General features: G+C 66.8%; 43 protein-coding genes and 1 pseudogene (2 of these 44 only partly in view). 18 read left to right on the top strand and 26 right to left on the bottom strand.

Annotated features, from left to right (window positions below):
- From ABIC66_RS13670 to ABIC66_RS13650, 5 genes are all read right to left on the bottom strand, one after another.
- Positions 1–789 carry the 5' portion of a Gfo/Idh/MocA family protein gene (locus tag ABIC66_RS13670; RefSeq protein ID WP_354070829.1) on the bottom strand. 207 nt of this gene lie to the left of the window's left edge, so 789 of the gene's 996 nt are visible here — the first part of the coding sequence; its start codon is at positions 787–789; its stop codon lies beyond the left edge, outside the window.
- Positions 786–1,832: a zinc-binding dehydrogenase gene (locus ABIC66_RS13665; RefSeq protein ID WP_354070828.1), complete on the bottom strand. Its 1,047-nt coding sequence runs from the start codon at positions 1,830–1,832 to the stop codon at positions 786–788. Before ABIC66_RS13665 ends, ABIC66_RS13670 begins: the two co-directional genes overlap by 4 nt.
- Positions 1,829–3,088 (bottom strand): MFS transporter, encoded by a 1,260-nt coding sequence (locus ABIC66_RS13660; protein WP_354070827.1) that lies wholly within the window; start codon positions 3,086–3,088, stop codon positions 1,829–1,831. Before ABIC66_RS13660 ends, ABIC66_RS13665 begins: the two co-directional genes overlap by 4 nt.
- Before the next feature lie 26 nt (positions 3,089–3,114).
- On the bottom strand, positions 3,115–4,440 hold the full coding sequence (locus ABIC66_RS13655; RefSeq protein WP_354070826.1) for a glycerate kinase type-2 family protein: 1,326 nt from the start codon (positions 4,438–4,440) through the stop codon (positions 3,115–3,117).
- 93 nt (positions 4,441–4,533) lie between these two features.
- Positions 4,534–5,439 carry a LysR family transcriptional regulator gene (locus ABIC66_RS13650; RefSeq protein ID WP_354070825.1) on the bottom strand — a complete coding sequence of 302 codons (906 nt, stop codon included), beginning with the start codon at positions 5,437–5,439 and terminating at the stop codon, positions 4,534–4,536.
- A 196-nt stretch (positions 5,440–5,635) separates the two neighbouring features.
- On the opposite strand from ABIC66_RS13650, the gene ABIC66_RS13645 reads away from it, so the two are divergent.
- Together ABIC66_RS13645 and ABIC66_RS13640 are read left to right on the top strand one after the other, a co-directional pair.
- Positions 5,636–8,095, top strand: coding sequence for a TonB-dependent receptor (locus ABIC66_RS13645; RefSeq protein WP_354070824.1), 2,460 nt, complete (start codon positions 5,636–5,638; stop codon positions 8,093–8,095).
- 79 nt (positions 8,096–8,174) lie between these two features.
- Positions 8,175–9,452: an MGH1-like glycoside hydrolase domain-containing protein gene (locus ABIC66_RS13640; RefSeq protein ID WP_354070823.1), complete on the top strand. Its 1,278-nt coding sequence runs from the start codon at positions 8,175–8,177 to the stop codon at positions 9,450–9,452.
- A gap of 290 nt (positions 9,453–9,742) precedes the next feature.
- Here the strand turns inward: ABIC66_RS13640 and ABIC66_RS13635 are convergent, their stop codons facing one another.
- A complete protein-coding gene (locus tag ABIC66_RS13635) occupies positions 9,743–10,504 on the bottom strand; it encodes a phytanoyl-CoA dioxygenase family protein (RefSeq protein WP_354070822.1) in 762 nt (253 codons plus the stop codon).
- 93 nt (positions 10,505–10,597) lie between these two features.
- On the opposite strand from ABIC66_RS13635, the gene ABIC66_RS13630 reads away from it, so the two are divergent.
- Positions 10,598–11,416 carry a helix-turn-helix transcriptional regulator gene (locus ABIC66_RS13630; protein WP_354070821.1) on the top strand — a complete coding sequence of 273 codons (819 nt, stop codon included), beginning with the start codon at positions 10,598–10,600 and terminating at the stop codon, positions 11,414–11,416.
- Here ABIC66_RS13630 and ABIC66_RS13625 read toward each other — a convergent pair.
- Positions 11,366–12,025, bottom strand: a complete 660-nt coding sequence (locus ABIC66_RS13625; RefSeq protein WP_354070820.1) for a helix-turn-helix domain-containing protein — start codon at positions 12,023–12,025, stop codon at positions 11,366–11,368. The genes ABIC66_RS13630 and ABIC66_RS13625 overlap by 51 nt on opposite strands.
- Before the next feature lie 207 nt (positions 12,026–12,232).
- Here ABIC66_RS13625 and ABIC66_RS13620 point away from each other — a divergent pair, with 207 nt between their 5' ends.
- The 3 genes from ABIC66_RS13620 (at position 12,233) to ABIC66_RS13610 (ending at position 14,560) form a co-directional block, all read left to right on the top strand.
- Complete coding sequence (locus ABIC66_RS13620; RefSeq protein WP_354070819.1) at positions 12,233–12,757, top strand: RNA polymerase sigma factor; 525 nt, start codon at positions 12,233–12,235, stop codon at positions 12,755–12,757.
- Complete coding sequence (locus tag ABIC66_RS13615) at positions 12,754–13,806, top strand: FecR family protein (protein WP_354070818.1); 1,053 nt, start codon at positions 12,754–12,756, stop codon at positions 13,804–13,806. The genes ABIC66_RS13620 and ABIC66_RS13615 overlap by 4 nt, the downstream gene beginning before the upstream one ends.
- A gap of 142 nt (positions 13,807–13,948) precedes the next feature.
- The gene (locus ABIC66_RS13610; RefSeq protein ID WP_354070817.1) at positions 13,949–14,560 is read left to right on the top strand and encodes a hydrolase; all 612 of its coding nucleotides are present in this window, start codon (positions 13,949–13,951) and stop codon (positions 14,558–14,560) included.
- A 77-nt stretch (positions 14,561–14,637) separates the two neighbouring features.
- Here ABIC66_RS13610 and ABIC66_RS13605 read toward each other — a convergent pair whose 3' ends face one another.
- The 4 genes from ABIC66_RS13605 to ABIC66_RS13590 all read right to left on the bottom strand — a co-directional run bounded on the left by ABIC66_RS13605 (position 14,638) and on the right by ABIC66_RS13590 (position 22,313).
- Complete coding sequence (locus tag ABIC66_RS13605; protein ID WP_354070816.1) at positions 14,638–15,120, bottom strand: cupin domain-containing protein; 483 nt, start codon at positions 15,118–15,120, stop codon at positions 14,638–14,640.
- Positions 15,117–16,037: an alpha/beta fold hydrolase gene (locus ABIC66_RS13600; RefSeq protein ID WP_354070815.1), complete on the bottom strand. Its 921-nt coding sequence runs from the start codon at positions 16,035–16,037 to the stop codon at positions 15,117–15,119. The genes ABIC66_RS13605 and ABIC66_RS13600 overlap by 4 nt, the downstream gene beginning before the upstream one ends.
- Positions 16,038–16,121: 84 nt before the next feature.
- Positions 16,122–19,127, bottom strand: coding sequence for a TonB-dependent receptor (locus tag ABIC66_RS13595; protein WP_354070814.1), 3,006 nt, complete (start codon positions 19,125–19,127; stop codon positions 16,122–16,124).
- 393 nt (positions 19,128–19,520) lie between these two features.
- Positions 19,521–22,313 (bottom strand): TonB-dependent receptor, encoded by a 2,793-nt coding sequence (locus ABIC66_RS13590; protein WP_354070813.1) that lies wholly within the window; start codon positions 22,311–22,313, stop codon positions 19,521–19,523.
- 372 nt (positions 22,314–22,685) lie between these two features.
- On the opposite strand from ABIC66_RS13590, the gene ABIC66_RS13585 reads away from it, so the two are divergent.
- Both ABIC66_RS13585 and ABIC66_RS13580 read left to right on the top strand, forming a co-directional pair.
- Positions 22,686–24,002: an MFS transporter gene (locus ABIC66_RS13585; protein ID WP_354070812.1), complete on the top strand. Its 1,317-nt coding sequence runs from the start codon at positions 22,686–22,688 to the stop codon at positions 24,000–24,002.
- Positions 24,003–24,004: 2 nt separating this feature from the next.
- Positions 24,005–25,849 carry a DUF8034 domain-containing protein gene (locus ABIC66_RS13580; RefSeq protein WP_354070811.1) on the top strand — a complete coding sequence of 615 codons (1,845 nt, stop codon included), beginning with the start codon at positions 24,005–24,007 and terminating at the stop codon, positions 25,847–25,849.
- 106 nt (positions 25,850–25,955) lie between these two features.
- Here the strand turns inward: ABIC66_RS13580 and ABIC66_RS13575 are convergent, their stop codons facing one another.
- The 3 genes from ABIC66_RS13575 to kdgD all read right to left on the bottom strand — a co-directional run bounded on the left by ABIC66_RS13575 (position 25,956) and on the right by kdgD (position 29,585).
- Positions 25,956–27,521 (bottom strand): carboxylesterase/lipase family protein, encoded by a 1,566-nt coding sequence (locus tag ABIC66_RS13575; protein ID WP_354070810.1) that lies wholly within the window; start codon positions 27,519–27,521, stop codon positions 25,956–25,958.
- Between the two features lie 60 nt (positions 27,522–27,581).
- Entirely contained in the window at positions 27,582–28,490 is a 909-nt protein-coding gene (locus ABIC66_RS13570) for a LysR substrate-binding domain-containing protein (RefSeq protein WP_354070809.1), read from the bottom strand.
- A gap of 150 nt (positions 28,491–28,640) precedes the next feature.
- The gene (gene kdgD, locus ABIC66_RS13565) at positions 28,641–29,585 is read right to left on the bottom strand and encodes a 5-dehydro-4-deoxyglucarate dehydratase (RefSeq protein ID WP_354070808.1); all 945 of its coding nucleotides are present in this window, start codon (positions 29,583–29,585) and stop codon (positions 28,641–28,643) included.
- A gap of 205 nt (positions 29,586–29,790) precedes the next feature.
- Here kdgD and ABIC66_RS13560 point away from each other — a divergent pair, with 205 nt between their 5' ends.
- The 3 genes from ABIC66_RS13560 to ABIC66_RS13550 all read left to right on the top strand — a co-directional run bounded on the left by ABIC66_RS13560 (position 29,791) and on the right by ABIC66_RS13550 (position 32,698).
- Positions 29,791–29,952 carry a hypothetical protein gene (locus ABIC66_RS13560; protein ID WP_354070807.1) on the top strand — a complete coding sequence of 54 codons (162 nt, stop codon included), beginning with the start codon at positions 29,791–29,793 and terminating at the stop codon, positions 29,950–29,952.
- Between the two features lie 215 nt (positions 29,953–30,167).
- On the top strand, positions 30,168–32,072 hold the full coding sequence (locus tag ABIC66_RS13555; protein WP_354070806.1) for an ulvan lysase-like protein: 1,905 nt from the start codon (positions 30,168–30,170) through the stop codon (positions 32,070–32,072).
- A gap of 104 nt (positions 32,073–32,176) precedes the next feature.
- Complete coding sequence (locus ABIC66_RS13550) at positions 32,177–32,698, top strand: MarR family winged helix-turn-helix transcriptional regulator (protein ID WP_354070805.1); 522 nt, start codon at positions 32,177–32,179, stop codon at positions 32,696–32,698.
- A gap of 9 nt (positions 32,699–32,707) precedes the next feature.
- Here the strand turns inward: ABIC66_RS13550 and ABIC66_RS24225 are convergent.
- The 5 genes and pseudogenes from ABIC66_RS24225 to ABIC66_RS13530 form a co-directional block, all read right to left on the bottom strand.
- Positions 32,708–32,905, bottom strand: a pseudogene (locus tag ABIC66_RS24225) (DUF6894 family protein); the annotation flags it as partial.
- A 149-nt stretch (positions 32,906–33,054) separates the two neighbouring features.
- Positions 33,055–35,280, bottom strand: coding sequence for a TonB-dependent receptor domain-containing protein (locus ABIC66_RS13545; protein ID WP_354070804.1), 2,226 nt, complete (start codon positions 35,278–35,280; stop codon positions 33,055–33,057).
- 91 nt (positions 35,281–35,371) lie between these two features.
- A complete protein-coding gene (locus tag ABIC66_RS13540; protein WP_354070803.1) occupies positions 35,372–35,914 on the bottom strand; it encodes a DUF6702 family protein in 543 nt (180 codons plus the stop codon).
- Complete coding sequence (locus ABIC66_RS13535; protein WP_354070849.1) at positions 35,911–38,355, bottom strand: M1 family metallopeptidase; 2,445 nt, start codon at positions 38,353–38,355, stop codon at positions 35,911–35,913. The genes ABIC66_RS13540 and ABIC66_RS13535 overlap by 4 nt, the downstream gene beginning before the upstream one ends.
- An 84-nt stretch (positions 38,356–38,439) precedes the next feature.
- Positions 38,440–40,437 (bottom strand): TonB-dependent receptor, encoded by a 1,998-nt coding sequence (locus tag ABIC66_RS13530; protein ID WP_354070802.1) that lies wholly within the window; start codon positions 40,435–40,437, stop codon positions 38,440–38,442.
- Positions 40,438–40,613: 176 nt separating this feature from the next.
- On the opposite strand from ABIC66_RS13530, the gene ABIC66_RS13525 reads away from it, so the two are divergent.
- The gene (locus ABIC66_RS13525; protein ID WP_354070801.1) at positions 40,614–41,684 is read left to right on the top strand and encodes a sterol desaturase family protein; all 1,071 of its coding nucleotides are present in this window, start codon (positions 40,614–40,616) and stop codon (positions 41,682–41,684) included.
- Here ABIC66_RS13525 and ABIC66_RS13520 read toward each other — a convergent pair.
- From ABIC66_RS13520 to ABIC66_RS13505, 4 genes are all read right to left on the bottom strand, one after another.
- Positions 41,681–42,628: a UDP-glucuronic acid decarboxylase family protein gene (locus ABIC66_RS13520; RefSeq protein WP_354070800.1), complete on the bottom strand. Its 948-nt coding sequence runs from the start codon at positions 42,626–42,628 to the stop codon at positions 41,681–41,683. The genes ABIC66_RS13525 and ABIC66_RS13520 overlap by 4 nt on opposite strands.
- Before the next feature lie 80 nt (positions 42,629–42,708).
- A complete protein-coding gene (locus tag ABIC66_RS13515; RefSeq protein WP_354070799.1) occupies positions 42,709–45,039 on the bottom strand; it encodes an acyl-CoA dehydrogenase in 2,331 nt (776 codons plus the stop codon).
- 71 nt (positions 45,040–45,110) lie between these two features.
- Positions 45,111–47,903, bottom strand: coding sequence for a PAS domain S-box protein (locus tag ABIC66_RS13510; RefSeq protein ID WP_354070798.1), 2,793 nt, complete (start codon positions 47,901–47,903; stop codon positions 45,111–45,113).
- A 114-nt stretch (positions 47,904–48,017) separates the two neighbouring features.
- On the bottom strand, positions 48,018–48,923 hold the full coding sequence (locus ABIC66_RS13505) for a LysR family transcriptional regulator (RefSeq protein WP_354070797.1): 906 nt from the start codon (positions 48,921–48,923) through the stop codon (positions 48,018–48,020).
- A gap of 103 nt (positions 48,924–49,026) precedes the next feature.
- On the opposite strand from ABIC66_RS13505, the gene ABIC66_RS13500 reads away from it, so the two are divergent.
- The 6 genes from ABIC66_RS13500 (at position 49,027) to ABIC66_RS13475 (ending at position 54,168) form a co-directional block, all read left to right on the top strand.
- Entirely contained in the window at positions 49,027–49,647 is a 621-nt protein-coding gene (locus ABIC66_RS13500; protein WP_354070796.1) for a glutathione S-transferase, read from the top strand.
- A 1-nt stretch (position 49,648) separates the two neighbouring features.
- The gene (locus ABIC66_RS13495; RefSeq protein ID WP_354070795.1) at positions 49,649–50,575 is read left to right on the top strand and encodes a pyridoxamine 5'-phosphate oxidase family protein; all 927 of its coding nucleotides are present in this window, start codon (positions 49,649–49,651) and stop codon (positions 50,573–50,575) included.
- A gap of 123 nt (positions 50,576–50,698) precedes the next feature.
- Positions 50,699–51,646 carry an ABC transporter ATP-binding protein gene (locus ABIC66_RS13490; RefSeq protein WP_354070794.1) on the top strand — a complete coding sequence of 316 codons (948 nt, stop codon included), beginning with the start codon at positions 50,699–50,701 and terminating at the stop codon, positions 51,644–51,646.
- 1 nt (position 51,647) lies between these two features.
- Positions 51,648–52,385 (top strand): ABC transporter permease, encoded by a 738-nt coding sequence (locus tag ABIC66_RS13485; RefSeq protein ID WP_354070793.1) that lies wholly within the window; start codon positions 51,648–51,650, stop codon positions 52,383–52,385.
- A 116-nt stretch (positions 52,386–52,501) separates the two neighbouring features.
- Entirely contained in the window at positions 52,502–53,566 is a 1,065-nt protein-coding gene (locus ABIC66_RS13480; RefSeq protein WP_354070792.1) for a sensor histidine kinase, read from the top strand.
- Entirely contained in the window at positions 53,563–54,168 is a 606-nt protein-coding gene (locus ABIC66_RS13475) for a response regulator transcription factor (protein WP_354070791.1), read from the top strand. Before ABIC66_RS13480 ends, ABIC66_RS13475 begins: the two co-directional genes overlap by 4 nt.
- Here the strand turns inward: ABIC66_RS13475 and ABIC66_RS13470 are convergent.
- The 3 genes from ABIC66_RS13470 to ABIC66_RS13460 all read right to left on the bottom strand — a co-directional run.
- Complete coding sequence (locus ABIC66_RS13470) at positions 54,165–55,754, bottom strand: MFS transporter (protein ID WP_354070790.1); 1,590 nt, start codon at positions 55,752–55,754, stop codon at positions 54,165–54,167. The genes ABIC66_RS13475 and ABIC66_RS13470 overlap by 4 nt on opposite strands.
- Positions 55,755–55,840: 86 nt before the next feature.
- Positions 55,841–56,950, bottom strand: a complete 1,110-nt coding sequence (bglB, locus tag ABIC66_RS13465) for a beta-galactosidase BglB (protein ID WP_354070789.1) — start codon at positions 56,948–56,950, stop codon at positions 55,841–55,843.
- A gap of 22 nt (positions 56,951–56,972) precedes the next feature.
- Positions 56,973–57,671: the 3' end of a beta-galactosidase gene (locus ABIC66_RS13460; RefSeq protein ID WP_354070788.1), read on the bottom strand. Its footprint extends 3,084 nt past the window's final position; only the last 699 of its 3,783 coding nucleotides appear in the window; its start codon lies off the right edge, out of view; its stop codon occupies positions 56,973–56,975.

The following is a 57,671-nucleotide window of genomic DNA, read 5'->3' as shown; positions in this document are numbered from 1 at the left end:
GATCGTGGCGGTGTTCCAGTCCTGGAAACGGCTGGTGGCGCGCTCGGCGACGATGCGCCATTCCTTCTGCCAGCGTCCCGGGACGGCGATATTGCTGGCATTGAGGCTGGCCACGCGGCCGTCGTCCCAACCGAACAGAAGCGCCGAGACGTCCTCGATGTCATAGCCGGGCGTGGCCTGGTGGAAGAGGTTGGCGGCGCGGGCGTAGACGGTGTCGGGCTCACCCATTGTATGGCGGACGAGATCGATCAGGTGGATCACCTGTTCCAGCATCTGGCCGCCGGAACTCGCCCGTTCGCGCCACCAGGGGGCGTGCAGCGCATTGCAGTGATAGCTGCCGGAAAACAGGCCCGGTGCGCCTATTCCCCCGGCCCGTTGCAAGGCCCCCCATCGCCGAACCGCGTCGCCGAAGCGGTACATGAAACCCACGGCGGCCACGACGCCGGCCCTCTCGACCGCGCGCGTCATCGCGGCCGCGATGTCGAGATCCAAAGCGATGGGCTTTTCCACGAGAAGATGGACGCCATGCGCGGCGGCGGCCTCGACCTCGCCGTCGCGGGCCGACGGGGGAGACGCGACGATCAGCAGATCCAACTGGGCCTGATGAAGCATCGCCTCGAACCGGGTGAACGCCTCGCCGCCATGGGTGGCGACGAACTGGCCGGTGCGTGTCAGGTCGCGCCCGCACGCGGCGACGAAGTCGAAACGATCGCCGGCGTTTTTCAGCGCCGCCACATGACGCGCGCCGATGCCGCCCGGGCCCAACAGCCCGACGCGCAAGCGCTTCATGCCTCGGCTCCGAAGGTCAGGACGGTCTGCAGCAGGCCGGGCTCGCCGGCGTCCAGGCGAGCGAAGAGGTCGATGGCGTCCTCGAACGGCGCGACGTGGGTGATGAGGTCGGTCAGGTTCAATCGACCCTCGTGCTGCAGCGTGATAGCCGTGCGCCACAGCCGGGGTTTGGACCACCGATAGCTCGCCTCCGGCGCGACGCCGGAGATCTGCGAGCAGATCAGCTGGATGCGGTTGTGGTGGAACTCCTCGCCCAAGCGCAGGCCCATGACCTCGCCCTGGAAGAAGCCCATGGCCACGACGCGCGCGCTGTAGGCGACCGCCCGGATCGCCTCGGCCAGGGCCGCGGGCGCGCCGGAAACCTCGATACAGGCGTCCGCGCCTCGTCCCGAGTTGGCCGCCTTGATCGTCTCGGCCGCGTTCTCGGGGGCGATCGCCTCGGCCGCGCCGTGGGCTAGCGCGATCGCGCGGCGGTGGGGATCGGGATCGACGGCGATCACCCGCGCGCCGGACCGATGGGCGGCCTGGACGACGATCTGGCCGGGCACGCCTAGGCCGAAGACCGCCACCGTGTCGCCGATGCGGATCTGGGCGTCGTGGACGCCGTTTAGCGCCACGGCGCCGATGTGGGAAAAGACGCCAATACGCGGATCGGCCCCTTCGGGCAGCAGACGCTCGCGGGCGTAGTCGGCGGTCGCGACGTGGTGCGTGCGATGGCCCCAGGCGCCGAAGAGCCGCTGACCGACCTTCAAATCGCCGACCTCGGCGCCGACCTCGATGATCTCGCCGACTTCCTCGTAGCCGAGGTTGCGCACCGGATAGGGCCAACTGGGCGCTTCCGCCGGCAGGAAGAGGCGCTGGGTCTCGTCGAACCGGCGATGCATGAATGGATTGACGCCGCGATATTGCGACAGCTCCGTCCCGGCGCTGACGCCTGAGAACAGCGTGCGGATCCGCACCTCGTCCGCGGCCAGGGGCGCAAGGTCGAGAGGTTCGAACGCCAGGGTCTTCGGCGCGTTGAGCAGCAGAGCCGAGGGACTCATGACACGGCTCCGACAGGGTCGTGGGGAAGGATCGCCTCGCGGGTCGTCTTGCTGGACACCAGGAGGATGGCGACAGCGACGAAATAGAGCGCGGCGAGGGAGGCGATGGCCATGGCCATGCCCAGGATCTCGCCAGCCTTGGCGACAAAAAGCGGTGCGAGGCCCGCGCCGATGAAGCCGGACATGGTCATGATCCCGACCGCGGTGGAACGCGCCCTGGCAGGCACCACGTCGTGCATGGCTGCGTAGATGCAGCCGTCGAACAGGCCCTTGCCGATGCTCGACGTCAGCAGCACCAGGCCCACGGTCCAGACGGAGTCGGCGAGCGCCAGCGGCGCCAGCAGGACGCCCGCGGCGGCGAGGCCGATCGTCAGAGCATGGAAGCGGCCGATGGTCGAACGCGCGGCCAGCCAGTCGGCGAGCAGACCGCCCAGCGGCACCGAAAGCATGCCGGCCAGGTTGATCGGTACGGCGCCGGTCAGGGCCGATCGGGTCAGGTCCGTCGCGAACTTGTCGTGGACGAAGGTCGGCGCCCAGATGGTCAAGCCGTTCGAGGCGGCGGTCGCCAGGAAGAACACGCCGCACAGCATCACGGCCGGCTTGATGCGCAGGACCATCCCCAGCGGTTCGTCGTGCTTTTCGGCGCGTTCGGCGTCCCGATGCGGTGCGTCGCGCAGGTACTTGAACAGCAGTAGCGAAAAGGCCACGCCAGCCACGCCGAAGATCAGGAAAGGCGCGCGCCAGCCCAGGTGATCGCCGATGAAGCCGGCGATCAACGACCCCACCAAGGCGCCGGCGAAGACGCCGGTCTGGTGCAGCGAAAGCGCTCGGCCCCGGGTCTTGTTGGGATGCCAATCGCTGATCAGGGCCGTGGCGCTGGGATAGTAGGTGGCCTCTCCGATGGCCACGAAGGCTCGAGCGCCGATCAGCATGGCGAAGCCGGTCGACAGCGACACGAAGCCGGTCGCCACGCTCCAGAAGATCAGCCCGGCGATGATGACCTGGCCACGCCGCATCTTGTCGCCGAAGCGGCTGGTGAGGAACACGGCCGCCGCATAGACCCAGAAGAAGATCGTCGTGGGCAGGGCCAGTTGGGTGTTGGTCAGGCCGAACTCGTCGCGGATCGCCGGCATGACGCCGACCAGCAGCGATCGATCCGAGGAGTTCAGAAAGGCGCAAATCCACAACAGGCCCACCAGGAGCCAGGGATAGGTGGAAAGCGCGCTCGCCCGAGGGGGCGCTGTGCTCGCGGTCATGGTTCCTCCCTTTCGCCCGGGCGTTCTTAGGCGACGCGCGTGGCCGGGCCGCCCACCAGGATGGCCCGAAAGTCGTTGACGTTGGTCCGGGTCGGACCGGTGATCACTAGGTCTCCCAGCGCCTCGAAGAAGGCGTAGGCGTTGTTGGCGCGCAGGTATTGGACCGGGTCGACGCCTACCTGTTTGGCGCGCACCAAGGTGTCGGGCAGCACGATCGCGCCGGCCGCGTCGTCGGTGCCGTCGATGCCGTCGGTGTCGCAGGCCAGGGCGCAGATGTCGGGCGCGCCTTGCAGGGCGATGGCCAAGCCCAGCAGGTATTCGAGATTGCGTCCGCCGCGGCCAGCCTTGTTGGTCACCGTGACGGTGGTCTCGCCGCCGGAGATGATGGCGCGCGGCTTGCCGTCCGCGCCGAGGCGGCGAGCAAGGGCGGCGTGGCTGGCGCCCAGGTGCCGGGCCTCGGCCTGCAGCTGATCGCCCAGGCCGCTGACCACGAAGCCCATGGCTTCGGCTCGCTTGGCGGCGGCGGCGAGGGCGTCGCGCGCCCGGGCGATGATCAGGGTTTCGGCGCCGGCCAAGCCCAGGCTGTCGCTGACGGGGGTCTCGTTGCTGGGATCGTCGAGCGCGGCGGTGACGCTGGGCGGCGCGGCCACGCCGTAGCGATGGAGGATCTCGCGCGCCATCTCCAGGGTGGTGGCGTCGGGCGTGGTCGGACCCGACGATACGAACGAGGGGTCATCACCCGGCACGTCGGATATGATCAGAGTGGTGACCTTGGCTGGCCCCGCCGCCTGGGCCAGGCGTCCGCCCTTGATCCTGGAGATGTGCTTCCGGACGCAGTTGATCTCGCCGATCGTCGCGCCGGACTGCAGCAGCGTGCGGGTCACGGCCTGCTTGTCGGCCAGGCTGACGCCAGGGGCGGGGGAGGACATCAGGGCGGAGCCTCCGCCCGAGAGCAGGACCAGCAACTGGTCGTGAGCGGTCAAGCCGTGGGCCATTTCCAGCGCCCGTTGGGCCGCGCGCTGGCTGTTGTTGTCTGGCACCGGGTGGCCCGCCTCGATGACCTCGAGGCCTTGGGGCCGAGGACCGGGCTCGAGGTGGCCATAGCGAGTGACGACAAGGCCCGTAACCTCGGCGCCGATACGCTCGAGGGCGACCCGGGCCATGGCGTCGGCGGCCTTGCCGATCGACAGCAGGACCGTTCGGCCACGGGCGGCGGTGGGCAAGTGCCGGGGCATGGCCGCCCGGGCCGAGACCGCGTCGAGCGCGGCGTTGAAGAGGTCCATCAAGGCCGCGCGCTGGGCCGGATAGCTTTGCTCTGCGTCGCGCATTGGCTGCATTTGCGGCGTCGTCACCCTGGCCTCCCCTTATGACGCAACGCTGCCCCAAAAGCGGGTTGTGCTCCCAGTGCGGAAATGTGGAACGCTGCGTCCCACGATCGGCAACGATCAGTCGACCTCCCAGGACAATCGGCGACGCAGACGCTCGACCATGAAATCAATCAGCGCCCGGACCCGGGTGGGCAGCGTCTTGGGATCGGTGAACACCGCGTGGAAGGCGACGTCCTCGGTTTTCCAGCCGGGCAGGGTGTCGACCAGCCGGCCCTCGGCGAGATCCTGCTTGCACAGAAAGGCGGGGAGGTTGGCGATGCCCAGACCGGCCAGCACGACCTCGCGCAGCATCAGCAGGTCGTTGCAAACGAGGCGCGGGGCGAATGAGACGGCGATGTCGTGACGCCCGTCGCTGAGCATCCAGCGATAGTTCCGATCCACCGCCCCGGCGGCCAGCAGGTCGAAACGCGTCAGTTCCGCGTGGCTCTGCGGCATTCCCTTGCGCTCGAAGTAGGTCGGCGCGCCAAAGGCGCCGGCCTCGCTGGCGCCCAGCTTCACGGCGTAGAGTCCGGAGTCGGCCAGGGGCCCCGGAGCGACGGCGAGGTCGTAGCCTTCGCGCAGCAGGCTCGTCGGATCGTCGGCAAGCGTGGTGACCACGCGAAGGTCCGGATAGAGCTCGAGAAACTCGGTGAGCAAAGGCGCCATTAGAGTCAGGCCCAGCGCATGCGGCAAGGCTAGGCGCACCAAGCCTTGCGGCTGCCGCTGCTGGCTCTGCAGGGCCCGCTCGCCGTCGCGCAACAGACCAAGGCTTCGCAGGCAGTACTCGAAGAAGATCGCGCCGTCGGGCGTCACGGTGACGACGCGGCTGTTGCGATGGAGGAGCTGAGAGCCGAGATGGGCCTCAAGTCGGGAGATCCGTCGACTGACGGTCGACTTGGGCATGCCCAGCAGTTCGCCGGCGCGCGTCAGGCTCTCGACCTCGACCACCTTGGTGAAGACCTGCAGGTCCCCGAAGTCCAACATCGGACCCTCCCGGTTGCAATTTTCGGGTCATGCTAGGGGCAAGGTTGCTGAATTCGCAACGCATTGTTCCGACTAATCGGACTTCCCGATTTTCCGCTCTGGACCGAACCCTTGGAATACCCAGGGTCGCCGAAACCAATCGTCGGGCCTTTCACGAGACCGCCAACAGAGCGGCCCAAAACAGCAGGGGGGTACCATGACCACATCCCATCGCCGGGCCATGCGCCGGCGCACCCAACTCCTCGGCGCCGCAGCCTTGATCCTCACGCCGGCCCTGGCCCAGGCTCAGACCGCGCCGCCGCCGGCCGAAGCCACGACCGTCGAGGAAATCATCGTCACCGGCACCAGCGTGGCCCGCGCGGCGGAAAACACGCCGCTGGCCGTCACCGCCCTGGGCGAGGATCGCCTGGCCAAGCTCACGGCGACCAGCCAGGCCGACATCCTCAATTCCGTTCCGACCATCAAAGCCGACGGTGGCGGCGGCGAAGTGGCCGCCAATGTCTTCGTCAAGGGCCTGCCGTCGGGCGGCCAATACCAGTTCACGCCGCTGATGTACGACGGCATCCCGGTGCTCAGCACCTTCGGCCTCAACTCCTCGGCCTTCGACGTCTATGCCCGCAACGACCTCGGCATTGAGCGTCTGGAGTTCGTGCGTGGCGGGGTGTCGAACCTGTTCGGCCCCGGCTCCGTGGCGGGCCTGATCAACTACATCTCCAGGACCGGCTCCGAGGACGCCCGCGGCGTCGTCCAGCTGGAGGTCGCCGAGAAGGATCGCTATCGCGGCGACATCGCGGCCAGCGGTCCGCTCGCCAACAACCTCTACTACGCCGTATCGGCCTGGTACCGCACCGACGACGGTCCAATCCGCACAGGCCTGGACACCAAGGGCTACCAGGTTCGCGGCAACCTGAAATGGGCGCCCGACGACAGCGGCTCGATCACGCTCTACGGCCAATATATCGACGACCAGGCTCAGTTCTATCTGCCGATCCCGCTGGACGGGGCCAGCCGCAATCGCATCAAGGGTAACGACGGCAAGACGGTCTATTCGGTCCAGACCAATGCTGTCGCCGGCATGGGCTTCCAGACACCCGACGGCCGGTTCACGACCGACATCACCGATGGCGTCACCTCCAAGGGCGGCATGGTCGCCCTGGCGTTCGACAAGCATTACGACAACGGCTGGGGCTTCAATGGCAAGCTCAAGTATTCGGACTACAAGCACAAGTTCGGCCTGTGGTCCGACGGCGACGGAGTCATCAACGTCCCCGAGACCCTGCAGAGCTTCCTGACCAACCGGAACCTCGGCAGCGCCTCCAACGCCACCTTCACCTATGCCGACGGCTCGGCCGTGGCCGGCAATGCGTTGCTGTTCGCCAATCGGTTCACCGATCGTGATCGTCCGGTCACGGACTTCACCGCCGAGACCAACGTCACCAAGAAGCTGACCATGGGTTCGGCCGAGCACAACTTCACGCTCGGCGGCTTCTACAGCGACGCCGACGCTCGTGACGTGAACGTCACGACGACCTATCTGGCCGCGTTCAACAACCAGCCCAAGCTGGTCAATCTGGTGGTGCGCAACCCGACGACCAACGTCCAGACGATCGTGACCCAGGGGGGGCTGCTCAATGCCGGCGCCGGCTACGTCAACAACCACCACCAAGCCAAGCGCAAGGCGATCTATTTCGCTGACCAGATCGAGGCCGGGCGCTTCGTCTTCGACCTCGGCGGCCGCTGGGAGAAACTCAAGGGCGAGATCAGCCGCGAGCGCACGGCCACCTTCGTGACCGACGCCACCACGCCCAACCTGGCCACGGCCCTGCGCGACGTGGTCTGGGGCAATGACACCTTCCTGACCGCCAAGGTCCACACCAGCGAGTGGGCGGCCGCGGCCGGCGCGCTCTACAAGCTCAACGACAACCTGAACCTCTACGCCAACGGCTCACGCGGCTACTTCTTTCCCGAAGTCCGCGCCGTGACCTTCAACGCCTTGAACCAGCCGGCGACCTATGAGGCCGAGATCATCAAGCAGGGCGAAGTCGGGGTGAAATACCACAATGGGCGCTTCAGCGGCACGCTGGCGGCGCTGTGGACCAAGCTCGACAACCGTCGCCAGATCCTGTTCGTCAACGACGGCGCGGGCGGCTTGACCGAGCGGGTCAATATCGTGGCCACCAAGTCCAAGGGCCTGGAGGCGACCTTCGACGTCGAACTGGTCCAGAACCTGCGCTTCAGCGGCAACGTGACCCTACAGGATCACAAGTACACGGCCTTCGACACAACGCCGGCTAATATCGGCCACAAGCTCGAGCGCCAGCCCGACGTGCTGTACAACGCTGGTCTGTACTACGATGACGGTCGTCTGGATGCGTCGCTCTTCACCAACTTCACGGGCGACAACTACACCGCCGCCAATAACGCCATCGAGCTGAAGAGCTTTAACGTCGTCTCGCTCGACGCCGGCTACAAATTCCAGTTCGCCGGCGGCCACGAGACGCGGTTGGGGGTGAACGTGTTCAATCTCCTCGATACCGACGCCACCACCGAAGGCTCGCCGCGCCAGGACTCGGCCCAGACCAGCGGCGGCGCCTATTTCGTCGGCCGTCCGGTCCTGCCTCGCCGCGTCACCGCGCGCTTGACCATGAAGTTCTAACCCGTACGACCTCCTCAACTCCCAATCGGGCGGACGAGCTTCCCGCGTCCGCCCGTATTTTTTTGCAACGAGCCCCACCGTGACCAGCACTCTTTCTCCCGCCCAAATGGGCGAAGCGGCCCGTCAGATCCTGATCGGCAACGATCGGGGCGGCTACACGGTCCCCAATGGTCGCGTCTATCCGTTCCAGTGGAACTGGGATTCCGCCTTGGTGGCCCTCGGCTTCGCCACCTTCGACCTCGACCGCGCCTGGCGGGAGGTCGAGACGCTGTTCAAGGCGCAATGGCCCGACGGCTTCTTGCCGCACATCGTCTTCTGGCAGGACGACGCCGGCTATTTTCCGGGACCGTCGGTCTGGGCCTCCGGGAGAACCCCGCCGACCTCCGGCATCACCCAGCCGCCGGTCGCGGCCAGTGTCGTGCGTCGCTTGTGGGACGAGCACGAGCAGGCCGGCTATCGCGAGCGATTGGCCGTGCTCTTTCCCAAGCTCCTCGCCTGGCACCGCTGGTTCCACCAGTACCGCGATCCCCAGAAGAAGGGCGTGGTGGTGGCCATGCATCCTTGGGAGACCGGCCGCGACAATTCGGCGGAATGGGACGGTCCGGCCTCCGCCGTGGACGTCTCACGGGTTGGGGAATACCAGCGCCGCGACACCAGCCATCTCGACCAGAGCATGCGGCCGACCAAGCTCGACTATGACCGCTATCTAGCGATCGTGCAGTTCGGGCGCGCCAGCGGCTGGAACCACCAGACGATCACCGACAGCAACCCCTTCCGCGTCGCCGACGTCGGCATGACCATGATCCTGCTGCGCGCCAACCGGGACTTGCTCGCCCTGGCCAAGGTGCTTGGGGACGCGGCGGCCGAACGCGAGATCCAGTCCTGGCTCGACCTGGGCCCCGTCGCCGGCGACTACCTTTGGGACGAGAGTCTCCAGGCCTACGGCTCGCGGGACATCATCACCGGTAAGCCTTGCGGCGCACTGACCAGCGGCTCGTTCCTCAACTTTTATGGCGACGTGCGCCATGCCGAGCGCGACCGGATCATGCTTGCGCATGCCGAGCGGATTTCCGGCAAGGTGGGCCACATGGTCCCCAGCCTGGATCCGGACGATCCGCGTTTCGAGCCGATGCGCTACTGGCGCGGGCCCGTATGGGCGGTGGTCAATTTCCTGATCGGCTCTGGCTTCGCCATGGCCGGACATGACGATTGGGCCGCGCGCGTCCGCCGCGACACGCGCGAACTGATCGCGACGACCGGCTTCCACGAGGCCTACAACCCCCTGACCGCCGCCCCGAGCGGTGGCGACGACTTCTCCTGGACCGCCGCGATCTGGCTGGCCTGGGCCGGTCGTTAGCGGCGAGCGGCGGCCACGAACGGATCTCGCGCTGGCGGCGAGGCCTCGCGTGGGATCGTTGTCCACATAGGTCGCGGCGACCAGCCTCGGGTGCGCGGCCGGTCTCGACCCAGGCTTCCAGCGCCAGGCGGATGTCATGGTCGGGATCGGCGCGCGACGCCGGCGCGACCGGGGCCTGGCCGAAGGCGACCGGCGCCGCGCCGCCCTGGCGATGCAGCATGCCCGGGATCATGAACAGCTTGGCCTGCGCGGCGACGACAGCGCCGAAGCCAACGCTGGGGCGGTGAGCATCAAGCGGTCTTGCGCTCCCACGCAAAGGCGAAGGCCTCACGTCGCGGATCGACGCCGGCCAGCATCATGCCCTGACCTCGTGAGCCGTGGCCCTCGGTCAGGGGCTCGTCCTCGGGATCGCGCATCTGCACCAGCAGGGTCGTGCGCGCCTCGTTCGAGCGATTGATCCCCGAACCATGCACTAGGAGGTAGTTCATGAAGATCGCATCGCCCGCCTTGGCCGGGATCGGCGTGGCCGTTTCCAGCGGAAACTCCGGCAGGTGGTGGTCGGCGCCGACCGACTCGAGCGGGCCCAGGGCCTGGCTGCCAGGCGCGACACGAAGGCAGCCCTTTTCGTCGGGGGCGTCGTCGAAGTGGATGATCGCCGCGATCATCGAGTGACGCGCGTGCGGGAAGTAGGGGTAGTCCTGGTGCATGGGAAAGGGAGAACCCTTCTCGGGTGGCTTGATGAACATCTTGCAGTGGTGGAGCTGCACGTTCGGGCCGATGATCGACTGGGCCACGCCCGTCAGGCGTTCGTCCAGAAGGAGACGACTGAAGGCCGCCGACTGGAACTGGACATCGTGGCAGTGGGTGATCCGCGTGCCCTGGCCACGTTGAGAAGCCCAGGTCGCGTCGTTCTCGCCGATCCGCTCGGCCAGGGCGTGGCTTTCCCGACGATAGGCGGCGGCGTCTTCTGGGGTCAGCAGGCCACGGACATGAACATAGCCGTTCTTCTGGTAGAATTGCCGTTCTTCTGGCGTCAAGCTTATCGGGGGCATCGGGAGAATTTCCTGGGTGACTTGGCGTGACCCTAGGGGTGAGCGTGCGCCGTTCAATTGGAGGCGATCGCGATCTGTGGTACAAATTCGACGATGACCGCTTTTTCCTGGCCCGCGCTTTCACCGCCGGTCCTCAAGCTGGCGGGGCAGTTTCCGCTCGCTGACAGCGATTTCGAGACGCGTTATCGCGGCGACGCCCACGCCCTTCATCTGCACGGATACGCCGCCACGATGCGGCTGGGGGCGACGCTGTTCGACATCGCACCGGGCGATCTGACGATCAGTCCTGCGGGCGTCGAGAGCGCCTACGATCTGCCAAGGCCTGGACGCCATTGGTGCGTCCACTTCCATCCCCGTTCACAAGCCGAGCCGCTCGCGCGCGCGCCGTTGCATCTGCGGTTGGGACCTGCGGCGACCTATGTAGCCGACCGCCTCGGCCAGATCACCCGGCTCCACGTGAAGGCCGGGCAGGGTGATGGGGACGCGCTGGCCGGCTGCACGGCCTCGGCCATGCTTTTGGAGCTTCTGCTGTGGTGCGCCGCGCGGTATCAGTCGTCTTCAACGGATCATGACGCGCTCGCCGACCGGCTTGCCGCGCTGATCGAGGCCAGGTCCGCCGAGGCCCTGGGCGTGGGCCGTCTGGCCAGCCTGGTGGGCGTGCCCCAGCACACGATCGCCCGGGTGTTTCGAGCGCGCTTCGGCGTGACCATTCCCCGATATGTGATCCAACGCCGCATGGCCCAGGCGCGCTATCTGCTGGAAACCAGCGACCTGCCGATCAAGCAGGTGGGCGAGCGTGTAGGAATCCCCGATCCCCAATATTTCAACAAGCTGGCTCGTCGCCTGTTGGGCGCGAGCCCGTCAGAGATCCGCGAACAGGCGCGCCATTCCGTCGTCTTTGCCGCGTCCTGATCGGGGCGATCGACCTGTACCGCCCGCGGAGTGCTGATCGCGGCCCGTGCGGTTCTCGCGTCGCCAGCGGCCTGGCGGGACGCCGACCGCTCTGTGGAAAATCCGGCACATGTGGGCTTGGTCGGCGAAGCCGCACTCTAAAGCGATCTGGCACAAAGAAAGACGGGTCTCCAGCATCATGGCCCGGGCGCGCTCTAGGCGGCGGTCGATCACATACGCTCGGGGCGTCAGGCCGAAACTCTGCTTGAAGGTCCTGGAGAAATGGCTCGTGCTCATCGACGCCAGCTTGGCCAGTTCGCGGCTGCTGATCGACCGATGCAGGTTTTCGGCGATGTAGCGCGCCGTTTTGCGCGCCAGCCATGGCGCCAGGCCTTGGGACGCGTGGCGGGCTGGGGAAGGTGAAGGGCCGAGTGCCGGCTCCAGCAGACGCCAGGCTTGATCTATGAAGCGCCGCGCCCGTCCCGGGTCGAGGTCGATGACGTCTCGGGCGCTGCTCAGCATGACCAGGATCGCTTCGGCGATCGGAGGCGGGGTGAGGTTGTCACGCGCGCTGCCGGGGGAAACCCTCATGTCGCTCACGATCGCCTTCTCCCGCTTGGACGCCGTCACCGCGTCCGCCTGATAGGGACTACGCAACGACGCGAAAATTCCGCATCGGCGTCCGGAAGACGGCGGCGAGAAAACGGCCCGATGAGGATTATCGCCGGGCCTGCGTTCTGCCTTTTCGGACGGCCAACCGCGCCGACCATGGAGATGACGCCCGATGCCGTTGGACAGGGATTGGAGTCTCTGATGGGAATGGCTCGAGGGGAGCTCATGACCGACGCCGACGCCGCAGCGCGCGCTGACGCCTTCGCTCGCCAGGCGGCGGCGATGCGCGGTCCGCTGGCCGTCTACTTCCGCCGCCGAGTCCGCAACGGTTGCGAGGTCGAAGACTTGGTCCAGGAAGTCTTCCTGCGCCTGACCGTGCGGGGCACGCCCGACACCGCCGACCACGCCAGCGCCTACATCTTCCAGATCGCCGCCAGCGTGCTGGCCGATCGCTATCGCCGCCGAACGGTCAGGCACGCCGACGAGCATGTCGCGCTGGATCCGGAGCTTTCGGGCGACCAGGATTTTGACCCAGCCAGGATCTATGCCGGCAAGCAGGCGCTGAACGCCGCCGCCGCCGCGTTGATGACCATGCCCGAACGCACCCGGACGATCTTCCTGCTCAGGCGATTGGATGGCCTGCGACACAAGGCTATCGCCCTTCAATTGGGCATCTCGGTGAGCGCGGTGGAAAAGCACCTGATCCGAGCGATAGAGCACCTGATGGCTCACGGGGGAGACGCCCGATGATCCGCGCCGTTCTGACTCTCGCTGATGTGCGCGGCCTCAGCCCCGCCCAGGCCGCCGCGCGTTGGATGGCGTGCGAAGACCTGACCCAGCCGCCGGAACGTGACCAGTTCCAACAATGGCTCGACTCCAGCCCGGACAACCAGGCCGCTTGGCACGCCGTTCAGCGAATGTGGGACGCGTTCGACGACGCCGAGGACAACGATCTGATCGCCGCCCTGGGCCGCGCGGCGCGTCAGGCCGGACCCGCGCCCGCGCGATCGTACTGGCCGCCAGTCATCGCCGCCTCACTCGCGGTCGCCGTGGTATCGACGATGCTGCTGGTCGGGTTTCAGGCGGGGTGGTTCAGCCAAGGCATGAGGCCGCCGGCCGGCGACCGTGTCCAGGCGAGCCCGCTCCAGGTGGCCAGCGGCGCGGATTACACGACCGGGCCGGGGCAGAGGTCGATCGTCGACCTGCCGGATGGCTCGCGCCTGACCCTGGACGCCGACAGCGCCATCGACGTCGTCTTCACGGGAAAGACGCGCGAAGTGCGCCTGCTCCGTGGCCACGCGTTCTTCGACGTGGCCCATGACCCGGCCCATCCGTTCTCGGTCGACGCCGACAGCCGGATCGTCACCGCCCTGGGCACCCAGTTCGACGTCCTCCTCTCGGCGGGCGCGATGCGCGTGGTTTTGGCCCAGGGAAGCGTTTCGGTGAGAAATGCTTCTGGTGATGCGTCGATGATCAAGCTCCGCCCCGGCGAGGCATTCGAAGCCAAAAGCCGTGCGACGGGCAAGGTGTCGACGATCGATCTCGATGACGCCCTGGCCTGGAAGCAAGGCGTCGTGGAATTCCAGGACGAACCGTTGGCGACGGTCGTGGCCAAGCTCAACCGCTATACGCGCGCTCAGATCGTCATCAAGGACCCCAGGGTCGCGTCGATGCGGATCACGGGTCTGTTTCGCACGGGCGACATCGGTCGGTTCGGCCGAAGTGTATCGCAAGTCTTGCCGGTCAAGCTGGTAGCGCGGGACGCAAACACCTTTGAGCTGGTCGCGAGCAAGCGCTAACTTCGCTAGTGTTAATGGCGTGAGATCGATGAGGATTTTCTGAGAAATCGCGTTCTCCGGATTAGGAGCATTTTCGAGTTCTTGGACAGATCTTGGACGAGAGGTCGAAGCCGCGCTCCGTAACGCCTGGAGACGCCTCAACATGACTTCGCCCTCGACCATACGCGATCCGCGGTCCGATGAGCTGCTGACGCCGCAGAACGCCGCCCTGGCGATCATCGACTTCCAGCCGGTTCAGGTCTCTTCGATCGTCACGATGGAAAAGCGCCTACTGGTCGCCAACGTCGTGAACCTGGCCAAGACCGCTAGGCTATATGACCTGCCGGTGGTGCTCACGACGGTCAATGTGGCCACCGGGCTCAATACCCCGACCATCACGCCGATCACCGATGTGCTGCCGGGCGTCAGGCCGATCGACCGCACCGCCATCAACGCCTGGGAAGACGAGGACTTCGTGGCGGCGGTCAAGGCCACCGGCCGCCGCAAGCTGATCATGGTCGCGCTGTGGACGGAGGTCTGCCTGGCGTTCCCAGCGCTGGACGCGCTGCGCGAGGGCTTCGACGTCTTCGCCGTCGTCGACGCCGTGGGCGGCACCTCCGAACTGGCGCACCGCGCGGGGATCGAGCGGATCGTCCAGGCTGGCGGCAAGCCCGTCAGCTGGATCCAGGTGGCCTGTGAGCTGCAACGGGACTGGAACCGAGCCGCGACCGCTCCGGGCTTCGCCGAGATCGTTCTGAGATCCGTCGGGCACTGATCGACCGAACAACAGTAAGGGGCGGGACCATCGGCCCCGCCCCTTTATCCATGTGTCGACCACGCGTCCTCGCGTGATCAGGGCTTGGGCGCGTTCGCCGCCTCGACATAGTCGGTGCTCGTCGGGCCGAAGCCGGAGATGTAGACGACGGCCCCCTCAGGACCGGTCATGGCGAAGTGTTCGACCCCGGCCGGTTCGCTGTAGAAGCCGCCGGGCGGCAGCGTCTTGACCAGGGCCTCGTCGGCCTTGCGCCCATAGCCGAAGCGCCAGACGCCGGCGACGACCACGGCGGTGCGGTCGTCGCGGTGGCTGTGGGCGGCGATCCGGACATTAGGCGGCGCTCGCAATGCGATGGTGTAGGGGCCGGGCCTGGTCGGATCGCCGTAGAGGATGGTCGTGCGGATGCCGGCGACGCCCGAGGTGCCGGCCGTGGCGCCGCCCTTGACCAGGCCATCGATCTCCGACGGGGTCAGGCGCAGCAGGCGATCCTGGGCCGAAGCGACACTGGCGAAGGCGACCAGCAGGAGCGCGACCCCGGCGATGGCGAGGCGGCGGCTCATGGCTTGGCGTCCAGAAAGCCACGCACCAGCGCCACGGTGGCCTTGGGGTTTTCTTCCATGATCCAGTGACCGGAGTCGGGCACCACGCCTTCGGTGACGTTGCTGGCGGCGAAGCGCATGACCGTGGCCATCATCGGCCCGAACGATTTCTCGCCGCCCAGCGCCAGCACCGGCATGGTCAGCTTGCCCTCGGCCATGAAGGCCTTGTTGTCGACCGCGTCCTGGTCAAAGGCCGCGAACTGCGAGAAGCCGCCATGCATGGCGCCAGGCAGGGCGTAGAGCTTGGCGTAGTGTTGGCGGGAGGCCTCGGTGAAGCGCGCGGGGGTGGCGGAGAATTCGTTCCAGAAGCGGTCGAGATAGATGCGCTCGCGCCCGGCGACCAGCCGCTCCATGTCCGGACCGCCGAACCGGAAGTGCCAGAGCAGAGGGTTCTTGAGGATGTCCTCCCACGGCCCGACGCCGGGCAGAGGCGCGTCAATCAGCACGAAGCGGCGGACGCTGTCGCGATGCTCGGCGGCGAAGGCGTAGCCCACCATGTTGCCGATGTCGTGCGTGACCAGGTCGACCTTGGTGATCTTCAGAGAGGCGAGCACCCCCGCCACGTCGCCGCCTTGGGTCTTCTTGTCGTAGCCGCCCGACGCGGGTTTGGACGACAGGCCAAGACCTCGCAGATCAGGCACGATCACGGTGTGGTCCTTGGCAAGATCGGCGGCCAGGGGCTCCCACATGTCGCCGGTTTCGCCATAGCCGTGAAGCAGCACAACGGCCGGCCCCGAACCGCCGACGCGGACGTGGATCGTGGCCCCGTTGGTCGTAATCTCGTGAGTCTTGAATCCGGCCGGGAATGGTTTGACCTGGGCTAGGGCCGAGGTCGAAAGAAATAGAGCGGCCAGGGCGATGGGGGTGAACTTGAGCACCTGCTGTCTCCGGAGTTCTGGGCGTCCGGGCGGACGCCTTCACCAGGGGAAACGCAGGTCTTCGGGGAACCCTCACCCGGGATCCTAGAAGTGGCCGGAGACGCTGAGTTCGAAGCGCCGCCGCCGGGGATCGCCGCGATAGTCGTAGCCCATGTTGTTGGCGTCGGCGACGATCGGCGGCGTGGTGTCCAAGAGGTTCTGCACGGCGATCCGAACCTCGAGCGCCTTCAGCGCATGGCCCGCCGCGAGATCGAACCGGCGCCGGGCCGCCAAGTCCAGATAGACGCGTGATGGAATGTAGGTCCGCGCCTGGTTGTGGGCCGCGTTCTGGACGACGACCGTGCTGAACGACGAATAGAGCGGACTCGAGCGGCCCAGGTACTGGACGTTCAGATCCATCAGCAGCGGGCCGCGTTCCCATTGGACGCCGGCGTTGCCCCGCCATTCGAGGGGGCCATCGCGAAAGCCGACGCGGTCCAGCCAGGGCGTTCCGGGCCGGCGACGGGTTCGCAAGATCGGCTGCCATGTGCCGGAGCCGTAGAGCTGAATGTCACCCCCCAGAACGGGCGGCAGCGTCCAGTCCACCTGCGCGTCCAACGTTTCGGCGACGGTCCGCCCAACGTTCGCCAGTCCGGTATAGAAGGCGATGATCCGGCCGGCGGTGTAGCCCAGGGCGGCGTCGGCCGCGGACAGGGGCTCGCGGACGATGCGGTTGGGATAGCGCTCCTCGGCGTCGATCACCTGCTGGGGGTTCAGGCCGGACATCCCGATCTCATCGCGGATCTCGACCCGGGAAGCGTCGACGGACAGGCGCGGGCCGCCGCGCCCCGAGGGATTGAACACCACGCCGATCGATCGCGTGAGGCCCTTTTCCTGGCCGATGTCATGCCAGCCGCTCCGGCCCCAGCGGAAGGGTCCGTCGGCCAAGAGGTTGCGCCCGCCACGCTTGGGATCGGTATAGGGGCTACCGAGTGGGTTCGTGGTCAGGATGGTGATCTCCTGAAGATGGCTCATGTCCGGCGGCGACTCGCCGGTCGCCGCGCTGGCTCGCACCATCAGCCAGTCGGTCGGAAACGTCCGGGCCCCGAAGGTGAACACGTCGGCCTGATGGCGGACGGTGGTGCGGACATAGCTAGTGACTCCGGTCAGCAACGTGTCGGGAAAGGTTGTCCGGACGCCGTCTCGGCGAAGCGCCAGTTGCAACTCCAGACCCCGCGCGAGCACGACCCGCGAGTCGCGGGGTAAGAGAGGCGCGCGCAGCTCGACATAGGCGGACGTGACGCGTTGGATCCGGTCGGGCGTGGGAGTCTTGAATAGTCCGCCTTCACCGAGGCTCGAAATTTCGGTTCCCGGCATCCGTTCTCGCCGGACCTCGCCCAGCAGCGTCGCGGTCAGGGGGCCGCCCGGAAGCGTGACGAGGGGGCCTGCCGCGCGTATGACGCCGCTGCTGAACTGTGTGGTTAGGCGGCTGTGTTCCGCCAACGGGACGGTATAGGCCATCATCGCCGATCGCAGGCTCGCATAGTCCCCGAGCGGGATGACCGGCGCCTGGCCATGTGCGCCGACAAAGCCATCCCAAAGAGGATTGCCGATGGTGGAGAGGACGGTTCTCCCTTCCCGCCGGATGTCCAGTAACGACCGGCCGACCGTGTAGTCGGCGGACGCCTGCCAGCGTCCGGGAAGGGGCGCGATCAGCCCGCCGGTGAGACGGCTGACGTCGACGGTGACCGCCTTCCTATCGACGAGGTCCGGCAGCGGAAAATAGAAATAGACCGAGTTGTCGAACAGGTTGCCGGCCGCGTTGGCGTGGCTCAAGCTCCGGAACCCGGGCGCTCTGGCGGTCGTGGCCCGCCCTTCGTCGTGAAGGTCCACGCCGTCGATGAAGGCCTCGATCCGGTCGCCGAATCTGCGACGCGCGCTGAACAGGAGAGAGTAGGTCCTGGGCGCCGAGAGCAGCGAGGTGTCGTCGCCGGCCATGCCGGTAGCCGGCTCGGTGGGTAGGCGGCCGGCATTGGCGATCAGGACAGCGGCCTTCTCTTGCGGCGTCCCCTGAAAGTTCAGCGGCAGGAAGGTATAGCTGCCGCCCAGGACGGTTCCGCCATACGCGGCGTCCAGCCGCAGCGGCTCGCCTTGCCCGCTGCGGACGGTGATCGCGTTGACGGGCCTCTGCTGCAGCAGGAAGGCGGCCGGACTGTTTTGCGCCTGCCATTCGAGCGACCGGCGAGCATAGTCGCGCTGGCCGACGGTCAGCTTCCCCGCCGTGGCGTACGAGGCGGCCAGCATCACGTCCGTGCGCCCGTGGTCGGGTGTGAAGCCGAGACGCGCCTCGATGCGCCCGCGACTCGCATCGCCGCGGCTGGTGACACCCGAAATCACTCTGAGGTCCGCGCCGCGGTAGTCGCGTTTCAGCACCAGGTTGACGACGCCGCCGATGGCGGTGGGACCATGGATGCCGCCGGCCGTGGCGGTCAGGGTCTCGATCCGCTCGATCGCCCCGAGCGGGATGGCGTTGATGTCGCTCTGGGCCAGGCCCGCCACCCGGGACGGCAGGCTCGGCAGCCTTCGGCCGTCGACCAGCACCAGGGTCCTCTGCAGGCCGACGCCACGCAGGTCGATCGCCGAGTTGGTCGCGCCGGTGTAGGTCACATCCTGGCTGGGCGAAATCACCTGACCGTTGGCCGGCAACCGCTCTCGCAGGAACTGGTCGACATTATCCTGCGGCGCAACGGCCAGGTCGCGTTGTCCGGCCACCCGATAGGGCTGAATGTCGTTCTCGGTGCGTCGGATGTCGGCGTTCTGGGTGCGTCGGCCCAGGATCAGCACTTCGGAGATCGCGCCGTCGCCCGGGTCCGCGATTTGCCGCCGTGGCAGTTCGAACAGCACGAAGACGCCGTCGGGCGTGATCCGGTATCCAACGCCGGACCCGACCAGCAGCAGCGCGACGGCCTGCTCGGCGGTCAGCGGCCCCTTGACGGCTGGGGTTCGCCGTCCCCGGACCAGGTCGGCCGAATAGAGGATGTCGAGGCCGTTCTCCCGTCCGAGTTCGGCGAGCGCGCCCTGCAGGGAGCCGCCGCGGATGTCGACAAGCATCGGCGCGCCATGCGCGGGTCCTGCCGTCCCGGCCAGCGCCAGCAGCGCGCTAGCGCAAGTCCAGGGCCACGGTTTACGTCGATGCGAGCGCATGCCTTCCCCAAAGGCGCAGGATCCCGCCGCGCCCCGATCCGAGAGGGCCTTACGCGCACTGGAGACGATAAAGCGCGGTTCTTATCCCCGTACCGTGACGGGCGCGAGTCCTTCCCGCATCTCCTCGGACGTCATGGGGTTTTGCGACACCGAATCTGGCCGATGCAGGGCGCCGTCGCCGATTTGGACGGCGGGACTGGAGTCTTCGCAGCCCGTCGCTAACGCCAGACAAGAAAACGCGCCGCCCCTGGGAGGAGGGACGGCGCGAGTATCCAGGCGGGGGGTAAAACGGAAGGACGCCTAGAAGTTATAGCGAAGGCCGACGATGAACTGGCGGCCGCTGTGGGTGTAGACGTTCAAGCGATTGCTATCGCCGACGTACTGATCGTTGAATTCGTCGGTCAGGTTCACGCCTTCGAGCGAAAGCTTCAGGTTGTCGCGGATGTTCCAACTGGCCTGCATGTCGACATTCAGGGTCTCGTTGGTGCCATGGACGGTGTTGCCGTCGCTGCCCGGGACCTGGGTCAGATAGCCGGCGCGATAGGCCAGCGAGCCGCGCACGCTCCACTTGTCGGTCTCGTAATAGAGCGTCGCGTTGGCGGCGTTCTTCGACAAGCCGATCAGGTCGTTGATCACCACCGGCGCGCCCGCCGCCGACGAGGTCGGATATTCGATCTTCGAGGCGACATAGGTGTAGTTGGCGATCACGCCGAAGTGGCTCATCCAGCCTGGCAGGAAGGTGAGGGGCTGCTGGACGTTCAGCTCGAAGCCTTTCAGGTCGCCGCCCTTGGTGTTGATGGGCTTGGAGACCTGGAACAGCATGTCCGGCGTCGCGGTGGTGCCGGCGATCAGCGAGTCCGGCAGGCCCAGGGTGTTGTAGACCCGCTGTTCGCTCTGGGTCGCGACGAAGGTGTCGATCTTCTTGTAGAAGAAGCCCGCCGCGAACATCGTGCCCGACGACGGATACCATTCCAGCGAGACGTCGAGGTTCTTGGACTGGGTCGGGTTCAGGTACGGGTTGCCCGAGCTGAAGCTGCGGTTGGCGCCCTGTACCGCGACGTCGCCGCCGGGCGACAGCGAGCCGATGCCCGGGCGGGCGATCGTCTTGGCGGCGCTGACGCGGGCCACGAAGGTGTCGGTGACGTCGGCGGCCAGATTGAAGGATGGAAGCGTCAGGTCGTAGTCGCGCTTGACTTCGACCCGCTGGACCGACCCGCCGACGGCGGCATAGCCGGCCGATTCCTGTTCGGTGTGGACGCGGCGGACGCCGGCGTCGCCCCTGAACGGGATGCCGAAAGCCTCGAACCGATAGTCGGCCTGGACGTAGGCGCCGGTGTCCCGCTCCTCGACCGCGCCGTACTGTCCACGGGCCGAGGTGTTGTTGGTGCCGGTCAGGGCGTAGATGCCGGTGTTGCTGTAGATGCCCAGCAGGGCGTTGTACTTGTCGATATCGGGGACCAGCCAGGCGGTGGCGTTGCCGGACGGCAGGTCCAGGTTCTTACCGAAGCCGCTGAACACCTTGGACACCGAGGCCAGTTGGGCGGGGGTCAGGGTCTGGCTGACCGTCTCGCTGGTGCGGTACAGGCCGTAGCTGTCGTACTCGAACTTGCGCCAGTCGACGCCGGCCTTGATCTTCAGGTTCGAGCTGGCTTCCCACTCGCCATAGACCTTGGCGGTCGAGAACTGGTTCTCGACGAAGGTTGGGCGGATACGGACTTCCGACGTGCCGTTGATGGCCGACCAGTTGGCGGGATCGGTCGGGTCGAAGCCCAGCAGAATCTGCGGGGCGCGGCCCTTGCGGAAGTCGTAGCTATAGTTCTGGCTGTTGAGCCGGTCGAACGTGATGATTGTCGAGACAGGCTGGGTAAAGGTCGAGTCCGCGAAGCCCATCAGGGCACCGACCACCAGCTTCGAACCGAAGTTGTGCTTGGCCGACAGGGTGGTTTGCTTGAATTCCGTGTTCAGCTCGTCATATGCTGACTGGGTGCGCAGATCGACATTGTCCATCCGGGCATAGACCAGGTCGGTTCCCTGCACGACGCCGTCCCGGATGATCGTCTCCGGCTTGCCGGTCGTGGCGCGGGACAGGCCGATGGCCTGCAGCTGGGCCTCCTTCCGCACGCCGGCCAGATAGGCGTACAGCATGTCGAGCGTGATCTCGGTGTCGGCGTCCGGCTTGTACTGGATGGAGCCGGCCAGGCCCGTGCGCTTGTTCTTGATATCGTAGCTGACATAGGCCGGGATGCGCGGGGCGAAGATGCCGGTGGTCGTGTTGGTGTTGTTGATCTGGGCCAGCGTGTAGCCCGGCACCGTGGAGGCCGCGTTGAATCCACCGTTGCTGCCGCCGACAGCCCAGCGCGTGATGTTGGCGCCTTCTTCCTTCAAATGACGCTCTTCGTAGGCGGCCGAGATCAGAACGCCCAGCTTGCCGTCGAAGAAGGTGCGGCTGGCCAGGGCCGAGACGCGCGGCGTGGTCTTCTCGGACAGGTCATTGTAGCTGGCGCCGGCCGACAACACGAGCTGGGGCTTGCGGCTGTCGAAGGCGCGCGAGGTGTTCAGATCGACCGTGGCGCCCAGCGAGCCTTCCTCGACGTCGGCCGAGGCGGTCTTGCGCACGGCGATGCTGTTGAAGAGGTCGGAGGCGAAGACATTGAAATCGAAGCCGCGGCCGCGGTTGGTGCCACCACTGTTGGCCGTGCCGCCGGTGGTGGAGATGGCCTCCATGCCGTTGATGCGAACGCGGGTATATTCCGAGCCGAGGCCGCGAACAGTGATCTGGCGACCTTCGCCGTTGATGCGTGAGATCGAGACGCCTGGGATGCGCTGTAGTGACTCCGCCAGGTTCAGATCGGGGAACTGGGCGATGTCCTCGGCCTTGATCGCGTCGACGACGCCGGTCTCATTGCGCTTGATGTTCATCGCGCTCTGCAGACTGGCGCGGAAACCGGTTACCACGACAGCTTCGACTTCGTCCGGCGCGGGCGCGGCGGGGGCGGCCTCTTGAGCCGCGGCGGCGCCCGCCAGGGTTAGGGCCAGGGCCGAGGCGCTGAGCGCCAGGACGGCGCGCGCGGCCGGTTTGCGAGTGTTCGACATGTTGCCTCCCAGTTGCCCGCATTCGCGGGTCCTTTTCGTGCCGAAGGCGGTCGAACCACCTTCTTTGATTGGCGTCAGGATAGGAGCGGGTGTTCGTCGAGGGCCAATCCCAATCGGGTATGAACCTATGCGCGTTCGGCACGGATTAGCCGCCGACCTTGGCCCAGAAGGCCGATTTCAGCTGAGTTTCGTGGAAAAGTGGCGCTCAGAGGCTTCCGCAAGGCGGGGTTCCGATACGGAAACGGTACGGATCCATGTCTCGCTTGGATTGGTCGATAGGCGAATTGACTTAGACCTTGTTCCCCGGCGCCTCTAGCGTCGCTGGGATGGATGCCGACGGCAGATCGGCTCTCGAATAGGGAAGAGGCGCGTATGACCGACACCACCAAGCGAACGCGGGTGCGCTGGCTGATCATCACGGTGCTCTTCATCATCACCACGATCAACTACGCCGACCGCGCGACCTTCTCGATCGCCGGCCAGTCGGCGTCGAAAGAGCTGGGTCTCGACCCCGTGGCGATGGGCTACATCCTGTCGGCGTTCGCCTGGGCCTATGTCCTAGGCCAGATCCCGGGCGGCGCGCTGCTGGACCGGTTCGGCTCCAAGAAGATCTATACGATCGCCTTGCTAGCCTGGTCGGCCTTCACCGCCCTGCAGGGCTTTGCCGGCTTCTTCACCGGCCTGACCGTGGCGATCGTGCTGTTCGGGATGCGCTTCGCGGTCGGCTTGGCGGAGTCGCCGTCTTTCCCAGCCAACGCCCGTATCGTGGCGGCCTGGTTCCCGGGACCGGAACGCGGCACGGCCTCGGCGATCTTCAACTCGGCCCAGTATTTCTCGCTGGTCGCCTTCGCGCCGCTGATGGGCTGGCTGGCCCATGCGTTCGGCTGGCGCTCGGTGTTCTGGGTGATGGGCGCGGTCGGCGTCGTGGCGGCCCTGTTCTTCGTCAAGCTGATCCACAGCCCGATGCTGCACCCGGCGGTCAACCAGGCCGAGGTCGACTATATCGAGGCCGGCGGCGGTCTGGTGCGGATGGAGGAGGCTTCCACCTCGAACGGCGCCGCCTTCAACTGGGCCAATGTCAGCCAAGTGCTGACCAGCCGGATGCTGCTGGGCGTCTATCTTGGCCAATACTGCATCAACGTGCTGACCTATTTCTTCGTTACGTGGTTCCCGATCTACCTGGTCAAGGACCGCGGCCTGTCGATCCTGCAGGCGGGCTTCACCGCCGCCTTGCCCGCGCTGTGCGGCTTCGCCGGTGGCCTGCTGGGAGGAATGATCTCGGACGGCTTGCTGAAGAAGACCGGCAATCTCGACATCGCCCGCAAGACGCCATTGCTGCTGGGCATGGTGCTGGCCACCTGCATCGTTCTCTGCAACTACGTCGAGCAGGAGTGGCTGGTCATCGTAATCATGGCCGCGGCGTTCTTCGGCAAGGGTGTCGCCTCGCTGGGCTGGGCGGTGGTGGCCGACACCTCGCCCAAGGAGATGGCCGGCGTGACGGGCGGCATCTTCAACACGTTCGGCAATGTGGCCGGCATCGTGACGCCGATCGTCATCGGCTACATCGTCAAGGCCACGGGCTCTTTCGACGGCGCGCTAATCTTCGTCGGCGCCCACTGCGGGATCGCGATCCTGGCCTACTTCCTGATCGTCGGGAAAATCCAGCGTCTGGAACTGAAGGCGGCCTGAGCATGACGACCCGTCGTTCCGTCCTGGCCGGCGCATCGGCCCTGGCCTTCGCCGCGCTCGCGCGTCGGGCGTCGGCGACGCCGATCCTGACCATCTCGACGCCGATGCCGCCGCCCGAATGGGCGCTGCTGGAGCGCGAGTTGCTGAAGGCCAACGAGGAGGCCTGCGCGGCCTTCTTCGCGCGCTACTTCGACGATCGCGGCTACCTGCTGGCCGTCGAGCGCTGGGGCGCGAACGACGGTCCTGACGACGCCATCGAGAACGTCAATGATTGGCCGACCCTGCACGCCCTGGGGGCCAGCGATCAGGTCCTGGCCATGGCTAAGAAGGCCTTCGAGGGCAATGTCCGACAGTACACGGCGGCCAGGACCAAGGAGGCGCCGTTCGCGCGCGACGGCATGTACTTCAAGGAATTCCCGGTCATGACCGACTGGCAGCACCTTTCCGAGGGGCTGTCGGTGTTCAATCTGCTCGGCCTCTCCGACCCGAACGATCCGCGCTATCGCCAGCGCGTGAAGCGGTTCTCGGGCTTCTATACCGGCGAGGATCCCACTACGCCGAACTACGATCCCAAGCTGAAGATCATCCGCAGCATGATCACCGGCAGCCGCGGCCCGATGCTGCGTCCGGCCACGCCGTTGGACTGGGCGGGCGATCCGTTCGACGCTTCCAGGTTCTTCATGGAGCACGGCGAGAGCTCCTATGAAGAGACGCTGCACCACTACGACGAATATGGCGACGTGGTCGGCGACGCGCCGCTGAACCTGCAGGCCACCAGCCTAATGCTGAACGCCTACATGCTGGATCACGAGCCGAAGTATCGCGACTGGATCGTCTCGTATGTCGACGCCTGGATCGATCGCGCCAAGGCCAACGGCGACGTCCTGCCCAGCAAGATAGGCCTGGATGGCAAGATCGGCGGACCCAAGGGCCAGTGGTGGAGCGGGACCTATGGCTGGGGCTTTTCCCCCGTCGTGCCGCAGACCGGCAAGCGCGAGGACCGCAACCGGGTGCCGCGCGCCGTGGTCGGTTTCCTCAACGCCTATCTGCTGACCGGCGACGACAAGTACCTCGACGTCTGGCGCCGCCAGAACGACGTGATCAACGCCCAGAAGAAGGTGGTCGACGGAAGGGTCACGACCCCGCGCATGTACGGGCCCAAGGGCTGGTACGGTTATGCGCCGGGCGAGTACCGGCTGAACGGCCTCGAGATCTGGTACATGTCGATGAAGCCCTCGGACCGCACCCGCGCGGCCGAACATCCCTGGCTGACCTATCTCGACGGCAAGGACGCCGGCTTCCCGATCAAGGCCCTGCGCGCCGACCTCGAGCGGGTCCGCGCCCGCGCTCAGGCCCAGCGCGACGACCACACCTCGCCGGATACCCGCCTGGCCGACGCCACCCTGGACATCAACCCGGCCAGCGTCACGGCCCTGATCCACTTGATGGAAGGCGGCATCAACATCGCTCGGCCGCCTTGGTCGCCCACTTCGCCGGCCCAGGGCGGGGCGCTGCACTACGCGCGCCTGCGCTACTTCGATCCAGAGCGTCGCCGCGCGGGCGCGCCCGAGGATGTCGCGGCCCTGGTCGAAAAGCTCGGCGACGATGAGACGGTCGTGACGCTGGTGAACACGAACCAGGTGGCGGCGCGGACCGTGACCGTGCAGGGCGGCGCCTATGCCGAGCACCAGATCCTGAGCGCCGCCATCGGCCAAGCGCCCGTCCAGACGGTCGATTCCTCGTCGTTCACCGTGCGGCTCGCGCCCGGCGCCGGTGCGCGGTTGACGCTGAAGATGAAGCGCCATGCGAACGCTCCGACCCTGAGCTTCCCGTGGGAGCGGACTTAGTCTCGAAAGAGATCGACGATCGGCGCGGCTCCCAGCCCTGTCTTCGCCCCGGCGTCCGATCCAAACGGCCGTCGAGCTCGGCGTTCTCTAAGCCGGCGGTGCTCCGCTAGGTCCCTTCCTTCAGGAACGGCGCCACGGAAAACAGCTCGCGCTCCTCCTTGCGCGGATCGTCCACCATCGCCGACGTCTCGTTGATCACCAGGGTCGGCCGACGGGGCAAAGTGTACTTCTCCCACGCCGGGATCGCCGCGCAGTTCGGATCGCCCGTGCGCGCGAACGCGACGAAGGCCGCGCTCATCTGGTCGCGGACCTTCTGGGCCGCCGGCCCAGTCCCGGTCATCGAACCCTTGGCGTCCAGCGTGCCGAACACCAGGGCGATGTCGTAGCTGTGATAGGCGCCCATCCTCGGATCGGTTTGGGCCCCGAAATCCAGCTGATACATCCAGGCCGGCGCGCCGATCTCGGCTCGCCGTTCGGCCTGGATCAGGTGTCCTGGCCACGAGCGCCCTGCCGTCGTCGCGGCGAAGAACACGTCCGAAGGGCTGTAGTTCGGATAGAGCTGGCGATAGCGGGCGATCACATATTCCGGCGACATGTCGAGCACCAGCTCGCCTTCCATCCGCTTGGGCAGCTCGTCCCATGTCAGGGCGAAGTTCTTGGGATCGCCGCCCAGGAAGGCCTTGGTCTCGTCGTGGGTGTTGCCGATGATCATTGGGATATGGCCGCTTTCGCGCGGCGCGTCTGGATAGAACGGGTGGCGGGACAGAACCCCATGGTCGAGCACCGACCAGAAGACGATGTTGCCCTTGCGCTCCAGCGGATCGCGCATCTTTAACGCCTCGACCAGCTGAGCGGCCGGAAGGGTCTTCAGCGCCTCGGTCTGGTCGGGCTTCAGGCCCAGCTTTTCCATGAAGGCGCGGGCGCGGACCGTGGCGTGGAACGGGCCCATGGCGGTGACGTGCTGGCCGCTCATCGTCGCGACCTTGTGATAGAGGCCGGCGGCGCGGGGCATGGCCATCAGAGTCACGAGCTTGCCGCCGCCGCCCGACTGGCCGAACGTCATGACGTTGCCGGGATCGCCGCCGAACGCGGCGATGTTGTCGCGCACCCATTGCAAGGCCAGGATCAGGTCGAGATTGCCGACATTGCCGCTGTCGGCCAGCTCGGGTCCGCCCAGCCGCGCCAGATAGGCGTAGCCAAAGCAGTTCAAGCGGTGGTTCACGGTCACCACCACGACGTCATGGGTCTTGGCCAGCCAAGTCCCGTCGTACAGCGGACTGGAGCCCGAGCCGTTCGCATGGGCGCCGCCGTGGACGTAGACCATCACCGGCCGCTTGCCTCCGTCGGCGAGGTTCGGCGTCCAGACGTTCAGGAACAGGCAGTCCTCGCTGGTTGCTTCGTCGGCCTTGGTCTGGGGGCTGGCCGCGCCGTAGGCGAGGGCGTCGGCGATCCCCCTCCAGGGCTGGGCGGCCTGGGCCGGCTGGAAGCGGCGCGACGAAGTGTCGGCGCCATAGCGAACGCCCTTGAAGATCTTGATCCCGTCGACCTCGGCGCCGCGCACTCGGCCGGCCGTCGTCGTCGCCACCGGGGCGGCGCGCCCGGCCGCGTTCACGCGCGGGACCGCGGCGGCCGCCAGGGTTCCCGCCAGCACGGCGCGGCGATCGAGGGTCATGGCGTCTCTCCCAGTCTTGTCGTCGTTGGGCCGGACCCGCCGAGGGAGGGACGTGGCGCGTCAGCGCTCGCCGGGCTCCGTCGGCGAGGCCTCGGCTAGGCATAGGTCGATGAAGGCCTGCAGGATCGGACTCTCGTTGTCCTTGCGCCAGGCCATGTAGAGTTCGACGGGCCGGTCGGGCGTGGTCGCTACCGGCCGGAACTGAACGTCGTCGAAATGCAGGCTCATGGCCGCCTCGGGCACGATCGCCGCGCCCAGGCCGGCATGGACCAGGGCCAGCATCGAGTGGATCTGGGTGACGTGCTGGACATAGTTCGGGGACACGCCATTGGCGTCGAACAGCGTCGTCAGCATGTTGTAGAAATAGCCCGCGCCCTCGGGCGAATACATGATCAGCGGTTGGCCGTCGAAGTCGGCCAGGGTCAGGGACGCCTTGGCCAGCCGCGCGTCGCCGGTCGGCAAGGCCGCGACCAAGGGCTCGGACAGCACGCGGGCGGTGGCGAATTCGGCCCGCTCCATCGGCGGGCGGACCAGACCGATATCGATGCGGCCGGTCAGCAGAGCCTCGACCTGCTCGCGGGTGACCATCTCGCGCAGAGTCAGGTCGGCGTTGGGCAGCCGGGCCTTCGACAGGATCACCAGCTGCGGCAGGAAGTTATAGCCCGAGGCCGCCGTGAAGCCGATGGCGATCTGGCCGGCCTCGCCGCTGGCGATGCGGCGGGTGGCCAGGGCGGCGCTCTCGGCCAGACGCAGGATACGGCGAGCCTCCAGTAGGAAGGCGCGGCCGGCGGGGGTCAGACGCACCGAACGGCTGGTGCGGTCCAGTAGGGTGACGCCGAGGATGCGCTCCAGCAGCTGGACCTGCCGGCTCAACGGCGGCTGGGTCATGTTTAGTCGCTGGGCGGCGCGACCGAAGTGCAGCTCTTCGGCGGTGGCGACGAAGCAGCGTAGCTGGCTCAGCTCGAACATTGGAAAGCGCCCGTTCACAACACCGTGGAGGCGCGACGCTAGACGTTCGTTGGGACCGATCGCCAGCGTCTTCTTGCCGGGCAGGGGTGTGAAGGCATTCATCGTGAGGCGTGGAAGGGTCGATGCACGGCGCGCATCGACCCCTTTTCGCTAGCCGTTGACGGCGCGGCGCTGGTCGCCAGGCTGCGCGCGGGCGATCAGGCCCTGCAGCTCGGCGAACTCGGCCGAGCTCAGCTCGGTCAGGGGCAGGCGCACCGGGCCAGCGTCGCGGCCGATGGCCTTCATGCCGGCCTTGACGATCGACACGGCGTAGCCTTTGCCGCGATTGCGCAGGGTGATGTAGGGCAGCACGAAGTCGCGCAGGCCCGCCATTACCGTGTCGCGGTCGCGGGCGCGCACGGCCTTGTAGAACGACAGGGCCCACTCGGGCATGAAGTTGAAGATGGCCGACGAATAGGTCGTCACGCCCATCTCCAGATAGGGCAGGGCGAAGGTCTCGGCCGTCGGCAGGCCGCCGATATAGGTCAGGCGATCGCCCATGCGAGCATAGACTCGCATCATCAGCTCCAGGTCGCCCACGCCATCCTTGAAGCCGACCAGGTTGGCGTTGCGCTCGCACAGCTTCTCGAGCGTGTCCTCGTTGATGATCGCATTGTCGCGATTGTAGACGATGACGCCCAGCTTGGTGGACTTGCAGACCGCCTCGATGTGACCGGCGAGGCCTTCTTGCGTGGCGTTGGTCAGGTAGGGCGGCAGCAGCAGCACGCCGTCGGCGCCGGCCGCCTCGGCGTCGCGCGCCAGGTCGGTGGCGATGGCCGTGCCGTAGCCGCAGCCGGCGATGACCGGGATCTTGCCGTTGGTCTCGGCGACGGCGGCGCGAACGACCTGGCCGACCTCCTCGGGGCGCAGCGAGAAGAACTCGCCCGTGCCGCCGGCGGCGAACAGGCCGGCCAGCTCACGTTCCAGCATCCAGCCGCAGTGTTCGCGATAGGGCGTTTCCAGGAACTGGTGCTGGTCGTCGAAATGGGTGACGGGGAACGACAGCAGACCGCCGCCGAGCTGGCGGGCCATTTCCGTCGGCGACATTCGGCTCATGAAGTCCTCTCCGAGCGGCGGCGCTCGTCTCGGGTCGTCCCGGGAGGCCGCTTGTTGATGATCACGGTAGAGAGGGCCGAGGGCGCGGTCTAAGCCAAAGGCGCTATCGACTGATACAGGATTTGGCTTGATGCCGACGAAGGCCCCGAGGTGTTTCGCGTCAGTTCTGTGAAGATGCACATTCCCCCGTTGCGCGAGCTTGCCTGTGGATAGAATCACCGGGCAGCCTAAGCTTCAGTTGTTTGAGGGGCGTTTCATGGTGGCGTTGAACAAGGCCAGGGTTTGGCTGGTTCGGAATTTCGCGGGCAGCCTGCTGCTCGGATGGCTGGTGATCGCGGGCGTGGGCTGGCGCGTCATCGGCGGGTGATCCGCGCAAGGATCAAGGCGACCGCAAGGCCAGAACGTCTTGAGCCAACTTTCCAGACCTTGGTGTCGGGCATAGTTGGATCTTGTGCAGGAGGGGCCTCATATTGGTATGACCAAATTGGCCTGATCAAGCTGTAGGGTTTGCGTAAATTGGTCTAGCCAAAATCTCTCCTCATGCTCATTGTCGCCCGAGGAAGCGGCTGGGGAGGACGGTCAATGACGAACGAGCTGGGCGCGATGTCCCGCCGCGGTGTGCTGGGCCTTTCGGCGGCGGTGGGTCTGGCGCCGTCATTGGCCGGAGCCTCGACCGCCAGTCCGGTTGGCGCGGACCTTCAATCCTATGCGAGCTTGCTGAAGATCTGGTGCGACGGCTTGCTGGGGCAGCAAGTGTCGGGATTGGTTTGGCAGAACGCCAATGGCGGTTTCCTTTGCCCGGGCTGTGGCATGATCCACGGCCGCATCGCCGACACGGTCTATCCGCTCATGCGCATGGCCCGCACCAGCGGTGACCCGCGATACGTCCAGGCGGCCAAGGCGGCTCAAGACTGGAGCGAGCGCAATGTCAGCCGGCCTGACGGCGGCTGGGTCAACGATGTCTTCCTCAACGATTGGAAAGGCACCAGCGTCTTCCGCGCCACCGCCCTGGCCGAGACCCTTCTGCATCACGGCGACTTGCTGGACGCGCAGACACGGGACGCCTGGCGCGCCCGACTGGCGGCGGCTTACAATTTCCTGACGGGGTACATGAAAATGGACACCGGCAACATCAACTATCCGGTCTCGGCGGCCTACGCCTTCTCGCTGGGCGCCGAGGTGTTCGGGCGAAGCGACTATGAGACCCGCGCGCGCGACTTCGCTCACGCCTGCCTCGACTACTTCACCCCGAACAATCTCCTGTTCGGCGAGGGCCATCCCCAGCGAGGACGCAGCCCGAAAGGCCGGCCGCCGGTCGATCTCGGCTACAATGTCGAAGAATCCCTGCCAGCTCTGGCGATGTACGCGCTGCGGACGGGCGACAAGGCGGTCCTCGACCAGACGGTGGCCAGCCTGCGCGCCCACATGGAGTTCATGCTGCCGGACGGTGGCTGGGACAACAGTTGGGGGACCCGAAACTTCAAGTGGACCTGGTGGGGCAGCCGCACCAGCGACGGCTGCCATCCGGCCTACCGCCTGCTGGCCGATCACGACCCGCGCTTCGCCGAGGTCGCGGCGCGCAACCTGGCCCAGTTGGCGGCCTGCACACACGATGGCCTGCTGTATGGCGGTCCGCACTACCGCGATCACGGCTATAGGCCCTGCATCCATCACACCTTCAGCCACGCCAAGGCGCTGGCGACGGTGATCGATCTCGCCAAACCGACGCCCATCGCACCCGCGGCCCTGCCTAGGGACGTCGCCTATGGCCTGAAGTCCTTTTCGGAGATCGGAACCCACCTGGCGTCCGTCGGACCGTGGCGAGCCACCTTCACCGACTACGACTTCGACTATATGGCGCCGGCGGGCGGCGGCCACGCGTCAGGCGGAGCGCTATCGCTGCTGTATCACCAGGCGTTGGGGCCGGTGCTGACGGCCAGCATGACCCGCTACAAGGCCGTCGAGATCACCAACCAGCAGGCGCCGATCGACGCCACGCACCAGCCGCTGACGCCGCGCATCGAGGTAACGCAGGACAAAGAGGCCTTCACCAGCCTGGCCGATCTCACCGCCGAGATGACCGTCGAGAGCGACGGCCAGCGGGTCCGCGTCGTCTCGCGTGGCCGCTTGTTGACGCCTGAAGGCAAGGGCCTCGATCCCGCCGTGGCCTACGCGTTGATCTACGACCTGACGCCCGAAGGCCTGTCCGTGACCGCCCGCGTTTCGGGCCTAGGTGAGGGACGGAGCGCACGCCTGATCATGCCGCTGATCGCCCGGCGGGATGAGGCGACGTCCCAACCGGACGCACGGCGCTTCGTGGTTGCTCGAAAGGGTGGGCGGATCTTGGTGAAGAGCGCCGACCACGACTTCGAGCCGCTGGCCGTTCCGCGCGTCTTCAACCTCGTGCCGGGCTTCCAGGCCGCGCCTCTGGCGATCGCCCTGAACGATGGCCAAATCGCGCGGTTGGAGATTTCGGCTCAGACCTAGACCTATGGCGCCGTTGCAACGTGGTTAAGAAACTCGCGGAACGCTGTCATCTGAAGGCGAGGCTTTTGCGTTGAAGGTCTACTAGGGACCCCCGGAAGCCGCCTTTGCCGCTCGATATCGATGATCTGAACCGATTGCTCTTTCAGACCGAACAGGCCCGCCGTCAGCTGGTCGGCGACCGGCTGAACGCGTATGGCGTCGTCTTCGGTCAATGGATGGTGCTGGACGCGCTGTTCAAGGAGGGGCTCTCCTCGATGAGCGCGCTAGCCGCGGTGATCGGCGCCGACCGCACGACCCTGACCCGGACGATCGACGGCTTGGTGAGCGCTGGCTACGTGGATCGCAAGACGCCGGCGCAGGATCGACGCCTCGTCGTGGTCGACCTGACCCCGAGCGGCCGAATGCTGGTCGAAACGATCCTAGCTGGCCTCGCGCCCACGCACGAGACCGTGTTCGCCGGCTTCTCGCGCGACGATCTGGACACACTATCGGTCCTTCTTGCCCGGTCTCTGGCTCAGATAAAGCTGGCCGCCGCTGAAGGTCCAAGGCCCAAGGCGCTTCCCCGCCTGGAGCGGCGTGAGCTGCGGGCCGGCGAGGCGAGGAGCCGATCGCGTCCGCGGCCCTAGCTCGACCTCGGCGATCATGTGGCCGGCCTCGTCGAGGACGAGCATCAGCCAAGGGCCCGGCTTGTCGAAGGCTTCCGGGTAGTCTCGAACAAGCGCCGCGCCTAGCCGCCAGGCCTCGCGTTTGGCCTCGTCGAGATTGCGCAGGAGTACGCCTTCCGGATCGGGGAAGTGTTCAGGCGAGACGACCTCGAACCGAAACCTGCGCATTTCATCCTGCGACGTATGAGCGTCGACTCGCAGAACGCGCCTCGGACAAAAAGGCGCCGCAATTTGGCAAGGGCGAGTTGAAAAAGCGTCGCGGCCTTCGCCTTCAAGGCGATGACCGCGACGCCGTCGTAGGGTTTATGCGCGTCGGATTACATCGGCCCGACACCACCCGGGTTGGTCTGGAAGTCGAAAGCCGGTTCGCGCGGGCGACGGGGGTTGGGAACGCCCTTTCCGCCGAAGCCGTAGGTGAAGCCGATGAACACGGCCCGCAGGTCCAGGTCCATGGCGCGGCGGTCCTTCAAGGCCGGCGTGTCGATGACCAGCTTGTCGCCGAAGGTTTTCAGCGCGTCCTGCACCGTCACCACGCCAGACAGGCGGTCGTTGAACTTGTGGCGATAGCCCAGCAGCAGCATGCCGGTCGGCTCCTTGTAACCCTGCGGGGTCAGGCGCTTGCCGGTGGCGAAGCCGCTGATCTGCAGGAAGTCCTTGGGCGTGGCCTGGACGTTCAGGGCGGCGTAGCCCGAGAGGGTCCAGGTGGATCGGCTCTCGGGAAAGCCGAGGTCGGTGGCGCCGATCTCGTTCCAGGCCGCGTTGCCGCTGATCGTATATGAGACCTTGGGCGTCAGCTTGGCGTTGGCGACCAGCTCCAGGCCGCCGCTGCGGCTCTTGGCCAGGTTGGCCTTGGTCGTCAGCAGCACGCCGTTGCCGATGTCGCGCACGACGTCGGTGACGCCGTCCTTGGCTTCCCGGAAGTAAAGGGTGCCCAGGTAGTAGTTGAAGCCCTTGCGCAGCTGGTAGGCGACCTCGAACGAGTCCGTCACCTGCGGCTTCAGGCGCGGGTCCCCCTGCCGGTAGCTGTAGGGGTCCTGGTAGATCCGGTAGGGGTTCAGATCCTGGGCCGTCGGGCGCTGGATGCGGCGGCTATAGCTGGCGTTGATCTGGCGGGTGTCGTCGACGCGGTACTGCACGTGCAGCGACGGGTAGAAACGCAGGTAGTCGTAGCCGTCCTTCAGGTTCGAGGTGACCTGGTTGGTGTCGATCTTGACCTCCTCGACGCGTAGGCCCGGCATCACGGTCCAGTCGCCCATCGGACGGTTGTAGGTGGCGTAGAGGGCGTGCACCGCCTGGTCGTAACGGAACTGGTTGGTCAGGGCCGGATCGACCGCCAGGCCGCTCGAGGTCGGGCCCCGGGCGCCGTAGTTGTCGTAGTCGTTGTCGTCGATCTGCAGTTCGTAGCCAGCGACCAGTTTGGCGCCGCCGGGCATGGGGCGCTTGTACTCGGCCTTCAGGCGGGTCTGGACGAGCTCATCGCCAATGCGGACGTTCTCGACATAGTTCGAAACCGTCGGCAGCTGGGTGAAGGCGTCGGACAAGGTCAGCTGGCGGTCACGGGTGCGCTCGACACTGGTGTGGACCGTGAACTCGTGTTCGTCGCCGGAGAACTTGCGGCGCAGGTCGCCCGATAGGCCGGCCACCGAACGCTTCATCTCGCCGTCGCTACGGCGCTGATAGCGGACGACCGGCGCGCCGCTCGTGTTCTTGCCCTCATAGGCCGAGCCCGCCTTGGTGTCGTATTCCATGTCGTTGTAGCGGGCCTCGGCGCTGAGGCGGGTCTGCTTGTCGAGATCGTAGTCTACGCTGGCGCGGGCGTTGTGCGACTGACCCCGGCTGACGAAGCCGATCTTCTGATGGCTGTCGGCGTAGCGGCCGGAGGCGGCGTCCAGGCGCGAGCGGTCGTCGACGATCTGGCCCTTGGCCTTGTCGCGCCGCCAGCCCGCGTCGGCCGAGAGGGTGAGGGTCTTGGTGTTGCGGGCCAGGCTGACGCTGGCGTTCTTGCGACCCTCGGTGCCGACATTGGCGCGGACCGAACCGGTTGTGCCGAAGCCGCGCTGCTGCTTGGTGATCAGGTTGATGATCCCGGCCGTGCCCTCGGGGCTGAAGGCGGCCGATGGGTTGGTCATCACCTCGACGCGCTCGAAGTTGGCGGCCGGGATCTGCTGCAGCACCTGGCCGCGGTTCTCGCCCTTGAACATGCCCGACGGCTTGCCGTCGATCATGATGGTGACATTGCTGTCGCCGCGCAGGCTGACATTGCCCTGCACGTCGACCTGCACCGAGGGCACGCCGCGCAACATGTCGGCGACCGAGCCGGTCGTGGCCTGCAGATCCTTGCCCAGGCTATAGCTGCGGCGGTCGATCGAGGATTTGATCTCCTGGCCCGACGGAGCGGTGATGGTCACGCCCTGGACCTGAGTGTTCTGCTCCTTCTTGGCCGGAGGCGCGGAGGGTGTCGTCGTCTGGGCGAAGGCGTTGGCGCCGATCGCGGCCAGGCCCGTGGCGGCCAGCAGGGCGACGCGGCGGGTCGGGAAGGTCATGGGAAGTCTCCTCTGTTGGCGAGGAAACTGCCGGATCGACTCGAAGCGTTGCAGTGCCGGGCGTCAGGCTCCTGAGGTGACGTTTGTCACCTCAGGGTTTAGTCGGCTCGATCGGATCCAGATACTGGCCCACCACGGACTCGGCGCCGGTGAAGACCAGAGTGCGGGTGACGCCGAACCGGCGGATGTTCACCTGGTTCACCTCGTCGCTGTAGACGTCCGAAAACATCGCCGCCTTGATCCCCACCAGGGCGGCGGCGTCGGCGGGCGCGATCTTGCCGACATAGTCGAAGCGCACTTCGTCCGCGCCGAGCGTCAGGTTCTTCAGGGTCAACTCGACGATCTTGCCGTCCACCGCCACGCAGAACTGCTTGAGCATGTAGGCCTTCAGCGCCTCGATCGCTTCGGGATCGTCGAGGCTGGCCTGGGCGTCGGGCGCGATCACCGCCAAAGCGGGCTCGGCGTCGTGCGCCGGGATGCGATGACTGACCGCGATCGCTCCGGTCTTGGCGTTGATCTCCACGACGCTTAGCGCGCCGTGGCCACGATGGGCCGCCGCCGGGAGCGGGGCGAGCGCGAGGCTCGCCGCCGCGATCATGCCCCAGAACCAAGGGGCGGCCGGGCTTCGGATCACTTCGGACCTTCGTCCTTCTTCGCTTCGGTCGACGGCTGGGTGGCCAGGCTGTCGGGATCGACCTTCAGGTTGGCGTCCTTCATGCGGTTGGACCCGACTTCCGGCGGCTTGGTGATCTTCAGCGTCGTCGGGGCGATGACGCCGTCGAAGACGTTGTTCGACCGGTCGGCGTCGGCGGTTTCCCACAACGGGTCGATCTCGGCGCCCTTGACCTGCTTGGTCGAGACGTACTGCCAGGTGACCTGCTTGGAATTCTTGCGCCAAATCTCGGCCGGGATGCGGATCGTCTCGGTCGCGCCATCGGCGTAGTCCAGCTTCAGGATCACCGGCATCACCAGTCCGCCGATGTTGCGGAAGGTGAAGCGATAGAAGTTGTCCTTCACGTCCTGGGCGGCGGCTTCTTCCGGCGTTAGGTCCTCACGCGCCGTCTTGGCGCGTTTCTTGGCGCCTTCGGTGACCGTGAACTCGTCGGTCTGGTCGTAGAAGTCGCGGACCTTGGGATCGCGGTCGATCACGGTCGGGTCGGTATTGCGCGCGGCGGTCAGCGAGCCCGGCTCCTTGGCCTTTTCGGCCTTGCGGGCGGCGGCCTCGACGTCGGGATCGCCGCTGTCCAGGCGACCCTGGGTGACCTTGTCCAGCGCGATGTCGACGTGGTCGGTCGAGTAGAACCAGCCGCGCCAGAACCAGTCGAGATCGATGCCCGAGGATTCTTCCATGGTGCGGAAGAAGTCATACGGGGTCGGGTGCTTGAAGCGCCAGCGGTTCGCGTATTCCTTGAAGGCTCGATCGAACAGCTCGCGGCCCATGACCGTCTCGCGCAGGATCACGAGCGCGGTGGCGGGCTTGGAATAGCCGTTCGGACCGAACTGCAGCACCGAGTCCGACTGGGTCATCAGCGGCACCTGGTCCTGGCTGACCATGTACTCGACGATGTCCTTGGGCTCGCCGCGGCGCGAGGGGAACTTCTTGTCCCACTGCTTCTCGGCCTGGAATTCGAGGAAGCTGTTCAGGCCCTCGTCCATCCAGGTCCACTGGCGCTCGTCGGAATTGACGATCATCGGGAAGTAGTTGTGGCCCACCTCGTGGATCACCACGCCGATCAGGCCGTACTTGGCGCGGTCGGTATAGGTGAGGGCGCCGGTCTTCTTGTCCTTCACCGGCCGGGGGCCGTTGAAGCTGATCATCGGATATTCCATCCCGCCCTGCGGGCCGTTCACCGATTGGGCGATCGGGTAGGGGTATGGGAAGGTGAAGCTGGAATAGACCTTGATCGTCTGGGCGATGGCCTTGGTCGAATAGGCATCCCACAGCGGTCGCGCTTCCTTGGGGAAGAACGACATGGCCATGACCAGCGGATACTTGGCGCTCGGATCGGCCTGATGCACGCCCATGGCGTCCCAAGCGAACTTGCGCGAGGTGGCCCAGCCGAAGTCGCGGACATTGGCGGCCTTGAACACCCAGGTCTTTTCGCCGGTAGGCTTGCCGGCCTCGGCGGCGACGGCTTCCTGCGGGGTCACGACATAGACCGGCTCGCTCGATGTGCGGGCCTTGGCCAGGCGTTCGCGCTGGGCGGCGGTCAGCACCTGGGCGGCATTCTGCAGCTCGCCGGTGGCCGACAGGACGTGGTCGTTCGGCACGGTCAGGGCGACGTTGTAGTCGCCGAACTCGAGCGTGAACTCGCCGCCCGACAGGAAGGTCTTGTTGTGCCAGCCCTCGTAGTCCGAATAGACGGCCAGGCGCGGGAACCACTGGGCGACCTCGAAGATGCAGTTGCCGTCGTCGCCCTTGGCGGTGAAGCACTCATAGCCGCTGCGTCCGCCGATCAGCTTGGTCTCGACCATGGGGAAGGACCATTCGATCGAGAATTTCGTCTCGCCGCCGTCGCTCTTCACGGCCGCCGGCAGGTCGATGCGCAGCATGGTGTCGACGACGGTGAACTTCAGCGGCCGGCCTTGCGCGTCCTTGACCGACTTGATGGTCATACCGCCTTCCCAATCCTGGAAGCGCTTGGCGCGGCGAACCTGCCCCAGGGTGATGCCGTCGCCCGAGACGGTCTCGGTCATGTGGCTGATCGACGACCGCTTGAAATCGTTCTGGTCCAGCATCAGCCACAGGTACGGCAGATCGTCCGGTGAGTTGTTGCGATAGACGACCGTTTCCCGGCCGATGATCGACTTGGTGGGCTCGTCCAGCTTGGCGGTGATGTCGTAGTCGACCTTCTGCTGCCAATAGCGATAGCCCGGCGCTCCCGAGGCGTTGCGATAGTCGGTCGGTGTGGGCCAGTCCTCGCCTTCCAGCTGGCGGAACTTGTCCTCGAACGGCGCCTTGGTCTGCTTGATGGCGTCGGCGTGAGCGCTGGAAACGAAGAGCGGAGCGGCGAGCGCGGCCGCGATGACGCCGGCCACGGCATAACGGATAGAACGCTTGGACAAGTTCGACAGCCCCTCAGCTCAGAACCCTGACAAAAACCCCGCCGGGACCTTGGCGAGGGGCGAGGAGGAAATCATCCCATTTTCGCGGATTTGTCAGAAATTAATCTTCATGCCCGCTCGGACGGCGCGAGGTTCGACCGGGTGGAAATGGACGTCTTCGATCCCGCCGGACGGCTCGCCCCGCAGGCGCGAGGCGTAGAAATAGGCGATGTCGTCCCGCCGACTGTTGGTCAGGTTCAAAACCTCGATCATCAGACTGGCCCGGCCGAAATCCTGGACGAAGAGCGCATTGACCAGGCTGGTCGGCCTAGAGCGCACGGAATTGTCCTCGATCAGCGGCGCGGCGCCCAGGCGGCGCCAGGTCAACGACACCGTTGAGGCTTGGCTCAGCTTCCAACTGGCGCCGGCGCTCAGCACCGACCCGACGGCGTTGGGGATGCGATCGCCCTCAGGCGGATCGCCGGCGAAGCGGGCGCGCGTGGCGGCGTAAGCAGCCGTGAGGTTCAGGCGGGCGCTCGGCCGCCAGTCGGCAAGCAGTTCGACCCCCGCCCGCTTCGTCGCGCCGCTGGCCTCGGTGAAGCCGGCGTCACCGACATAGACGAGCTCGGAGTCGACGCGCAGAGCCCAGGCGGCCGCCGTCACGGTCAGTCCGTCGCGCCGCCAGCGCAGACCTGCTTCGGCCCCGTCCGATGATGACAACAGCGGCGCGCGCTCGGCCGGATCGCCGGTAGCGGGATCGACCGTGATCACCGCCCCCCGCGCATCGTTGGAATGAAAGCCGCGCCCGGCGTCGGCGTAGAGTTCGAAGGTCCTGGATAGCCGCCAGGCCAGGGCGAACTTGGGGCTCAATAGGATGTCGCTGACCTTGCCGCTGTTGCGCGGATCGCGGGCCGAGACGTTCGCGCCCATGGCGTCGGCGCGCAAGCCAAGGGTGGCGTCGAGTTTGCCGAAGCGCTTGGCGGCCTCGCCCCACACCGCCGACGACCACTCGGTCAGGGCGTCCTGGCGCACCGTCTCGCGGCGGACGCGGGCGGTGGTGCGGTAGAGACCGATCTTGCCGATGTCGTCGACCCGGGCCGAGACGCCGGTTCGGAAGCTCCAATCGTCGGCGGCGCGCCAGCGCTTGGTCAGCGAACCGCCGTAGATCCAGCGCTGGTCGACCTGCTCGAACTGGTCGCCGTTGACGGGATCGTCGAGGAAGTAGGTGAAGTTCGAATAGAGATCGAGCCTGTAGCGCTGGACGTAGACCACGGCGTCCAGGCCGCGCAGCAGGTCGCGCCGACGGGCCGACAGGATGTAGCGCGAGGTCTCGCCGCCGTCGGTCGCATCGACCGCGTCGAGGCGGCCCAGCGTCCCAGCCTCGACGGCGCGGCGGGGGATCTGGTCGGTGGCGGTCCAGGCGGCGTCATAGCCCAGGGCGGTGACCGACCAGCCGCGGACCAGGGCGCGGCCCAGCAGGTTGATCTTCTTGAGGTCCTCTGGCGTCGACCACGCGCCGCGCGCGGTCGAGACATCGGCGGCGATCATGACATTGGCGCTCAGGGCCTTGGCGCCGACCGCGCGATAATCGTCGTTCTCGCCAGCCCAAGCCTGCAGGCCATCGCCATGCAGGTGGTCAGCGGTCTCGAACGCCACCGCGCCGGCGGTGGCGAAGTCGCCATTTTCGGCGGCGTAGGGGCCCTTCTTGAAGGCGATGTCGTGGACGAATTCGGGCGTCAGAATATTGAGGTCCAGATAGCCTTGGCCATGCCCGTGGCTGGGAAGGTTCAACGGCACGCCGTCCAGCGAGGCCGAGAGATCCGTACCGTGGTCCAGGTTGAAGCCGCGCAGGAAGTATTGGTTGGCCTTGCCGGCGCCCGAGTGCTGGGTGGCGGCCAGACCCGGCACGGCCTCGATCAGTTCGCCTGGGCGCAGCAGTGGACGCACGGCGAAGTCGGCATAGGCGATGCGGCCTTCGCTGGCCGAGGTCGCGCGGCCCAGGTCATTGGCGCGGCGGCCCCAGACCGAGATCGCCTCGACCTCCTGAGCGTGGACCAAAACCGGCGCCGAGGCGGCCAGCAGCAGAGCAAGGAGGGGCGCGGAACGCGTCATGGCGGGGCTGTTAGGCTGGAGCGTTGATCGGGACAAGCTATGTGCCGCGGGTCAGCCGTTCGCGCTGTCGGAATGTTTAGCGTCGTGGCTGTCGCCCGCGACTTGCCGCGCCACACCAAGTTTTAACGGCGCTGGGGCATTGATGGCGGCCTGAAATCCCAAGGGAGCGGGACGACTTGAAACCTGCAGCGCTGCATGCGGCCGCCGAGATCGGCGTCGAGACGCCCCGGTCGCGCGGCTTGGCCCGAGCGGTGCTGGTCGCCGGCTTCGTGGCCTATGTCGTCGTCGCGCTCGCGGCCTGGTGGCTGGCGCTGAGGCTGATCCCCGCCGAACTGACCCTGACCTTGCTGGGCAAGACCCTGCACACGGCCTCGGTCCACGACCATCTGAATAACGTCTTCCTGATCTTCCTGCTGCTGCCGACCGCGCTGTGGATCGAGTGCGTGACGGTGGGGTGGGAACAGAGCTCGCTGCGCCAGCTGCTGTTCGCCCGCACCCGGTCGCTGAACACCGACCTGGCGGTCTTCGTGCTGGGCCAAGGCCATGTGCTCGACATCGTCGGCCGCGTGATGATGCTGGGCGTGTCGATGATTTCCGGCGCCTGGATTCACGAGGCGATCAGGACCGCCACGGGCGTGAACCTGGGGCCACCGCCGCTGCCGTTCGCGCTGCAGCTACCGCTCTACTTCGCCATCTACAGCTTCTTCGACTACTGGACCCACCGGACGGACCACACGAAGTTCTTCTGGCCGCTGCATCGCTATCACCACTCGGCCGAGGACTTCGGCGTAGTGACCTCCGTGCGCCAGCATCCGGCGACCTTCACGGCGATCTTCATCGTCAACCTGCCCCTGGCCGTGCTGGGCGCGCCGACAGACGTGATGATCTACGTCAACGTGCTGGTCATCGCCATCGGCCTGCTGGTCCATGGCAAGATCGACTCCGACTGGGGCTGGGTCGGGCGCTGGCTGATCCAGTCGCCGAACCATCACCGGGCTCACCACAAGCTGGACATGAGCCGCCCGACCGGCCACTTCGCCATCGCTCCGATCTGGGACCGCCTGTTTGGCACTTGGTACGAGGACAAGCCCGATCCAAAGCTGGTGATCGGAGTGGACACGCCCTATCAGCACGGCCTCTTCGTGCCGCGCGACATGCTGCGCGACTACGCCCACTTCTGGATGGGCTGGTTCGGCGGTCGCAGCGATGGTCCAGAGTCGGACCTGAAGCTGTTCGAGAGCCGCTAGGCCGCCTTCAACAGGCCGTCGAAATACTCGATCGTCTTCATCAGCCCGACCTTCAGCGGCGCGGTCGGCGTCCAATCCAGGTGCTGCTTGGCCAGGGTGATGTCCGGCTGGCGTTGGCGCGGGTCGTCCGAGGGCAGGGGGCGGTGGACGATCGCCGACTTGGCGCCGGTCAGCTCCAGCACCAGCTCGGCTAGCTGTTTCATCGTGAACTCGACCGGATTGCCCAGGTTGATCGGGCCGGTGACATCGTCGCCGGTGTTCATCAGCCGCATCAGGCCGTCGACCAGGTCGTCGACGTAGCAGAACGATCGCGTCTGATTGCCGTCGCCATAGAGCGTGATGTCCTCACCCTTCAGGGCCTGGACGATGAAGTTCGACACCACCCGCCCGTCATTGGGGTGCATGCGGGGGCCATAGGTGTTGAAGATCCGCGCCACCTTGATGCGCAGCCTGTGCTGGCGCCAGTAGTCGAAGAACAGGGTTTCGGCGCAGCGCTTGCCTTCGTCGTAACACGAGCGGATGCCGATCGGATTGACGTTGCCCCAGTAGCTTTCGACCTGCGGGTGGATGGTCGGATCGCCGTACACCTCCGAGGTCGAGGCCTGCAGGATCTTGGCCTTCACCCGTTTGGCCAGGCCCAACATATTGATGGCCCCGTGGACGCTGGTCTTGGTCGTCTGCACCGGGTCGAACTGGTAGTGAATCGGGCTGGCCGGGCAGGCCAGGTTGTAGATCTGGTCGACCTCGACATAGAGCGGCATGGTCACATCGTGGCGCAGCAGCTCAAAGCGCGGATTGGCAAGGTTCTGGGCCACGTTCTGGCGCGAGCCAGTGTAGTAGTTGTCGACGCACAGCACCTCGGCGCCGGTCTCCAGAAGCCGGTCGCAAAGATGCGAGCCGACGAAGCCCGCGCCGCCCGTCACGAGAACTCTCTGCGTATGCATGGATCGTCCAGACCTTCCCGGGACTCAGCGTCCACCTGTGTTTGTACAGCGACGCCGGTCCGGGCTCCAAGGTCGGGTTTCTAGGGGAGGGGCGACGTTTCGTCGCCGAAGGCGCGCGGCTCGGGTCCGATGGTCGGTTCGGCGATCGCTGCGCCGCGTGGACGCTTGGCCGGCGCGCTTGGCTGGATTGGCGCGCCGGTGCGCGTCGTGAGCTCCTCGGGAGCGAAGTCGTCGACCGCGATGACCTTGGCCACCGCCGCGTCGGCCGCCGCCAGGGCGCTGGTCTCGTCGGGCGTCAGCAGCCCCTTGGCCAGGCCGTCTTTCCAGGCGCGCACGCCCTGGTCCTTTAATCGGTCGTGGATCGGCTGGGTGGCGACCACGCGCTCGAAAGCGTCGATCAGCTGGCCGATCGCTTCGTCCTCGCCGCCAATATAGACCCCCTCGACGAGACGGTCGCGGGTGGCCGAGGGGTGCAGAATGAGGTCGGCGCAGGCGCGCGTGACGTGGTCCGGCGGCCCACGGCGACGCGCGCCGAACGGCAGGACGGCCGCGCGGAGCAGCCAGCCGGCCAGGCGATTGGGCAGGTTGGCGAAGACCTCGTCGAAGCGCTGCTCGATCGTCGCGAACGCCGTTTCGGCGCACCAGCGCAGCAGCGGGAAGTCATCATCCTGGCGCCCCTCATCCTCCCAGCGCTTCAGGCCTCCGGACAGGAAGTACATTTCGGACAGGATGTCCCCCAGACGCGCCGACAGCATTTCCTTGCGCTTCAGCTCGCCGCCGAGGGTCAGCAGCGCGATGTCCGAGGTGAGGGCGAAGGCGGCGCTGTAACGACCCAGCTTGCGGTAGAACGCACTGGCCCGACCGGCCTCTGGCGCGGGTGACACGGCGCCGTCCGTCCAAGCGCGGGCGGTGGCCTTCAGGCCGTTGCGCAGGGCATGGGCCACGTGGGCCCAGAACGCCTCGTCGAAATCAGCCAGGCCCTTGTCGGCGTCGTCCTCGCCCAAGGCCAGGATCTCCTTGAGCATGTAGGGATGGGCCCGGATCGCCCCCTGACCGAACACCATCAGGCTGCGGGTCAGGATGTTGGCGCCCTCGACCGTGATGCCGATCGGCACGGCGCGATACTGGCCGCCCATGTAGTTGCGAGGCCCCTCCATGATCGCCTTGCCGCCGTGGACGTCCATGGCGTCGTTGACCACCGTCCGCATCCGCTCGGTCGCGCCTGACTTCAGCAGTGCCGAGATCACCGACGGATGCCTGCCCATGTCCAGGCCGGCGCAAGTCAGCCGCCGCGCGCCGTCGACCAGGTAGGCATTGCCGGCGATGCGGGCCAGGCGTTCCTGCACGCCCTCGAACTTGCCGATCTCAATGCCGAACTGCTGGCGCACCCGGGCGTAGGCCCCGGTCGTCAGGGCGCTGTAGGCGGCCGCCGCGCCGGACATGGCGGGCAGCGAGATGCCGCGCCCGGCCGCCAGGGCCGTCATCAGCATCTTCCAGCCCTGGCCGGCGCGCTCAGCGCCGCCGATGATCAGGTCCAGCGGGATGAAGACGTTCTCGCCCCAGTTGGGCCCGTTCTGGAAGGTCTGGAACGCTGGCAGGTGCCGACGACCGATACCGACGCCGGGCGTATCGGTCGGCACGAGGGCGCAGGTAATGCCGACCTCCTCCTCGTCACCCAGCAGGCCGTCGGGATCGCGCAGCTTGAAGGCCAAGCCCAGCACCGTGCAAACGGGGCCGAGGGTGATGTAACGCTTGTGCCAGTTCAGGCGTACGCCGAGCACGGTCTCGCCTTTCCAGATCCCGCGACAGATGACGCCCTCGTCAGTCATCGCCGAGGCGTCTGAGCCGGCCTCGGGGCTAGTCAGACCGAAGGCAGGAATCTCGCGACCGTCGGCCAGGCGCGGCAGCCAATAGTCCTGTTGGGCCTTGGTCCCGAAGCGCAGGATCAGTTCGCCCGGGCCCAGCGAGTTGGGCACCATCGCCGTCACCGCCGCCGAAGGCGAGCGGGTGGCGATCTTGCGGACGATCTCCGCGTGGCCGAAGGCCGAGAAGCCGAGGCCTCCATGTTCCTTCGGAATGATCATGCCGAAGAACTTTTCGCGCTTCAGGAAGTCCCAGGCCTCGGGCGGCAAGTCGCGCGTCTCCCAGGTCATCCGCCAGTCGTCGACCATGGCGCACAGGGTCTCGACGGGACCGTCGAAAAACGCCTTCTCCTCCGGGCTCAGCGTCGGCCTGGGGAACGACAGGAGTTCGTTCCAGTCCGGATCGCCGGTGAACAGCGCCGCGTCCCACCAGGTGTCGCCTGCCTCGATGGCCTCGCGCTCGGTTTCCGAAAGGGCGGGCAGCACGCCTTTGGCCCACTGGAAGATCGGTCGGGTGATCGTGTCTCGGCGGAAGGAAGAGCTGCTCATGACGCGACCTCGTTGTTACGCGAGGCATCAACGCCGGGTGGGTGCGGCGGGCTCCTGAGAAAGCGTGCTCTTTAGGCCGCTGCCGCGACCCCGCCGCCGATCATGACAGTGGCGACGCATTGCAGCAGTGCGCCCGGATCCAGAGGCTTACCCAGCACGCCGTCGAACAGTGACGGGTCGATTCGGCTTCTGAAGTCCGCCGAGAAGGCGATGATCGGTGTCTTGCGATTAGGGCCATCGCCTTCACGGATGAGGCGGGCGGCGGTTTCGCCGTCCATTACCGGCATGCGCAGGTCCATCAAGATCAGGTCGAAGGCCCGGGTTTGGGCGATGGCCACCGCCGCCGCGCCGTCATCGGCCTGCGTGAGGTCAACCGACAGGGCGCCTAGCACGGCCGAGGCCAGGTCGCGATTGACCGTATTGTCGTCAACCACCAGCACGCGGCAGCCCAGGGCGTCGGAGGCAGGCTCGGCCGCCGCGGCCGCCGCCGGGCACGGCGAGGTCGCGGGCGCCGGGATCTCGAACCAGAAGCACGAACCCTCGCCGACCGTGCTCTCGACCCCGATCGTACCCCCCATCGCCTCGACCAGCCCCTTGCAAATCGCCAGGCCCAGGCCAGTTCCGCCGTGGCGACGGGTCGACGAGCCATCGACCTGCGAGAAGCGTTTGAAAAGGGCGTCCAGCCGTTCGGCGGGGATGCCCGCGCCGCTGTCGCGCACCGCCAAGCGCAGGCGGCCGTGATGATGCTCCGCCTCGACGACAACCTCGCCGGCCTCGGTGAACTTCACGGCGTTGCCGATCAGGTTCAGCAGGATCTGCCGCACGCGGTCGGACGCCAGCTTCAGCCAAGTGGGCAGTTCATCCAGACCCCGGCCGCGAAGCGCTACGCCCTTTTCGTCCGCCTCGAGAGAGAACAGTTCCAGCGTCTCGTTGATCAGCGGGCCCGGTTCGCAAGCCTGCCGCACGATCTCGACCTGGCCGGCCTCAAGCTTGGAGAAGTCGAGGATGTCGTTGATCGTGGACAGCAACGCCTTACCGGCGCTGGACACGCGCTCGACGAAGCCCCGCGTCGTCGCCGTCAGCTCCGGCTGCTCGGCGATCAGGCGCGAGAAGCCGAGCACCGCCGTCAGCGGCGTCCGCAGCTCGTGGCTCATGTTCGACAGGAACTCGGCCTTCACATTGGCCGCCGTCTCGGCCTCGGCGCGGGCGGCTTCAAGCGCCGCCTCCATCGCCTTGCGCGTGCTGATGTCACGGACGACGTCCTGGATGGCGGTCAGGGCGCCGGTGTCGGGGTCGAAGAATAGGGTTGGCTGGCCCTCGACCCAGAGCCACCGACCATCCTTGCATCGACAACGGAACTGAAAGGGCTCGGCCGCGACGCCGGGGCCGGCGGCGACCAAGGCGGCATAGTAGGCCAGCACGGCGGGCTGGTCGTCCGGATGGACGAAGTCGATGACCCGCTTGCCCAACATCTGCTCAGGCCTGAAGCCGAGCATCGCCTCGCTAGCCGGCGACATGAACAGGATCACGCTCTTGGCGTCGAACCGGGTGATCATGTCGCTGGCGTTGTCGGCCAGCAGGCGATAGCGCGCCTCGCTGTCGGCCAAAGCGTCGTCGCTGGCCTTGCGGTCGGTGATGTCGCGGACCACGTCCGTGATCCCTATGACGTCCCCGGTGGCCGGGTCGCGGATCAGCTTGGGGCGGGCCTCGACCCACCGCACCGCCCCGTCCTTGCGCAGGATGCGATACTCGATCAGCCAGCCCGTGGGACCGTCCAGCGCCGTCTCGAAGGTCTGGATCACGCGTGGACGGTCGTCTGGGTGGATGAAGTCGGAACCCAGACGACCCTCGACTTCCTCGGGCGTGTAGCCGGAAATCGCCTTCACGGCCGGCGAGGCATAGGTGACCCGGCCGTCGCGATCCATCCTGGTCACGAGATCGTTGGCGTTTTCGGTCAGCAGCTTGTAGCGCGCGCTGGTGCGTTCCACGGCGCGAATGGCTTCGGAATAGTCGGTGACATCCTGCAACAGGCCGAAGAGGGCGACCACCTCGCCGCGCTCGTTGAGCTCGCTCATGCCGCGCGCCCTGACGTCGCGCGCCTCGCCGCCCCGGCGGATCAGTTGGATCTGGAGGTCGAAGCCCGCCTTGGCTTCCATCGCGACCGCGAAACTTCGCTTGATGAAGGCCCGGTCGTGGGGCGGATAGAACGAGAGATCAGATTCCAATTCCGGCTTATACGTCTCGCGGTCCAGGCCGTGGATCACGTACATCTGGTCAGACCAGGTCACGGCGCCGGTCGCCATGTCGATGCGCCAGTGGCCGACGCCGGCCATGCTCTCGGCGAGCTCCAACAGGCGTTGCTTCTCGGCGGTCAGGCGATAGGCCCTGGCCAGTTCGAATTCGTCGACGACGATCCCAGCCAGCAGTTGCAGGCGCTCGAGCTCGGCGTCGCTGGGGCGCGGACGAGGCTTGGTGTCCATCACGCACAGGGCGCCGAGATTGTGCCCGTCCTTCGTGGTCAGGGTCGCGCCGGCGTAGAAGCGGATCCGCGACGGGCCCGTCACTAGGGGAAGATCGGCGAAGCGAGGATCGAGGGCGGCATCCTCGACCACCATGACAGCGCCCGGTCCCATGGCGATGGCATGGGCGCAGAACGCTTGGCTTCGCGGCGTGCCGCAAGCATCCAACCCGACCCGGGCCTTGAACCATTGACGCTCGCGGCTGACCAGCGAAACCAGGGCGATCGGCGCGTCGAACAGGCTGCCGGCCAACTTCGCCAAGCGGTCGATGGCGGCGTCGGCCGGGGTGTCCAGGACCTTGTACGACCTCAGGGCGGCCATGCGCTGGGTTTCACGAAGGTCCATGGTCCGAGAGCACCTCGATCGCGGGAAAACGTCTTCCCGATCGTAGGCGGAAGCGCTGGGCGCCAGCGTTAAGAGGCGGCGCGGCCGATTGGCGCAGTTTGGCGAACGCGGGCGTTAAGCCTCGCTTTCACGCAGTATGGCCAGGCGCTCCAGGCGAGGCGCGGCGTCGTCAAGGAAGGCGCGCACCAGCGGCGGCATGAAGCGGCCGCCGGCGGTCAGCAGCTGAACGGGCAGGGGCGCGGGCTCGAAGTCGCGCAGCAGGCGGACGAGACGACCGTCCGCGAGTTCGTCGGCGACCTGATAGGAGAGGGCGCGGCCGATCCCCTGGTCGGCAAGCACGGCGGCCAGGGCGGCCTCGACATTGTTGACGCGTAGGCGCGGATCGAGGCGCACGGCGCGGGGGCGTCCGCCAGCCTCGAAGCGCCATTCGGGGGAGGCCGAGACCACCGTCGTCAGGATGGTGTCGTGATCGGCCAAATCCGCCGGGGTTTTCGGTTCGCCCCGGCGCGCCAGATAGGCGGGTGTCGCGACGGTGATCCGACGTACGCTGCCTACCCGTCGGACTAGCAGGCTGGAGTCAGCCAGGGCGCCGATGCGCAGGGCGACGTGCAGCTCGGACTCGATCAGGTCGAGATTGCGGTCATGCAGGGTAACATCGGCGCGCACGGCCGGGTGCTGGGACAGAAAGGCGTTGACCACGGGCACCAGGTGCCGCCCGCCGAACACCGTGGGGCCGGTGACGCGCAACAGTCCGCGCACGGCGGTTGGGGCCGAGGTTTCCAGCGCCGCGTCGTAGTCGGCCAGCAGGCGGCGAGCGTGCTCAGCCAATTCGCGGCCGGCCTCGGTCGGGGCCAGGCGGCGGGTGGTGCGCTCGATCAGCCGCGCGCCGGCCCGTTCCTCCAACGCCGCCAGGGCGCGGGTCATGGCCGCCGGCGAGCGTCGCAGCCGCCGTCCCGCCGCCGCCAGGCCGCCGGCGTCGATCACCGCCACCAGCAGCGAGAGTTCGTCGAGGCGATCCATTAAGCGTTCCAAAAATCGCAAAAATCTATTGTCGATTTGGCCAATTCATTCCGATCATCGCAATGGCAAAATGTCGACCATCAATCTGGGAGGGAGATCTCCAATGGCCGACGCCGCTATCGTCCTGCACGGAACCAGCCTGTCCGGACACACCCACAGGGTGGCGCTGATGCTGAATATCCTGGGCCTGTCCTACCGGTTCGCCGCCGCGCCGAAGGAGGTCAGGGCGTCGCCGGCTTTTCTGGCGCTCAATCCGCTGGGGCAGATCCCGGTGTTGCAGGACGGCGATCTGACCCTTGCCGACAGCAACGCCATTCTCGTCTATCTCGCACGACGCTACGCCCCGAACAGCCCGTGGCTGCCTCAGGAGCCGGTCGCCGCCGCCTCGGTGCAGCGCTGGCTGTCGATCGCGGCGGGCGAGGTGATGCATGGGCCGGCGATCGCCCGGATGATTAGCCTATTTGGTTTTCCTGACGATCCGGCTCGCGCCGAGCGGATCGCCGCTCGGCTCCTAACCTTCATGGACGATCATCTGGCCGACCGCGTCTTCCTGGCCGCCGACCACGTCACCATCGCCGACGTCGCCTGCTACAGTTATGTCGCCCACGCGCCGGAAGGCGGGGTGGCGCTGGAGCCCTATCCGAACGTGCGGGCCTGGTTGGCGCGGGTCGAGGCTCAGCCCTGGTTCCAGCCGATCCCCGACTTCGTCCCCGAGGCGGCGTGAGATGGAAGGGCCCTTTCACGCCGGCGAGTTGGCGGCTCAGGCGCGCGCCGGAGTGAGCGCGCCCGGCGCGGGTGGCATCCGTCCGTTCATGCCGGACCAGCATCGCGAGTTCTTCCCGTTGCTATCCTACCTGTTCGTGGCGACGCGCGACGAAGGCGGTTGGCCCGTGGCCACGGTGCTGACCGGCGCGCCGGGCTTCGTGTCCAGTCCCGATCCGACGACGCTAGTGGTTCGCGCCTTGCCGCGCGAGGGCGAGCCGGGCGCGGAGCTCTTCCGCGCGGGCCAGCCGTTCGGAGCCCTGGGCCTGGACTTTTCGACCCGTCGCCGGAACCGCGCCAACGGCGTCATCGAAGCCGCCGATGCTGGAGGATTGCGGCTCAAGGTGCTGCAAAGCTTCGGCAATTGCCCACAGTACATCCAGACGCGAGCGGTCGAGACCGCGCCGGCCTCGACCGCGCCCGCCGAGCAGATAGAGATCGACGCGCCCGAGGTCCTGGCCCAGATCGCCTCGGCCGACACCTTCTTCGTCGCCACCGCCTCGGGCGCCGCTGGGGTCGAGAACGGCGGCGTCGACATCTCGCACCGGGGCGGCCTGCCAGGCTTCGTCAAGGTCGGGGGGCGGGTGCTGACCGTGCCCGACTTCCGGGGTAACCGCTTCTTCAACACCCTGGGCAACTTGGTCGAAGACCCGCGCGCGGCCTTGCTGTTCGTCGATTTCGACACCGGCGACCTGCTGCATCTGCGCGGCCGGGTCGAGATCGACTGGGATCCGCCGGCTGGCGAGCCCTGGCCCGAGGGCGTTCAGCGCCAATGGCGGTTCACGGTCGAGGAGGCCTGGCGGCGGCCCGCCGCCTTGCCGTTGCGTTGGACCTTCGGCGATTTCTCGCCAATCACCTTGGCGACCGCCGCCTGGAACGCGGCGGCCTAGCAAGAGGGTGACGGTAAAGGGTGACGCCAAAGGGTGACGAATGTCATGTCGGCCTGATGACGGCCGGCACTGACGGGCGGCGCGGCGCGGCGGCATGTTGGCTCCACAACGAGGGAGCTATCGATGTCAGCCAAGTCTTCGCAGCCGCCGATCGCGGCGCTCCGCCAGGTGGTCAAGCGCCGAGGCGCGACCCTGGCCCTGAACGGCCTGGACCTGGAGATCCGTCCCGGCCAATGCGTCGCCCTGCTAGGCCCTAACGGCGCGGGCAAGAGCACCAGCGTCGCCCTGCTGACTGGCCGTCTGAAGCCCGACGCGGGCGAGGCGTGGCTGTTCGGCGGCGATCCCCGCGACGTCGCCGCCCGAGGTCGCATGGGCGTCATGCTGCAGGAGGCCGGCCTGCCGCGCACCCTGACCGTCCGCGAACAGGCGGATCTGTTCCGGGGCTACTATCGCAAGCCGCGTCCGCTCGAAGAGATCGTTCGCCTGGCCGGCCTCGAGGGCCTGGAGCGCCGCCGCTGCGGGGCGCTGTCGGGCGGCCAGCAGCGGCGCGTGCAATTCGCCCTGGCCATCGCCGGCCGCCCGGACTTCCTGGTGCTGGACGAGCCGACCACCGGCATGGACATCGACGCGCGTCGCGGGCTGTGGACCGCCGTCCGAGCCGAGATCGCCCGCGGCGCGGCCGTCCTGTTGACCACGCACCACCTGGACGAGGCCGAGGCCCTGGCCGACCGCATCGTGGTCATTGATCACGGCCAGGTCATCGCCGACGGCTCGCCCGAAGCGATCAAGAGCCGGGTGTCGGCCGTGGCCATCCGTTGCCGCACTCGGCTGTCCGACGCCGAGCTGGCGGACCTGGCCCGCGTGACGGCCGTCGGCCGTGACGGCGGCAAGGTCACTGTGCTGACCACGTCGGCCCCGGCCACCCTGCGCGAGCTGCTCGCGCGCGACGAAACCGTCGATGACCTGACGGTCGCCGGCGCCTCGCTCGAGGACGCCGTCACCCGTCTGGTCCAGGCCGGTTCGCCGGCCGTTCAAACTCGCCCAACTCACAGCCAAGCCAAGGTCGCCTGAGATGCACACCGTCGCCGTCTACGTCCGTGAAGCCCGTGTCCAGATCATCTCGACCTGGCGCACGCCACAATTTCTGATCCCCAGCTTGGTCCTGCCGCTGTTCTTCTATGGGGTCATGGGCTTGGGTCTCAGCAAGGGGCGCGAGGAGATCGCCCATATGATGCTGGCCAACTACGTGATCTTCGCAGCCATCGCCCCGGCCATGTTCGGCTTCGGCGCCGCCGTCGCCGCCGAGAGGGAGGCCAAGCTGATCGAGTTGAAGCAGATCGCGCCGCTGCCCGCCGGTGGATATTTGGCCGGCCGTCTGGCCGCCGCCTTGGTCCTGGTCGCTTCGGCGGTGGGTCTGCTGGGCGTGCTGGCCCATTTCGGCGGCGTGGTGATGGTTCCCTGGCGCTGGGCCGCGACGCTCGGCCTTGGCCTGGCCTCCGCCGCGCCGTTCGCCCTGATCGGTTTGAACATCGGCCTGCGCCTGGGCTCGCAGGGCGCGACCGCCGTGGCCAATCTGTTGTTCCTCAGCTTCTGCCTGTTCGGCGGCCTGTGGATGCCGCTGAGCATGATGCCGAGTTGGGTCGCCAAGGTGGCCGAGATCACGCCGTCCTATCACCTGAGCAAGCTGTCGATGATGCTGTCTGGCATGACCCCCATGACCGACGTTCCGCATCACGTTTTGGTCCTGGGCGCGATCATGATCGCCGCCACGATCGGCGCCTGGTCGGCCTGGCGCCGGCAGGCGGCTTGACCGTGGCGAGCCTCGCGCGCGACATCCCCCGGATGGAACAGGCATCCGTGACTCGGTCGACGAAGGACGAGCGCCCTCATCACGCGGCGCTTCCTTTCGGGGGGCGCCGTTTCGACGTGCGCTGGAGCTTCGTGTTCCTGGCCTACCTGCCGTTCTACTTCATCTCGTGGTTCTTCCGTTCGCCGGGCCAAGTCGAACTGATCGCGAGCCTCGCGGGCCTGGTCGTCTTCCTCGGGCTGTTCTTGAAGATCTTCCGCAGCAAGGGGCGTCCCCGGCTATGGGAAGTCCTGGCGATCTTCGGGGTCGGCCTGGCGCTGTCGCCGTTCAAGGCCGGATGGAGCGTCTACACCATCTACGCCATGTCGTTCGCGGCGCGAATCTCGTCTCGGCAGTTGGCGATCCGCACGCTGATCGGGCTGGAAATCGCGCTCCTGGTGATCGGCGTGGTCTTGTTGCGCAACACCTGGCCGATCTGGGGCTCGGGCGTGCTTTTCGGCGGCATCACCGGCTTCGCCGGTCTGATGCAGGCCGACATGGAGCGCAAGAACCAGGAACTGGCCCTGGCCCATGAAGAGGTTCGGGCCTTGGCCACCATGGCCGAGCGCGAACGGATCTCCCGCGACTTGCATGACCTGCTGGGCCACACCCTGACCCTGGTCGCGGTGAAGGCCGAGTTGGCCGCGCGCCTGGTCAGCCGCGACGCCGAGGCGGCCGAGCGCGAGATGCAGTCGGTGGCGACCGCCGCCCGCGAGGCCCTGGCCGAGGTCCGCACCGCCGTGGTCGGCATGAAGGGGGCCTCGCTGACCACCGAACTCGAGCGCGCCAGGGCCGCCCTGGCCGCCGCCAACGTCGTGGCCGAGGTCTCGGCCGGCCCGACCGACGGCTACCCGGGCCAGGAAGCCGTGCTGGCCATGGCCCTGCGCGAAGCCGTCACCAACGTCATCCGCCATTCTGGCGCCACGCATTGCGAGATACGGGTGGGGCTTGGTCCCTCGATCCTGATGCTCAGCGTTGTCGACGACGGCAAGGGCGGGGGGCTGGTCGAGGGCTCGGGCCTCAAGGGCATGCGCGCGCGGCTATCGGCGATTGGCGGCGCGTTGCACGTCAAGTCCGATCGACGGGGCACGCGCCTGGTCGCCACCGCGCCTCTACAAAACGCCCTTGGGGAGGCCGTCTCGTGATCCGCGTCGTCATCGCCGAAGACCAGCAGATGGTGCTGGGGGCGCTCAGCGCGCTCTTGGAACTCGAGGGCGACATCCAGGTGGTCGGCCGCGCGCCGGACGGCCAGAAGGCGCTGGACCTCGTCCGTTCCGAAAAGCCCGACGTGCTGATCTCCGACATCGAGATGCCGTACCTGACCGGCATCGACGTCGCCACGCGGATCAAGGCCGACGGGACGAGTACGCGGGTCTTGATTGTCACTACCTTTGGTCGGCCCGGCTATCTGCGCCGCGCCATGGACGCCGGGGTGAAGGGCTATCTGCTGAAAGACGGCCCCAGCAGCGTGCTGGCCGCGGCCGTCCGCACCATCGCCGCCGGCGGCCGGGCCATCGCGCCCGAGTTGTCCGAGGCGATCTGGGACGCCGAGCCCGATCCGCTGACCGACCGCGAGCGCGAGATCCTGCGCCTGGCCGAGGAGGGACGCTCGAACAAGGACATCGCCGAGGTGCTGGATCTCTCGCCCGGCACCGTCCGCAACTACCTGTCCGAAGCCGCCCAGAAGCTGGGCGCGGCCAACCGGGTCGAGGCCGGTCGCATCGCGCGCTCGAACGGCTGGCTCTAGACGGCGGGTGGGACCCGACCCCAGAGCCTCTCGTAGCGCCAGCCGGTCAGGTCCTCGACGATGGTCTTCGACTCGTCGCTCTCGGCCTCGGTGGCGCCGGCGCGCAGGCGCTCGACTTCCCGGATCAGCACCTCGTGGGTTTTGGCGTTGAGGCGGAAGCGCCAGGAGATGACCATGCCGGCCAGCATGACCAGGATCGGGCCGCCGACCAGAACAAGGACCACGGCGCGCACGGCCTCTGGCGACTGGACCACGGCCACGCCGGGATGGCTCTTGTCGGCGGCGACATAGCCGCCCATGCCGATCAAGGTGGTGGTCAGCACGATCGCGCCGGACTGGGCGATCTTGCGAACGAAGGTCATGACCCCGGCGAAGATGCCTTCGCGGCGCTGGCCGGTGACGGCCTCGTCGACGTCGGGCAGGTAGTTGTAGACGCTCCAGGGCACGAAGTTCAGCGTCCCGCGCCCCAGGCCTGCCAGGACGATCGGCACGAACAGCCAGAACAACACCGTCGGCGGCGCGGCGGGATTGAAGATGTTGCCGCCCAGCGCCCTCAGGCCCTCATCGAAACCAGCCGGCTTGATCAGGTAGAAAGCCAGGAACAGCAGTAGGGCCGCGCAGACGAAGCTGATGGCCATGCGATAGGCGACGACGGGACCGGTGCGTATGACCACGTTGACCGCGATCATCACCGAAATCAGCTGGGCGACGTACATCGTCGTCATCAGCTGCGAAATGATCAGGGTCGCGCCCATCATCACCGTCGCCACGAACAGCGGGAAGGCGGTGTTGAAGATGTCCTGAGAAATGTAACCGCCCAGATAGAGCGACAGGTGCTGGCGGAAGGCCTTGATGCGCAGGGTCGAAAATAGGTCGCGGAACATGTAGACCGGGATCATCGCCGCCTTGCCCCAGTCCATCGGCTCGGGCTGGATCAGCTTTTCCGCGTCGGAGTAGGGCCGCTCCCAGGTCAATAGCACGACCAGCGTCACCACCAGGCTGAATAGGCCGCCGAAGATCGCGGCCATGATCAGGAAGGTGCCGGGTGAGTCCTTGCCGCCGAAGTGGCTGATGATCAGGGTCGGCAGGTACGAGGCCAGGATCGCCGAGCTCTGGGCGATCAGCATCCTGACGCCGGCGAATTTGGCCTTCTCCTTGTAATCCTTCGTCATTTCCGCCGCGAGGGTCTCCCACGGGATCAGGAACATCGTGTAGACGAACTCGAAGAACACGAAGGTGGTCAGATAGTAGGCGAAGGTCTGGCCCGAGACGAAGATCAGCGCGAAGGCCGGCAGCAGCGGAATGGTGACGATCAGGAAGACCTTGCGCCGCCCGATCTTCCGCCCAATCCACGTGTGGCGCAGGTTGTCGGAGACGTAGCCGATCAGCGGGCAGGTAATCGCTTCCAGCAGGCGCGGGAGGCCCAGGATCAGGCCGGTCTCGACCGGCGAGAGGCCGCAGAACGTGATGAAGAAATAGGCCAGCCAGCCGGTGATCACGGCCTGCGCGCCAGCCCCCAGCATGTCGCCGGAACCCCAGCCCCAATAGGTGACCCAGGTGGGTCTGCGAATGTCCGGCGTGGCCATGGTCGTCTCGTTTCCCTTTGAGGAGGGGTCTTGGCGCCCCTTGCCGATCCGACCTTGGGCCGGATCGGTGACTGTGTGCGGAGAGGCTAAATGAACGCCCGCTGGAACTCGCCCAGGGCCAGCATGGCCAGCGACTGGCCGTAGGGCATCGAGGTCAGGGGGATGTCCTTGTAGCCCTGGATCGTATCGAACACCGGGGTGCCGAACGAGACCTGCTGCAGCTCGCCCGCCTCGTCGATATTGGCCAGCACGCCCTTGATGGCGCGGATGGCGACGGCCTCGTAGTCCTTGCCGATGTAGCGCTTGCGCACGGCTTTCAGGATTCCATAGGCGAAGCCAGCCGTGGCCGAGGCTTCCAGGTACGAGGTCTTGTCGTTGATGATCGTATGCCAGAGGCCGGTCTCGGCGTCCTGGAACTGGGTCAGCGCCTTGATCTGGGCTTCCAGCGCATCGATCAGGAAGGCGCGCAGGCCATCGCCCGGCTTGAGGTCCAGAAGCTCGATGAACTCGGGAATGGCGATGGTCACCCAGCAATTGCCGCGCGCCCACAGGGCGTCGGCGAAGTTGTGGCGCCCCTCGAAGGTCCAGCCGTGGAACCACAGGCCGGTCTTGCGGTCGGCCAGGTATTTGATGTGGACCATGAACTGGCGCTTGGCTTCCTCGACGAAGTCGGGGCGGTCCAGCAGGAGGCCGATCTTGGCCAGCGGCAGCACGCTCATCATCAGCGTGTCGTCCCACAGCTGCTGCGGGTTCTCGCTGTTGAAGACGATGTGCTGGAAGCCGCCTTCCTCGGTGCGGGGCCCCTCGTACATGACGTAGTCGGCCCAAGTCTCCAGGTACGGCAGATAGGTGTGATCGCCGGTGGCCTCGTACAGATAGGCCAGGGTCAGGAACGGCGAGACCGTATTGATGTTCTTGGTCGGGGTGCCGGCCTCGAAGCGATCGGCGAACCACTGGGTCATGATGTCGAAGGCGCGCTCGTCGCCGTACATCTCGTACTGCTTCCAGAGGCCGTAGAGGCCCACGCCGTGAGTCCACTCCCAGTCGTTCCAGCCCTTGGTGTCGATGACCCGGCCATCGTCGAGGCGCAGCAGAAACTCGCCCGTCTCGTCCTTGATGTCGACAAGGTTGCTGATCAGCAGGGCGATCTTGGCCTTGATGTCCTTGGCCTCGAGGCCGTAGGCGAGATTGGGCACGGTAGTCTCCAATAGTCCGGTATCAGGGTTTGAAATCGGGCGCGGGCACGCGGGCGACGGGGATGCCGCCGCGCACGGTGCGCAGGTTGACCAGCTTGACGGCTTCCAGCGCGTCGCCAGGAGCGCCGTCGCTGGTCACCGCCAAGGCGAGCGTGTTCTTGCCGCGCGGATCAACGATGCCATTGGGCAGGACAAAGGTCCGTTGCGGCCCGACATGGGCGATGAACTGGCCCATGTTCCAGCCGTTGACGAAGATCAGCACGCGGTAACGCTTGTTCGGCGAGCGGGGCTTGTCCGGATCGCCGATGGTCAGGCCCAGGGTCGTGTCCTGGTCCTTGGGAAAGGCGAGGTCGAAGCTCGTGCGATACCAAGTCGTGCCCGCATAGGGCGTGGTCGCCGTCATGTCGGCCTTGGCCCAGGCCGCGTCCGGGAAGCCCGGCAGGTGCCAGCCCTCGCGCTCGCCATACTGGCCGCCATTGTTAGCGTTGCCGCGCACCGGGTCCTGGATGTCTTCGCCGCCCTTGTTTCCCTGGATCTTCCAGGCGATTGGCACGGCGAAGCTGTAGGTCCCCGGACCCGACAGCGAGGCCGAAACCAAGCCGCGCGCTTCCTTGTGAAAGTCGTCGGCGTCGAGGTCCCAGTTGTGGCCGTTGTTGCGGACCATGACCGACAGCACGTGTTCGCCGGTTCCGCGCAGATCCTCGGGCAGCTTGAAGGTGGC

This window comes from Caulobacter sp. 1776, from assembly GCF_040545685.1.
Taxonomy (GTDB): domain Bacteria; phylum Pseudomonadota; class Alphaproteobacteria; order Caulobacterales; family Caulobacteraceae; genus Caulobacter.
Note: the sequence above shows the minus strand (reverse complement) of the source record. Positions and strands in the feature narration are given on the sequence as shown.

Excerpts from the sequence above, each read along its gene's own strand:
- ABIC66_RS13665 (WP_354070828.1), bottom strand. The coding sequence starts at position 1,832 with ATGAGTCCCTCGGCTCTGCTGCTCAACGCGCCGAAGACCCTGGCGTTC.
- ABIC66_RS13660 (WP_354070827.1), bottom strand. The coding sequence starts at position 3,088 with ATGACCGCGAGCACAGCGCCCCCTCGGGCGAGCGCGCTTTCCACCTAT.
- ABIC66_RS13650 (WP_354070825.1), bottom strand. The coding sequence starts at position 5,439 with ATGTTGGACTTCGGGGACCTGCAGGTCTTCACCAAGGTGGTCGAGGTC.
- ABIC66_RS13645 (WP_354070824.1), top strand. The coding sequence starts at position 5,636 with ATGACCACATCCCATCGCCGGGCCATGCGCCGGCGCACCCAACTCCTC.
- ABIC66_RS13635 (WP_354070822.1), bottom strand. The coding sequence starts at position 10,504 with ATGCCCCCGATAAGCTTGACGCCAGAAGAACGGCAATTCTACCAGAAG.
- ABIC66_RS13630 (WP_354070821.1), top strand. The coding sequence starts at position 10,598 with ATGACCGCTTTTTCCTGGCCCGCGCTTTCACCGCCGGTCCTCAAGCTG.
- ABIC66_RS13620 (WP_354070819.1), top strand. The coding sequence starts at position 12,233 with ATGACCGACGCCGACGCCGCAGCGCGCGCTGACGCCTTCGCTCGCCAG.
- ABIC66_RS13615 (WP_354070818.1), top strand. The coding sequence starts at position 12,754 with ATGATCCGCGCCGTTCTGACTCTCGCTGATGTGCGCGGCCTCAGCCCC.
- ABIC66_RS13610 (WP_354070817.1), top strand. The coding sequence starts at position 13,949 with ATGACTTCGCCCTCGACCATACGCGATCCGCGGTCCGATGAGCTGCTG.
- ABIC66_RS13605 (WP_354070816.1), bottom strand. The coding sequence starts at position 15,120 with ATGAGCCGCCGCCTCGCCATCGCCGGGGTCGCGCTCCTGCTGGTCGCC.
- ABIC66_RS13595 (WP_354070814.1), bottom strand. The coding sequence starts at position 19,127 with ATGCTTGTCGACATCCGCGGCGGCTCCCTGCAGGGCGCGCTCGCCGAA.
- ABIC66_RS13590 (WP_354070813.1), bottom strand. The coding sequence starts at position 22,313 with ATGTCGAACACTCGCAAACCGGCCGCGCGCGCCGTCCTGGCGCTCAGC.
- ABIC66_RS13585 (WP_354070812.1), top strand. The coding sequence starts at position 22,686 with ATGACCGACACCACCAAGCGAACGCGGGTGCGCTGGCTGATCATCACG.
- ABIC66_RS13580 (WP_354070811.1), top strand. The coding sequence starts at position 24,005 with ATGACGACCCGTCGTTCCGTCCTGGCCGGCGCATCGGCCCTGGCCTTC.
- ABIC66_RS13575 (WP_354070810.1), bottom strand. The coding sequence starts at position 27,521 with ATGACCCTCGATCGCCGCGCCGTGCTGGCGGGAACCCTGGCGGCCGCC.
- ABIC66_RS13570 (WP_354070809.1), bottom strand. The coding sequence starts at position 28,490 with ATGTTCGAGCTGAGCCAGCTACGCTGCTTCGTCGCCACCGCCGAAGAG.
- kdgD (WP_354070808.1), bottom strand. The coding sequence starts at position 29,585 with ATGAGCCGAATGTCGCCGACGGAAATGGCCCGCCAGCTCGGCGGCGGT.
- ABIC66_RS13555 (WP_354070806.1), top strand. The coding sequence starts at position 30,168 with ATGACGAACGAGCTGGGCGCGATGTCCCGCCGCGGTGTGCTGGGCCTT.
- ABIC66_RS13545 (WP_354070804.1), bottom strand. The coding sequence starts at position 35,280 with ATGACCTTCCCGACCCGCCGCGTCGCCCTGCTGGCCGCCACGGGCCTG.
- ABIC66_RS13530 (WP_354070802.1), bottom strand. The coding sequence starts at position 40,437 with ATGACGCGTTCCGCGCCCCTCCTTGCTCTGCTGCTGGCCGCCTCGGCG.
- ABIC66_RS13520 (WP_354070800.1), bottom strand. The coding sequence starts at position 42,628 with ATGCATACGCAGAGAGTTCTCGTGACGGGCGGCGCGGGCTTCGTCGGC.
- ABIC66_RS13515 (WP_354070799.1), bottom strand. The coding sequence starts at position 45,039 with ATGAGCAGCTCTTCCTTCCGCCGAGACACGATCACCCGACCGATCTTC.
- ABIC66_RS13510 (WP_354070798.1), bottom strand. The coding sequence starts at position 47,903 with ATGGACCTTCGTGAAACCCAGCGCATGGCCGCCCTGAGGTCGTACAAG.
- ABIC66_RS13505 (WP_354070797.1), bottom strand. The coding sequence starts at position 48,923 with ATGGATCGCCTCGACGAACTCTCGCTGCTGGTGGCGGTGATCGACGCC.
- ABIC66_RS13500 (WP_354070796.1), top strand. The coding sequence starts at position 49,027 with ATGGCCGACGCCGCTATCGTCCTGCACGGAACCAGCCTGTCCGGACAC.
- ABIC66_RS13495 (WP_354070795.1), top strand. The coding sequence starts at position 49,649 with ATGGAAGGGCCCTTTCACGCCGGCGAGTTGGCGGCTCAGGCGCGCGCC.
- ABIC66_RS13490 (WP_354070794.1), top strand. The coding sequence starts at position 50,699 with ATGTCAGCCAAGTCTTCGCAGCCGCCGATCGCGGCGCTCCGCCAGGTG.
- ABIC66_RS13485 (WP_354070793.1), top strand. The coding sequence starts at position 51,648 with ATGCACACCGTCGCCGTCTACGTCCGTGAAGCCCGTGTCCAGATCATC.
- ABIC66_RS13470 (WP_354070790.1), bottom strand. The coding sequence starts at position 55,754 with ATGGCCACGCCGGACATTCGCAGACCCACCTGGGTCACCTATTGGGGC.